This window comes from Cryobacterium sp. M23, assembly GCF_002929655.1.
GTDB lineage: Bacteria > Actinomycetota > Actinomycetes > Actinomycetales > Microbacteriaceae > Cryobacterium > Cryobacterium sandaracinum.
The window spans coordinates 1-57,067 of sequence record NZ_PJJV01000061.1; the positions used below are offsets into that span (position 1 = coordinate 1).

Annotated in this window: 50 protein-coding genes and 1 pseudogene (1 of these 51 cut by a window edge); 22 read left to right on the forward strand and 29 right to left on the reverse strand. The window is 69.3% G+C overall.

Annotation, left to right across the window (positions count from 1 at the left end; translation table 11 throughout):
• Positions 1-999: DDE-type integrase/transposase/recombinase (locus tag CXY82_RS05540; protein ID WP_233199222.1), on the forward strand; the 999-nt coding region annotated here is incomplete at its 5' end.
• A 164-nt stretch (positions 1,000-1,163) separates the two neighbouring features.
• Here CXY82_RS05540 and CXY82_RS05545 read toward each other — a convergent pair.
• The 5 genes from CXY82_RS05545 to CXY82_RS05565 all read right to left on the reverse strand — a co-directional run bounded on the left by CXY82_RS05545 (position 1,164) and on the right by CXY82_RS05565 (position 6,279).
• Positions 1,164-2,180 (reverse strand): MDR family oxidoreductase, encoded by a 1,017-nt coding sequence (locus tag CXY82_RS05545; RefSeq protein ID WP_104170037.1) that lies wholly within the window; start codon positions 2,178-2,180, stop codon positions 1,164-1,166.
• Positions 2,181-2,214: 34 nt separating this feature from the next.
• Positions 2,215-3,057: an ABC transporter permease gene (locus CXY82_RS05550; protein WP_104170038.1), complete on the reverse strand. Its 843-nt coding sequence runs from the start codon at positions 3,055-3,057 to the stop codon at positions 2,215-2,217.
• Positions 3,054-3,974 (reverse strand): ABC transporter ATP-binding protein, encoded by a 921-nt coding sequence (locus CXY82_RS05555; RefSeq protein WP_104170039.1) that lies wholly within the window; start codon positions 3,972-3,974, stop codon positions 3,054-3,056. The genes CXY82_RS05550 and CXY82_RS05555 overlap by 4 nt, the downstream gene beginning before the upstream one ends.
• Positions 3,975-4,058: 84 nt before the next feature.
• Positions 4,059-5,273 carry a cysteine desulfurase-like protein gene (locus CXY82_RS05560; RefSeq protein WP_104170040.1) on the reverse strand — a complete coding sequence of 405 codons (1,215 nt, stop codon included), beginning with the start codon at positions 5,271-5,273 and terminating at the stop codon, positions 4,059-4,061.
• Between the two features lie 79 nt (positions 5,274-5,352).
• Positions 5,353-6,279 carry a rhodanese-related sulfurtransferase gene (locus CXY82_RS05565; protein WP_104170041.1) on the reverse strand — a complete coding sequence of 309 codons (927 nt, stop codon included), beginning with the start codon at positions 6,277-6,279 and terminating at the stop codon, positions 5,353-5,355.
• 119 nt (positions 6,280-6,398) lie between these two features.
• On the opposite strand from CXY82_RS05565, the gene CXY82_RS05570 reads away from it, so the two are divergent.
• The 3 genes and pseudogenes from CXY82_RS05570 (at position 6,399) to CXY82_RS17890 (ending at position 7,669) form a co-directional block, all read left to right on the forward strand.
• Positions 6,399-6,944, forward strand: coding sequence for a YbhB/YbcL family Raf kinase inhibitor-like protein (locus CXY82_RS05570; protein WP_104099926.1), 546 nt, complete (start codon positions 6,399-6,401; stop codon positions 6,942-6,944).
• Positions 6,945-7,062: 118 nt separating this feature from the next.
• A pseudogene (locus CXY82_RS17885) lies at positions 7,063-7,224 on the forward strand (alpha/beta hydrolase); the annotation flags it as partial.
• Positions 7,225-7,291: 67 nt separating this feature from the next.
• Positions 7,292-7,669, forward strand: a complete 378-nt coding sequence (locus CXY82_RS17890) for an alpha/beta hydrolase (protein WP_233199223.1) — start codon at positions 7,292-7,294, stop codon at positions 7,667-7,669.
• A gap of 177 nt (positions 7,670-7,846) precedes the next feature.
• Here CXY82_RS17890 and CXY82_RS05580 read toward each other — a convergent pair whose 3' ends face one another.
• Positions 7,847-8,485 (reverse strand): LysE family translocator, encoded by a 639-nt coding sequence (locus CXY82_RS05580; protein WP_104170042.1) that lies wholly within the window; start codon positions 8,483-8,485, stop codon positions 7,847-7,849.
• Positions 8,486-8,687: 202 nt separating this feature from the next.
• On the opposite strand from CXY82_RS05580, the gene CXY82_RS05585 reads away from it, so the two are divergent.
• Positions 8,688-9,251 carry a thioesterase family protein gene (locus CXY82_RS05585; protein WP_104170043.1) on the forward strand — a complete coding sequence of 188 codons (564 nt, stop codon included), beginning with the start codon at positions 8,688-8,690 and terminating at the stop codon, positions 9,249-9,251.
• A gap of 272 nt (positions 9,252-9,523) precedes the next feature.
• Here the strand turns inward: CXY82_RS05585 and CXY82_RS05590 are convergent, their stop codons facing one another.
• The 4 genes from CXY82_RS05590 to CXY82_RS05605 all read right to left on the reverse strand — a co-directional run bounded on the left by CXY82_RS05590 (position 9,524) and on the right by CXY82_RS05605 (position 13,182).
• Entirely contained in the window at positions 9,524-10,036 is a 513-nt protein-coding gene (locus CXY82_RS05590) for a hypothetical protein (protein ID WP_104170044.1), read from the reverse strand.
• A 99-nt stretch (positions 10,037-10,135) separates the two neighbouring features.
• Positions 10,136-11,758, reverse strand: coding sequence for an NAD(P)/FAD-dependent oxidoreductase (locus tag CXY82_RS05595; protein ID WP_104170045.1), 1,623 nt, complete (start codon positions 11,756-11,758; stop codon positions 10,136-10,138).
• Positions 11,759-11,829: 71 nt separating this feature from the next.
• On the reverse strand, positions 11,830-12,195 hold the full coding sequence (locus CXY82_RS05600) for an META domain-containing protein (protein WP_104170046.1): 366 nt from the start codon (positions 12,193-12,195) through the stop codon (positions 11,830-11,832).
• A 72-nt stretch (positions 12,196-12,267) separates the two neighbouring features.
• Positions 12,268-13,182 (reverse strand): LysR family transcriptional regulator, encoded by a 915-nt coding sequence (locus CXY82_RS05605; protein ID WP_104170047.1) that lies wholly within the window; start codon positions 13,180-13,182, stop codon positions 12,268-12,270.
• A gap of 141 nt (positions 13,183-13,323) precedes the next feature.
• Here CXY82_RS05605 and CXY82_RS05610 point away from each other — a divergent pair, with 141 nt between their 5' ends.
• The 5 genes from CXY82_RS05610 (at position 13,324) to CXY82_RS05630 (ending at position 22,942) form a co-directional block, all read left to right on the forward strand.
• Entirely contained in the window at positions 13,324-16,944 is a 3,621-nt protein-coding gene (locus CXY82_RS05610; protein ID WP_104170073.1) for a bifunctional proline dehydrogenase/L-glutamate gamma-semialdehyde dehydrogenase, read from the forward strand.
• Between the two features lie 173 nt (positions 16,945-17,117).
• Positions 17,118-18,140, forward strand: a complete 1,023-nt coding sequence (locus CXY82_RS05615) for a 3-oxoacyl-ACP synthase III (protein WP_104099919.1) — start codon at positions 17,118-17,120, stop codon at positions 18,138-18,140.
• Positions 18,137-20,950: an alpha/beta fold hydrolase gene (locus CXY82_RS05620; protein WP_233199224.1), complete on the forward strand. Its 2,814-nt coding sequence runs from the start codon at positions 18,137-18,139 to the stop codon at positions 20,948-20,950. The genes CXY82_RS05615 and CXY82_RS05620 overlap by 4 nt, the downstream gene beginning before the upstream one ends.
• 103 nt (positions 20,951-21,053) lie before the next feature.
• On the forward strand, positions 21,054-22,022 hold the full coding sequence (locus CXY82_RS05625) for an NAD(P)-dependent oxidoreductase (protein WP_104170048.1): 969 nt from the start codon (positions 21,054-21,056) through the stop codon (positions 22,020-22,022).
• Positions 22,023-22,168: 146 nt separating this feature from the next.
• On the forward strand, positions 22,169-22,942 hold the full coding sequence (locus tag CXY82_RS05630; RefSeq protein WP_233199225.1) for an ABC transporter permease: 774 nt from the start codon (positions 22,169-22,171) through the stop codon (positions 22,940-22,942).
• Between the two features lie 62 nt (positions 22,943-23,004).
• Here the strand turns inward: CXY82_RS05630 and CXY82_RS05635 are convergent, their stop codons facing one another.
• Positions 23,005-23,442: an Lrp/AsnC family transcriptional regulator gene (locus CXY82_RS05635; protein ID WP_104099917.1), complete on the reverse strand. Its 438-nt coding sequence runs from the start codon at positions 23,440-23,442 to the stop codon at positions 23,005-23,007.
• Between the two features lie 347 nt (positions 23,443-23,789).
• Here CXY82_RS05635 and ddaH point away from each other — a divergent pair, with 347 nt between their 5' ends.
• Both ddaH and rocD read left to right on the forward strand, forming a co-directional pair.
• Positions 23,790-24,668, forward strand: coding sequence for a dimethylargininase (ddaH, locus tag CXY82_RS05640; RefSeq protein ID WP_104170077.1), 879 nt, complete (start codon positions 23,790-23,792; stop codon positions 24,666-24,668).
• Between the two features lie 8 nt (positions 24,669-24,676).
• Positions 24,677-25,921 (forward strand): ornithine--oxo-acid transaminase, encoded by a 1,245-nt coding sequence (rocD, locus tag CXY82_RS05645; protein WP_104170076.1) that lies wholly within the window; start codon positions 24,677-24,679, stop codon positions 25,919-25,921.
• Between the two features lie 108 nt (positions 25,922-26,029).
• On the opposite strand, the gene CXY82_RS05650 is transcribed toward rocD, so the two are convergent.
• The 5 genes from CXY82_RS05650 to CXY82_RS05665 form a co-directional block, all read right to left on the reverse strand.
• The gene (locus CXY82_RS05650) at positions 26,030-27,289 is read right to left on the reverse strand and encodes an alpha-hydroxy acid oxidase (RefSeq protein ID WP_104170049.1); all 1,260 of its coding nucleotides are present in this window, start codon (positions 27,287-27,289) and stop codon (positions 26,030-26,032) included.
• Between the two features lie 16 nt (positions 27,290-27,305).
• A complete protein-coding gene (locus CXY82_RS05655; RefSeq protein ID WP_104170050.1) occupies positions 27,306-28,106 on the reverse strand; it encodes a FadR/GntR family transcriptional regulator in 801 nt (266 codons plus the stop codon).
• Positions 28,107-28,230: 124 nt separating this feature from the next.
• Positions 28,231-28,344, reverse strand: coding sequence for a hypothetical protein (locus CXY82_RS18530; protein WP_370443684.1), 114 nt, complete (start codon positions 28,342-28,344; stop codon positions 28,231-28,233).
• Positions 28,345-28,493: 149 nt separating this feature from the next.
• Positions 28,494-29,048, reverse strand: coding sequence for a glycerophosphodiester phosphodiesterase family protein (locus tag CXY82_RS05660; protein WP_104170051.1), 555 nt, complete (start codon positions 29,046-29,048; stop codon positions 28,494-28,496).
• A gap of 149 nt (positions 29,049-29,197) precedes the next feature.
• A complete protein-coding gene (locus CXY82_RS05665) occupies positions 29,198-29,593 on the reverse strand; it encodes a sortase (RefSeq protein ID WP_104170052.1) in 396 nt (131 codons plus the stop codon).
• Positions 29,594-29,708: 115 nt separating this feature from the next.
• Here CXY82_RS05665 and CXY82_RS05670 point away from each other — a divergent pair, with 115 nt between their 5' ends.
• A complete protein-coding gene (locus CXY82_RS05670; protein WP_104170053.1) occupies positions 29,709-31,175 on the forward strand; it encodes a peptide MFS transporter in 1,467 nt (488 codons plus the stop codon).
• A 240-nt stretch (positions 31,176-31,415) separates the two neighbouring features.
• Here the strand turns inward: CXY82_RS05670 and CXY82_RS05675 are convergent, their stop codons facing one another.
• A complete protein-coding gene (locus CXY82_RS05675; RefSeq protein ID WP_104170078.1) occupies positions 31,416-32,729 on the reverse strand; it encodes an MFS transporter in 1,314 nt (437 codons plus the stop codon).
• A 5-nt stretch (positions 32,730-32,734) separates the two neighbouring features.
• Positions 32,735-33,211 carry a MarR family winged helix-turn-helix transcriptional regulator gene (locus CXY82_RS05680; RefSeq protein WP_104170054.1) on the reverse strand — a complete coding sequence of 159 codons (477 nt, stop codon included), beginning with the start codon at positions 33,209-33,211 and terminating at the stop codon, positions 32,735-32,737.
• 120 nt (positions 33,212-33,331) lie between these two features.
• On the opposite strand from CXY82_RS05680, the gene CXY82_RS05685 reads away from it, so the two are divergent.
• Together CXY82_RS05685 and CXY82_RS05690 are read left to right on the forward strand one after the other, a co-directional pair.
• Positions 33,332-34,183 (forward strand): alpha/beta fold hydrolase, encoded by an 852-nt coding sequence (locus CXY82_RS05685; protein ID WP_104099911.1) that lies wholly within the window; start codon positions 33,332-33,334, stop codon positions 34,181-34,183.
• Positions 34,184-34,192: 9 nt separating this feature from the next.
• On the forward strand, positions 34,193-35,242 hold the full coding sequence (locus CXY82_RS05690; RefSeq protein ID WP_104170055.1) for a biotin/lipoate A/B protein ligase family protein: 1,050 nt from the start codon (positions 34,193-34,195) through the stop codon (positions 35,240-35,242).
• A 24-nt stretch (positions 35,243-35,266) separates the two neighbouring features.
• On the opposite strand, the gene CXY82_RS05695 is transcribed toward CXY82_RS05690, so the two are convergent.
• Positions 35,267-35,599 carry a GNAT family N-acetyltransferase gene (locus CXY82_RS05695; RefSeq protein ID WP_104099909.1) on the reverse strand — a complete coding sequence of 111 codons (333 nt, stop codon included), beginning with the start codon at positions 35,597-35,599 and terminating at the stop codon, positions 35,267-35,269.
• A gap of 34 nt (positions 35,600-35,633) precedes the next feature.
• Between CXY82_RS05695 and CXY82_RS05700 the strand changes: the two genes are divergently transcribed.
• Together CXY82_RS05700 and CXY82_RS05705 are read left to right on the forward strand one after the other, a co-directional pair.
• Positions 35,634-36,644, forward strand: coding sequence for a site-specific DNA-methyltransferase (locus tag CXY82_RS05700; RefSeq protein ID WP_104170056.1), 1,011 nt, complete (start codon positions 35,634-35,636; stop codon positions 36,642-36,644).
• The gene (locus CXY82_RS05705; protein WP_104170057.1) at positions 36,641-37,567 is read left to right on the forward strand and encodes an LLM class F420-dependent oxidoreductase; all 927 of its coding nucleotides are present in this window, start codon (positions 36,641-36,643) and stop codon (positions 37,565-37,567) included. The genes CXY82_RS05700 and CXY82_RS05705 overlap by 4 nt, the downstream gene beginning before the upstream one ends.
• A gap of 119 nt (positions 37,568-37,686) precedes the next feature.
• Here the strand turns inward: CXY82_RS05705 and CXY82_RS05710 are convergent, their stop codons facing one another.
• The 8 genes from CXY82_RS05710 to CXY82_RS05745 form a co-directional block, all read right to left on the reverse strand.
• Positions 37,687-38,715, reverse strand: a complete 1,029-nt coding sequence (locus CXY82_RS05710) for a LacI family DNA-binding transcriptional regulator (RefSeq protein ID WP_104170058.1) — start codon at positions 38,713-38,715, stop codon at positions 37,687-37,689.
• A gap of 40 nt (positions 38,716-38,755) precedes the next feature.
• Positions 38,756-40,168: a GH1 family beta-glucosidase gene (locus tag CXY82_RS05715; RefSeq protein ID WP_104170079.1), complete on the reverse strand. Its 1,413-nt coding sequence runs from the start codon at positions 40,166-40,168 to the stop codon at positions 38,756-38,758.
• Between the two features lie 41 nt (positions 40,169-40,209).
• A complete protein-coding gene (locus tag CXY82_RS05720) occupies positions 40,210-41,052 on the reverse strand; it encodes a carbohydrate ABC transporter permease (RefSeq protein ID WP_104170059.1) in 843 nt (280 codons plus the stop codon).
• Entirely contained in the window at positions 41,049-42,035 is a 987-nt protein-coding gene (locus CXY82_RS05725) for a carbohydrate ABC transporter permease (protein WP_104170060.1), read from the reverse strand. The genes CXY82_RS05720 and CXY82_RS05725 overlap by 4 nt, the downstream gene beginning before the upstream one ends.
• A 112-nt stretch (positions 42,036-42,147) precedes the next feature.
• Positions 42,148-43,425 carry an ABC transporter substrate-binding protein gene (locus CXY82_RS05730; protein ID WP_104170080.1) on the reverse strand — a complete coding sequence of 426 codons (1,278 nt, stop codon included), beginning with the start codon at positions 43,423-43,425 and terminating at the stop codon, positions 42,148-42,150.
• Between the two features lie 140 nt (positions 43,426-43,565).
• Positions 43,566-47,051 carry a hypothetical protein gene (locus tag CXY82_RS05735; protein WP_146069059.1) on the reverse strand — a complete coding sequence of 1,162 codons (3,486 nt, stop codon included), beginning with the start codon at positions 47,049-47,051 and terminating at the stop codon, positions 43,566-43,568.
• 205 nt (positions 47,052-47,256) lie between these two features.
• Entirely contained in the window at positions 47,257-47,937 is a 681-nt protein-coding gene (locus CXY82_RS05740; protein WP_104170062.1) for an NAD(P)H-binding protein, read from the reverse strand.
• A 164-nt stretch (positions 47,938-48,101) separates the two neighbouring features.
• Positions 48,102-49,880 (reverse strand): MDR family MFS transporter, encoded by a 1,779-nt coding sequence (locus tag CXY82_RS05745; protein WP_233194027.1) that lies wholly within the window; start codon positions 49,878-49,880, stop codon positions 48,102-48,104.
• Between the two features lie 92 nt (positions 49,881-49,972).
• Between CXY82_RS05745 and CXY82_RS05750 the strand changes: the two genes are divergently transcribed.
• Together CXY82_RS05750 and CXY82_RS05755 are read left to right on the forward strand one after the other, a co-directional pair.
• Entirely contained in the window at positions 49,973-50,830 is an 858-nt protein-coding gene (locus tag CXY82_RS05750) for a M15 family metallopeptidase (RefSeq protein WP_233199226.1), read from the forward strand.
• A 155-nt stretch (positions 50,831-50,985) separates the two neighbouring features.
• Positions 50,986-51,696, forward strand: a complete 711-nt coding sequence (locus CXY82_RS05755) for an amidase domain-containing protein (protein ID WP_104170064.1) — start codon at positions 50,986-50,988, stop codon at positions 51,694-51,696.
• Positions 51,697-51,779: 83 nt separating this feature from the next.
• Here CXY82_RS05755 and pgm read toward each other — a convergent pair whose 3' ends face one another.
• Positions 51,780-53,396: a phosphoglucomutase (alpha-D-glucose-1,6-bisphosphate-dependent) gene (gene pgm / locus CXY82_RS05760; protein WP_104170065.1), complete on the reverse strand. Its 1,617-nt coding sequence runs from the start codon at positions 53,394-53,396 to the stop codon at positions 51,780-51,782.
• A gap of 36 nt (positions 53,397-53,432) precedes the next feature.
• Between pgm and pheA the strand changes: the two genes are divergently transcribed.
• On the forward strand, positions 53,433-54,374 hold the full coding sequence (gene pheA, locus CXY82_RS05765) for a prephenate dehydratase (RefSeq protein WP_104170066.1): 942 nt from the start codon (positions 53,433-53,435) through the stop codon (positions 54,372-54,374).
• Positions 54,375-54,444: 70 nt separating this feature from the next.
• Here pheA and CXY82_RS05770 read toward each other — a convergent pair whose 3' ends face one another.
• A complete protein-coding gene (locus CXY82_RS05770; RefSeq protein WP_104170067.1) occupies positions 54,445-55,440 on the reverse strand; it encodes a diacylglycerol kinase family protein in 996 nt (331 codons plus the stop codon).
• A gap of 48 nt (positions 55,441-55,488) precedes the next feature.
• Between CXY82_RS05770 and serS the strand changes: the two genes are divergently transcribed.
• Both serS and CXY82_RS05780 read left to right on the forward strand, forming a co-directional pair.
• Complete coding sequence (gene serS, locus CXY82_RS05775; protein ID WP_104170068.1) at positions 55,489-56,757, forward strand: serine--tRNA ligase; 1,269 nt, start codon at positions 55,489-55,491, stop codon at positions 56,755-56,757.
• Positions 56,754-57,067: the 5' end (the start) of an HAD family hydrolase gene (locus CXY82_RS05780; RefSeq protein ID WP_104170069.1), read on the forward strand. The gene runs 499 nt beyond the window's last position; 314 of the gene's 813 nt are visible here — the first part of the coding sequence; its start codon is at positions 56,754-56,756; its stop codon lies beyond the right edge, outside the window. The genes serS and CXY82_RS05780 overlap by 4 nt, the downstream gene beginning before the upstream one ends.

A 57,067-nucleotide genomic window follows, 5' to 3' on the forward strand; every position in this document is an offset into this window, starting at 1 on the left:
GCTGAGCTGACGCGCACCACGGGCTCGCAACGTCGCGCATTGGCTATCGCCGGTGTCGCGCGCTCAACCTGGCAGTACCGGCGCACGCCCCGGCCACGGATGCCCGAGCCGGTCGCGCAGAAAGATCGCGCGTACCTCTCACGCATCCCCACGACCGATCGGACGACGATCGCTAAGAAGATCACCGCAGGGTGGGCAGTCGGGCATTCGGTCGATCACACTTTCGCGTCCACCTGGGATGCGGGGGTGATGCTCGCCGGCCGTCGGTCATGGTGGCGTATCGCAGCCGACATCGAAGACCAGAGCGCCCGCCCCCTGGTGCCAACGGGGCGCGGGTCCCGAACACCCCGCGACAAGCCGGTGCTGATCGCGACCGGGCCTGGCCAAGTTTGGAGTTGGGACATCACCGATCTGCGCTCTCCGTGGCGTGGGAAAGCGTTCAAGGCCTACTCGATCATCGACATCTACTCCCGCAAGGTCGTCGGCTGGCGGGTCGAGGAACGCGAGAGTGACTACCTCGCCGTGGAGATGTTCCAGACCGCGTTCCGCGAGCACGGCATCCCACGATTCGTCCACGCGGACTCCGGCCCCGCGATGCGATCGGGCGCTTTAGCCGAGCTCCTCGCAGAGCACAACGTCACCAAAACCCACAACCGGCCCTACGTTTCCAACGACAACCCATTCTCCGAGTCCGAGTTCCGCACGATGAAATACCGGCCCAACTACCCCGGAACATTCGAGAGTCTCGAGGACGCCCGCAACCACCTGGCCGACTACGTGCCCTGGTACAACGCGACCCACAGGCACTCCGGCATCGCCTTGTTCTCACCCCAGCAGGTCCACGACGGTTCCTGGCGGCGCGCCCACGGCATCCGTGACCATGCCCTGCAGAACTACCACCAGCAACACCCGGAACGATTCCGCGAACGACCGAAAACACCCGCACCAGCCGGCCTCGTCGGGATCAATCACCTCCTCGACGAAACCACCACAAACTAACCCCAGTGACTCCATTCAGCTTGACATCGCCCGTTCCGGACTGAAACGGATGTTTAGGGCCTGTTTTGAGCAAAATCTCCGTCGAATTCGTTCGGGACGACGTTGAGCCGCAGCGGCAGCGGCAGCGGCAGCCGCAGCCGCAGCCGCAGCCTCGGAGACGCGTGCTAGCGGCGCACGTCGACGACGGTGCGACCGTGCATGATGCCCGCGAGGATGCCCGCGGCGGCACTGAAGCTCGCCTCCAGCGGGATCACCTGGGTGAGCTGGTCGAGCAGGCTCAGGTCGAGGTCCGTGGCGAGGCGCTGCCAGGCCTCTTCGCGCTGGGCGAGCGGAGCCTCGACCGAATTGATCCCGATCAGGCTGACGGCGCGCAGGATGAAGGGCATGACCGTGGCCGGAAGGTCGGCCCCCTGGGCCAGGCCGCAGGAGGTGACCACTCCGCCGTAGTTCGTCTGGGCGAGGACGTTGGCGAGGGTGGCGCTGCCGACCGAATCGACGGCCCCGGCCCAGCGCTGGCCCTGCAGCGGTTTGCCGGCCTCGCTGAGGGTGCGGCGATCGACGAGTTCGACGGCGCCGAGCCCGCGCAGGTAGTCCCCGAGCTCGTCGATGCGGCCGGTTGACGCGTGCACCTGGAAGCCGCGGGCGGCGAGCAGTGCCACGGCAACACTGCCGACCCCGCCGGCCGCGCCGGTCACGAGCACGGCACCGGATTCCGGTGTGACTCCACCCCGTTCGAGGCCAAGCACGGACAGCATGGCGGTCAACCCGGCCGTGCCGATCGCGGCGGCCCGTACGGCGTTGATACCGTTCGGCAGCCGCACCAGGGAGCCCCCCGACACGCGGGCCCGTTGGGCCAACCCGCCGTGGTGCGTCTCGCTCAGGCCGGCCCCGTTGAGGATGACCTGGTCTCCGGCCGACCAGCGCGGGTCGGCGCTCTGCTCGACCGTTCCGACCAGGTCGATCCCGGCGATCAGGGGCCAGGCGCGCACGACCCCGGGGCGGCCCATCAGGGCGAGCCCGTCCTTGTAGTTGATGCTTGAGTACTCGACCGCGATGGTGACGTCGCCGGCCATCAGGAAGCCGTCGTCAACCACGCGGAGGGCCGCGCTCTGCGTCTTCCGGCCCTCGGCATTTTCGATGCGGTCGACGACGATGGCCCGGAACTCAGTCTCAATACCCATGCGTCGAGACTACGCGGGCGCTCGGGTCAGGTGGTCAGGTGACGTCGCGCTTCCAGCTGACCGCATAGCCGATCACGGTCGCGGCGAGCATGTAGGCCAGGAGGACGAGCCCGCCTTGCCACCACTCGAGCAGCGCCGCCGGGGTGCCTCCCGGCGCGGCGAGGGTGAAAAAGCTCGCGCCGACCAGGGCATCGGAGGCGGCCCCCGGCAGGTAGTTGCCGATCCCTCGCGTCACGTCGGTGAACAGGGATGCGAAGCGCAGCAGCGGTTCGACGAACTGGGTGAAGGCGAGCACGATGACGATCGACGCCACCTGGCTATGCACGAGCACGCCGAGGCCCACACCGATGGTCGACCAGATGGCCATGGCGAGCACCGTGCGGCCGATCAGCGCCCAGGTAGCGCTATCGGCCAGCAGCGGGTCGACGTCGAACGCGTTGATGACGAGCGCGCCGACGCCGACGGATGCGAGCAGCGCGACGACCCCGAAGACCGCGCCGACCACGAAGAGAGTGATCGTCTTGGCCCCGAGCACCTGGGCCCGCCGGGGATTGGCGAGGAACGTGGGGGTGAGGGTCTGGTGCCGGAATTCGCCCGTGGTGGCGAGGGCCCCGAGCAGAACCGGGAAGACATAGCCGACGGATGACGCGAAGCTGTAGATCAGGGGTGGGAGGCTGCCGAACCCGGCGAGTCCCTGGGATCCGGTACCGGCGGCATCCGGGCTGATCGCGCCGCTCTCGATCCCCGCGAACAGCGCCGAGAGGCCGCCGGCGAGCAGGGCGATATAACCGAACATGACCGCGGCGAGGACCCACCACAGGCGCGTTGTGCCGAGCTTGGCGAACTCGGCGCCGAGGGCGCGGCTGAAGGACGTCATCGCGACTCGCCTCCGTTTCCGTTTGCGTTGCCGTTCACGAGGGCGAGGAAGGCCTCCTCGAGCCCCTTCCTCTCCCGGTGCAAAGCGCTGAGTTCCACGCCGGCCGAGAACGCGATGTGGCCGATCAGGGCCGGGTCGGGCGCAGCGGCGAACAACCCGGTGCGCCCGGTGGAAAACTCGATGCCGGCCTGGCTGAGGGCGGCCTCAAGAGCCGTGCGGTCGGGGGAGTCGACCAGGATGCGCGGCGCCGCCTCGGTCTCGAGGCTCGACAGGGTGCCTCGGTGCACGAGAGCTCCGTCGGCGATGATGATCACGTCGTCGACGCTCTGCTGCACCTCGGAGAGCAGGTGGGAGCTGACCAGGACCGTGCGCCCCTCATCGGCCATGGTGCGGAGGAAGCCGCGGATCCATTTGATCCCCTCCGGGTCGAGCCCGTTGATCGGCTCGTCCAACACGAGCACGCCGGGGTCGCCGAGCAGGGTGAAGGCCAGGCCGAGCCGCTGCCGCATGCCGAGCGAGAAGCCGCCGACACGCTGGGCGCCGTGTGCGCCGAGGCCGACCGTGTGCAGCACCGCGTCGATGCGGGCGGAGGGCAGCCCCGCCGCGATGGCGTAGACCGCCAGGTGGTTCCGGGCACTGCGGCCGGGATGGAAGCTGGCTGCCTCCAGGGCGGCCCCGACGGTCTGCAGCGGGCGCGGCAGGTCACGGTAGCGGATGCCGTCGATGGTGGCCGTGCCGGACGTGGGCGTGACCAGCCCGAGCAGCATGCGCAGCGTGGTGGTCTTTCCGGCGCCGTTGGGGCCGAGAAAGCCGGTGACCCGGCCGGGCTCCACGGTGAAGGACAGGTTGTCCACCGCGGTGACGCTGCCGAACGTCTTGGTGATGTTGCTGAACTCGATGACCGCGCCGACCGGCATCCGTTCCCCCTTCGTTGCTGGTAGTCCCTCGCTGATAGTCGTTCGCTGGGATCTGGTTCCAGCCTAGGGGCGGAGACGACCGGGTCAGGTGACGCGGAGGAAGACGCGCAGTGCGGCGAGCAGCCGGGCCACCTCATCGACGGTGTTGTAGGGGGCGAGGCCGATCCGCAGGCCGCCACGGTCGCCGAGTCCGAGGTGCCGGGAGGCTTCGAGGGCGTAGAACGAGCCGGCGGGGGCGAGGATGCCCTGCTTGCACAGGTGGCGGGACGCATCCGCGGTGTCGTGGCCGGCGAACGTGACCAGCACGGTGGGTGTGCGCACGGCAGCCCTCGAGTGCAGTCGCGCCCCCGGCAGCTCCGCCAGGCCGGCCTCCAGTTCGCCGCGCAGGGTCTCCTCGTGGTGTTCGAGAGCCTGGGACGAGCGGATCAGGCGCTCCCGCCGAGAGGCCCCGGCCGGCGCGGAGTCGCCGAGGCCGGCGAGGAATTCGACGGCGGCCGTGACCCCCGCCATCGTCTCGTAGGGGAGCGTGCCCAGCTCGAAACGCTCGGGCACCTGGTCGCTCGAGGGCACCAGCTTGTCGGGATATATCGTTTCGAGCAGCGCGGGCGCGGAAGCGAGAATCCCGCAGTGCGGACCGAAGAACTTGTAGGCCGAGCAGACGAAGAAGTCCGCTCCCAGCGCCACGACGTCCACCGACGCGTGCGGCGTGTAGTGCACGCCGTCGACGTAGAGGAGCGCGTCGACGGAATGTGCGAGCCGGGCGATCGCCGCCACCGGCGGGCGGGTGCCGATCAGGTTGGAGGCGGCGGTCACGGCTACCAGCCGGGTGCGCTCGCTGAGGACCGCGGCGATGTCCGGGACGCTCAGCTCACCGGTGGCCGGGTCGAAGTCCGCCCAACGCACCGTGGCGCCGGCCCGGTCGGCGGCCTGCATCCACGGGCGGATGTTCGCGTCGTGGTCGAGCCGGGTGACCACGACCTCGTCGCCCGGGCCCCATCCGGCGGACAGGGCGTTCGCCAGGTCGTAGGTCAGCTGCGTGGCGCTGCGTCCGTAGACGATTCCGCGTTCTTCGGCGCCGAGCAGATCCGCCATGGCGCTCCGGAACCCGGTGACGGCGTCCTCCGCGTTCTGCTGGGAGGTACTTCCGGTTCCCCGGATCGAGAGCGGCCCGGTCAGGGTCGACGCGATCGCGGAACCGACCGCCAGCGGGGTCTGGGTGCCGCCCGGGCCGTCGAAGAAGGCCGTGCCGGTGGCGAGGGCGGGAAAGCTGGGTCGGATCGTCTGCGCATCAAAGGTCACAGTGCATCCAATCACGGCCCCGCCTCCTGCCCCGGGGAAGTAGCATGTCGGCATCTGCGAAAGGGCGCACCGCGGCCGGTCAGGCCCCGGTGTGCGCGTCAGCGTGGGCGGTGGCGTGGGCCGCGCACGCCGGGGTCTTGGCAGCGACGCAGCCCGGGCAGACGACGAGCTGTTCCCGGCAGGAGGCATCTCGGCAGTTGAGCAGGTTCTTCGTCGGTTCACCGCACACCAAGCAGCGCCCGATCACGGCGGTGTGGTCGCTGAAGTCCAGCGACATCCGCTGGTCGAAAACGTAGAGCGAACCGTTCCAGAGGCCGTCGTCGCCGAAGGCCTCGCCGTAGCGCACGACGCCGCCGTCAAGCTGGTAGACCTCGCCGAAGCCGCGCTCCTTCATCAGGGAACTGAGCACCTCGCAGCGGATGCCGCCGGTGCAGTAGGTGACGACGGGCTTGTCCTTGAGGTGGTCGTACGTGCCGCTCTCCAGCTCAGCCACGAACTCGCGGGTGTTGGCGACATCCGGCACGATCGCGTTCTGGAAGCGGCCGATTTCGGCCTCGAACGCGTTGCGGCCGTCAAAGAAAACGACCTCGTCGCCGCGCTCACCGATGAGGGCGTGCAGCTCGGCCGGGGAGAGCTTGGCGCCGCCGCCGACCACGCCGCCGGCGTCGACGCGCAACTCGCCGGGTGCGCCGAAGCTCACGATCTCATCCCGCACCTTCACGACCAGCCGGGGGAAGTCGAGGCTCAAGCCCTGCTCATCGAGCCCGGTGCCCTCGCTCCACTTGACGTCGAGATTCTTGAACGGGGCGTAGTCCCGAGTCTTGCGCAGATAGCGCTTGATCGCGGGAAGGTCGCCGCCGACGGTGCCGTTGAGGCCGTCGGTGGAGATCAGGATTCGCCCGCGCAGGCCCAGCGATTCGCACAGGTCTCGCTGCCAGAGACGCACGGCCTCGGGGTCGGCCAGCGGGGTGAAGACGTAGTAGAGCAGGATCTTCGGAATAGCCACCGCGCCATTTTACCGAGTTCGCCGGCTGGTATTCGGCTGATATCCGGGTGGGTGCCTGGGTGGGGGGCGCGGGCCGGGTGGCCGGTTGGCTAAGCTTCTGGCAACCAATTGGAGGCCCAATGGCCCAGAACGATCCTCTCGCCCGGTTCGGCGCTGTACCGCTATTCACGCTGACGAGCACGGACATGACCGACGGAGTGCCCCTCACCGCGGCGCAGTACGGCACCGGCTCCGGCGGCCGGAACCTGTCCCCGCACCTGGAGTGGTCGGGATTCCCGGCCGACACGAAGAGTTTCGCGGTGACCCTGTACGACCCGGACGCTCCGACCGGGTCCGGATTCTGGCATTGGGCGGTCGTCAACCTGCCGGCCGACTGCGTGGCCCTGCCCGCAGACGCCGGCGCTCCGGGCGGCCGGCTGCTGCCGAGGGGTGCCGTGACCCTGCCCAATGAAGGCCGTCAGTCGGCTTTCGTCGGCGCGAGCCCTCCGGCCGGCACCGGCACGCACCGGTACCAGTTCATCGTGCACGCGGTCGACGTGGCCCGGCTCGACATCGACCCGGACTCCACGCCGGCCGTGCTGGGGTTCAACCTGCACTTCCACACCCTGGCGCGCGCGGTGCTCGAGGCCACGGGTGTGCACGGAGGAGCCGCCCACAACCCCTGAGCCGAGGTCTTCTCAGGTTGTCCACGGGCGTTTCTCCTCCGGTTCTCGGGTGATCCAGATCTGCAGCCCCACCCGATGAACCGCCCGTCGCAGCCCCGCAATTCGCGCGCCGGGGCCGCTGCCGGTCTACGTCTACTTCCACGGCGGCGGCTGGACCTCGGGCGACAAGGCGCCGCTGACGGAGTACGCGGCCAGCCAGGCGGTCGACGGCATGATCGTCGTCAACGCGAACTACCGGATGGCGACGCGCTTCCAGCTGAAGCACATGTTGGACGACGGCAACGAGGTGTTGCGTTGGGTGGCCCGCCACATCGAGGAGTTCGGCGGGGATCGCCGACATCTCGGTGATGTTCGAGCACGGATTCGTGCTGAGCCTGAATTTTCTGCGGATGCTGCTGCCGGAGCGCGGCCGCGGGGTCGTGCTGCGTACCGCGGCCCGGTTCATGTCCCCGATCGAGTGGCTCGAGCGCGGGTTCCCGCCGGTGTTCGTGACCACCTCGGAGCGTGACTACTTCTACCGGGCGAACCTCAATTTCATCGCTGCGCTGCGCCGGCGCTCCATCGCGGTCGACGCGCTGATCTACGACCGGAAGCAGACCAACACGCGCCACACCCGGCAGCAGGACGCCGCGCATCCGGAATCGCACGAGGTCTACCGCCGCCTGGGTGCCTTCGTGCGCCGCGTCGCCGGGGTGCCGCTCGCGGCCGTCGCAACCTTCGCCTAGAACGTTCGTGGCGCACCCTGTGAAAGCCGGCGCATGTTCTACGGTCCGCCAGCTTCCACCGGGTGCGCCGCGACGGATGCGGGCCGCAGAGAAACCTTCGGACATCGGCTCACCGGGTCCGACAGGCCCGACTTTCGGGGCCGATATCGGAACCGCGGTCGACCACCGGGGGCAAGGTCAGGCTTGGGCGCCCGTGGCGGCGAGCACGCCGCCGAGGCCGATCATCATGACACCGCCGCCCGCGGAGAGGTGCTCCATGCGGCGGGGGGACGAGGCGAACCAATCGCGGGCCGAGCCTGCCGCGAGGGCCCACACGCTGTCGCCGAGCAGGGCAAGCAGCACGAACACGAGGCCCAGAGTCAGCAGCTGCAGCGGGACGGCCCCGGCCGAGTAGTCCACGAACTGGGGCAGCACGGCCACGAAGAACACGATCGACTTGGGGTTGCTGATCCCCACGACCGATCCCTCGGCCAGCAGGCGCCACTTCGTCTTCGGCACGCTGCTCAGTCCGAGGCTCCGGGCGGCCGCGTGCCGGTGCCGGATGGCCTGCACGCCGAGGTAGACGATGTACGCGGCGCCGGCGAACTTGATCGTCGTGAACACCACGATCGATCCGGTCACGATTGCGCCGAGGCCCAGCGCGACGGCCGCGACCACCGGGATCAGCCCGAGGGCGTTGCCGAGCACGCTCAGCAGACCGCCGAGGCGTCCGAGCGCCAGGGACCGCCCGATCACGAACAGCACGGTGGGTCCGGGCAGCACGATCAGGGCGACGGATGCCAGCGCGAACGTCAGCAGGTTGGGCAACGGGACCATATACGAAAGGTTAACCCGGCCGGGAGGCCGGGGCATCCGCTGTCGCGAGTGTGCCTGGTCCGGTCGAGAGTGACCCACGGAACGGGCACGCTCAACCGGAGGCACTGTGGTAATCATGCAGGTTCCGGTCGTGCGGGCCCGGATGCTTGTGGCTCGCGGCAGCAGAATGCGCCCCGGCACCGCCGGTGGCTAGCCTCTCAAGATGCACATGCTCTGGCGCACCCTCCTGCACTCCGTCTTCTCCCGCTTCGGCCCGCGCCTGGGCCACTACGACGTGGCCAGCACCCGGTTCATCACTTTGCCGACCGACCAGGACATCCTTCGGCATATGAACAACGGCGTATACCTGTCGATCATGGACATCGCCCGCTTCGACATGCTGCACCGTACCGGCATCTGGGCGATCTTCCTGAAGCGCGGCTGGTACCCGGTGGTGGTGTCGGAGACGATCAGTTTCCGCAAGTCGCTGACCCTCGGCCAGAAGTTCACGGTGGAGTCGCGCATCCTGGGCTTCGACGAGAAGGCCGTCTACGTGGAGCAGCGGTTCGTGCGGCCGGACGCCGACGGAACCCCGGAGATCTACGCGCAGGGCTTCATCCGCGGACGGTTCCTGAAGCGCAGCGGAGGGGTCGTGGGCATCGACGAGCTCGTCGACGCCGTGGGCGCGGTACCCGAGGACGTGACGGTGCCGGCCTGGCTGCTCGAGTGGAGCGCGGATGTCGCGATGCCCGCCACCCGCGCCGCCGCCCCCAGCCACTGGACCTGAGTGGGAGCGCCACGCGCCGTGTCTGCCGTGTCAGCCGAGTCCGGGGTCCTGCGGCACCCCCGCCCGTAGCCCGAACGAATTCGACGGAGATTCTGCCAGAATCAACCCGAAACAGTACGGAAATGCAGTTTTGCCCGAGAATCTCCGTCGAATTGGTTCGACGCCGGGCATGGCGTGGCGCCTGTGCTGACCAGCGTCCACGCGGGCGACCAGCGTCCACGCGGGGCGATCAGCTCTGATCCTCCGCGAGCGACACAACCAATCGATCAGGACTAGACGGTGGGTTCGGTGGCCTTCTTGGGCGGGATGAGCTCACTGTAGTACTCGACGTGGGGCTTGTAGTGGGTCCGGGCGGGTATCGGCTGGCCGGTGCGCGCCGCAACGAGACGGTCGAAGTAGTAGTCCCAGAACGGGCCGACGGTGGCGGCCTCCGCGGCGGAGTGCAGGCGCTGGCCGAAGGTGAGGGTGGTCATCCCCGCCCCCTCGACGAGGTGCAGGATCACGTGCCGGGCGGCGGCACCCTCGCCGATGTCGGCGGTGAACCGCTTCGGCGGGATGCACTTGATGATGCTCACGTACTCCCACTCGGCATCCGCTTCGTCCAACTTGAATCGCACGGCGCCGGTCTCGGGAGCGCCCGTGTAGGTTCCGATCCAGCCCTGGAGGCCGGCGGACCGGCTCACGCTCGCCCACACGTCGTCCTTCGACGCGCTGAAGAGCCGGTCGAGCATGAGGTACAGACCGTCTTCGCGATAGGCAAGGCGTCCGGTTGGCTTGAATGACATGCGAACCTCCACGGTGAGTGAGGCACGGGCCTCAGTACAAAACTATGCCCTTCTCCGGGCGGGGATCAACAGCCACGCCCTCCGGCCGGGACCCGGCGCCTACCCCTCGAGCACCGCCATCGCCGCATTGTGACCGCCGATGCCGCTGACGCCGCCGCCGCGTCTGGCGCCCGCCCCACAGATCAGAATCCGCGGATGCTCCGTCGCCACCCCCCAACGCTCGGCCGCGGTGGATCGCGGCGCGTCGTCCTCGAGGAACGGCCATTCCAGAGGACCGTGGAAGATGTTGCCGCCGGGGAGGTTGAGGGCGTGCTCCAGGTCGAGCGTGGTCTTCGTCTCGATGCAGGGCCGGCCGGCGGCATCGCTCAGCAAGAGGTCCTCGATGGGTTCGGCCAGAACGGAATTCAGCGACGCCAGAACGGCGGTTTGCAGCCGGTCGCGGCTGACGTCGTTGTTCTCCTCGGTGAGCCAGCGGTGCGGGGCGTGCAGCGCGAACACCGTGAGGGTCTGCGCGCCGGCGGCGACGAGCTCGGGGGAGAGGATGCTCGGGTCGCTGAGCGAGTGGCAGTAGATCTCGCAGGGCAGCAGCTCGGGGAAGCCGTCGTGGTCGGCCTGGTTGTAGGCGCTCTCCAGCTGGGTCAGGGTCTCGTTGATGTGGAAGGTGCCGCCGAACGCGGCCTCGGGGGACACGTCCTCGTCGCGCAGCAGCGGCAGTCGGCGGAGTAGCAGGTTCACCTTGACCTGCGCGCCCTCCGGTTTGGCGTCGGGCCCCGCGCTCGGCCCGGCACTCGGGCCGGCACCCGGCTCGACGTCGGGGCGCACGGATGCCGGCGCGGCCTCGCCGAGGAGACCCCGCAGCACCCACGGGGCGACGTTGGCGAGCACGTGCCGGCCCTGAACGACCCGCAGGGCGCCGCCGTGCCGGTAGCTCACCTCGCCCTCCGGCGTGACGCCGGTGACCTCGGCCTCCGTCACGATCCGGGCGCCGGCCTGCCGGGCGGCCTTCTCCAGCTCGCCGGAGACGGCGCCCATGCCGCCGACCGGCACGTCCCAGTCCCCGGTCCCGTTGCCGATGACGTGGTACAGGAAGCAGCGGTTCGCGTCGAGCTCCGCGCTGTCCAGCGACGTGAAGGTGCCGATCAGGCCGTCGGTGGCGACCACCCCGCGCACGAGGTCGTTCTGGAAGCGATCACGGAGCGCGCCGCCGAGCGGCCGCTCGAAGAACTGCTCCCAAAGCATGTCGTCTCCGAGCAGGGTCCTGGCCTCCGAGCGCGTGGGCAGCGGCTCGCAGACGGTGGGGAAGAGCGCCCGGGCAACGCTCTCCGTGTCACGGTAGAAGGCATTCCAGGCGGAAAAATCGGCGGCCGCGCCGACCCGGTCGAAGCTGGCGCGGGTGGCCGGCTCGTCGCCGCGGTCGACCAGGAGTCCGGTTCGGGTGTCGGCCGGATCGGGGGTGTACGAGGAGTACCGGCGCCGGGCCAGCCCGATCTCGAGACCGAGCTCGTCGATGATTCGCTGCGGCAGCAGGCTAACCAGGTAGGAGTAGCGCGAGAGCCGCGCGTCGACGCCGGGGAAGGCCGGGGCTGAGATGGCCGCGCCTCCGACGTGTTCGCCCTGCTCGAGTAGGAGAACGCTTTTGCCGGCCAGGGCCAGATAGGCGGCGGCCGTCAGGCCGTTGTGTCCGCCGCCGATGATCACGACATCGTGTGTGGGTTCGCTCATGCACCGAGACTACTCAGGAACCGAGACCAGCCCGGGGCGTCGGGCCCGCGCAGCTTGCCCGCCCGGCCGGGTCAGTCGGCACGTTCGAGCGTGCCGAACTCGTCGCCGTCGGCGTCCTGGATGGTCATGGTCGACCCGGCCACGGTGGCCGTGCTCGCTCCGCCCAGCCAGGTGTCGACGCCCTCACAGGCCATCAGGGTCGACGCGAACGTGCCGAACTCGACGGTGTCGCCGCTCATCGACCAGGTGCCGACGAGCCGGTTGCAGCCGTCGGTGCCGGTCACGGACGAGTCGGCCTTCAGCTCGAGGCCGGGCGTACCGCTGGCGTCGGGGGTGCCCCACGTGCCCGTCACGTCCGCGCTATCGGCGCCGGTGGAGCATCCGGTCAGGCCCAGGGCGACGGCGGCGAAGGCGAGCACAGCGGTTGGCTTCGTCATGGTGGGGCTCCGTTCACGGGTGTCGACGCGAGCCGCCGGACGCGCCCGTTCAACGATCAAAGCCGGGGAAGGTCAACCTGTCACCGAGGCGGCGACCAGTTCCACGGCGCGGGCCAGGGCGTCGCGCACGGCGAGCACGCCCGGTCGGCTGGCACTCGAGCGCCGGGCCGAGGAGAAGACGGTGCGGAGCGGCCCGCCGGGCAGCTCGACACCGCGGACGGTCGGCATCTTCCCGGCCCAGATCAAGTCCGGCAGGATGCCGACGGCATTGCCGGATTCGATCAGGCGGATGTGCGCGATCAGGTCGGCCGTCTCGAACCTCACGTCGGGCTCGAATCCCGCCGACCGGCAGAGCTGGGTCGCCCAGTGCCGTGAGGCGGTTCCCTCCGGCTCCATCACCCAGGGCAGATCGGCGGCGTCGGCGAGCGACGCTGCCGCCGCGCGGCCGCCGCGCGAGGGCGGAACGGCCAGCCGGAGCGCATCCGTCGCCAGGTTCACACGGTCCAGGTCAGGCCAGTGCACCCGGGTGTGCCCGGGATACTGTTCGGCGAGCACGAGGTCGAAATCGCGCGCAGACACCTCGAACAGGCCGCGCTCCGGCTCGCGCTCGGTGACCTCGACCCGCAGCTCGGGGAACTCCTCGGCGAGCAACGTGAGGGCCTGAGGGATGAGGGCGTGCGCCGCGGACTGGAACAGGGCCACGCGCACCGTGCCGGACACGGTCGTCAGCGACGCGGTCATCTCCGCCTCGGCCAGTTCCAGCCGTTCGAGCAGGTAGGTCGTGTGCAGCACCAGAACCTCGGCCTGCGGGGTGAGCCGCACCCGGCGCCCGACCTTCTGCAACAGGGAAACCCCGGCCTCTTTCTCCAGTAGCGCGAGCTGCTGCGACACAGCGGACGGGCTGTAAGCGAGGGCTTCGGCGACTCCCGCCAGGGTGCCGCGGATCTTGAGCTCGTGCAGCAGACGCAGTCGGCGCACATCCAGCATCCGTCACCCTCCTCGATCGTATCAATACTGATCATAAATGCTAATCAATATCGATCATAAAGATTCGCTTTTGCTAAAGGAACGAAAACCTCACACTGAGAACAGTCGTCCGCCGTGAACGAAAGAACTAGCCTCGTGACCATGACCAACTCCACTCCATCCGTGCAGCACGATCTCAGCGCCGATGTGGTCGCCCTCGTGCAGAAGTGGCTCGCCGAGAGCGCCACGATCCCCGCCGACCTGTCGGCCCAGCGCCTCGCCGGCGTGCTGAAAGACCCGAACGGGCTCGACTTCACCGTGGGCTTCGTCGACGGCGTCATGCGCCCGGAAGACCTCATGGTCGCCGGCTACAACCTGCAGAAGGTTGCGAAACAGGCGCCCGGCTTCCTGCCCTCCTACCTGCGCGGGGCCATCGGCCTCGGCGGCGTGCTCGGCCCGGTGGTGCCCTGGGTGGTCATCCCCGCCGCGCGGAAGGTGCTGCGCCAGATGGTCGGGCACCTGGTCGTGGACGCCACGCCCGAGAAGCTCGGTCCGGCGATCGCCCACCTGCGCGAGTCCGGCAACCGGCTCAACATCAACCTGCTCGGCGAGGCCGTGCTCGGGGAGAAGGAGGCGCTGCGCCGCCTCGAGGGAACCCGCGCCCTGCTGGCCCGCGACGACGTGGACTACGTCTCGATCAAGGTCTCCTCCATCGCCAGCCAGCTGTCGATGTGGTCCTTCGACGAGGCCGTCGACCGCGTCGTCGAACGCCTGACCCCGCTCTACGAGCTGGCGGCGGGGGGCGGTTCGACCACCGGGGGCGGCTCCACCACCGGGGCCAAGTTCATCAACCTCGACATGGAGGAGTACCGCGACCTCGACCTCACCATCGCGGTGTTCGAGCGCATCCTCGACCAGCCTCAGCTGCTGCACTTGGAGGCCGGCATCGTGCTGCAGGCCTACCTGCCCGACGCCCTCGGGGCCCTGCAGGGTCTTACCCACTGGGCACAGGGCCGCCGGGCCGCGGGCGGAGCCCCGATCAAGGTGCGTGTCGTCAAGGGCGCCAACCTGGCCATGGAACACGTCGACTCGGCCGTGCACGACTGGCCGCTGGCGACCTACTCCACCAAGCAGGACAGCGACACGAACTACAAGCGCGTGCTCGACTGGGCCTTCACCCCGCAGAACACGGATGCCGTCAAGATCGGCGTCGCCGGCCACAACCTCTTCGACGTGGCCTGGGCCCACCTCCTGGCCACGAAGCGCGGCGTGGACGACCGGGTCGAGTTCGAGATGCTGCTGGGCATGGCCACCAGCCAGGCCGAGGCCGTGAGCCGCGACGTCGGCCGCCTCCTGCTCTACACGCCCGTCGTGAACCCGGCCGAATTCGACGTGGCCATCAGCTATCTGATCCGCCGCCTCGAGGAGAACGCCAGCCAGGACAACTTCATGTCGGCGGTGTTCGAGCTGACGAGTTCCCCGCAGCTCTTCGACCGCGAGAAGGAGCGGTTCCTGGCCTCTCTCGCGGGCCTCGACGCGGTCGTCCCACAGCCGAACCGCCGCCAGGACCGTATCCAGGTCACCCAGCTCGATGCAGCCGGCCGCGGCGAGGTACCCGCAAGCGAATCCGGCGATGACGAGGATGAATTCGGCGACGAGTCCGGCGTCGGGCTCACCGCAGCCGTGCTCGGGCTCACCCGCGGCTCGGTCGAGAGCCTGCCGCACCCCGGTTTCCACAACGAACCCGACACAGACCCGTCCCTGCCCGCGAACCGGGCCTGGGGTCGTCACATCCTGAGCCGGGTCGAGACCTCCACGCTCGGGCTGGACGCCATCCGTGACGCCCGGGTCAGCGACCCGGCCGAGCTGGACCGCCTGATTGAGGCCGCGGCGGCCTGCGGCGCCGCCTGGGGGCAGCGCACCGGAGCGGAGCGCGCCGCAGTGCTGCACCGGGCCGGGCTCGCGCTCGCCGCGAACCGCGACCGCCTGATCGAGGTGATGGCCGCCGAAACCGGTAAGACCATCGCCGAGGGTGACCCCGAGGTCAGCGAGGCGATCGACTTCGCCCACTACTACGCCGAACGGGCCCGCGACCTCGACGCCGTGCAGGGCGCGATCTTCGTGCCCTCGAAGCTGACCGTGGTCACCCCGCCGTGGAATTTCCCGGTAGCCATCTCCGCCGGCGGCGTGCTCGCCGCCCTCGCGGCCGGCTCCGGCGTCATCGTCAAGCCCGCCAAGCTCGCCCAGCGTTCCGGCGCGGTCATGGTCGAGGCGCTCTGGGAAGCCGGCGTGCCGCGCGACCTGCTCGTGCTCGTGGACCTCGCCGACCGGGAACTGGGTACCCGCCTGATCTCGCACCCGGCCGTCGACCGCGTCATCCTGACCGGGGGCTACGAGACCGCGCAGCTGTTCCGCAGCTTCCGCGAAGACCTGCCCCTCCTGGCCGAGACAAGCGGCAAGAACGCCATCATCGTCACTCCCTCCGCCGACCTCGACCTCGCCGCCGCCGATGTCATCAAGAGCGCCTTCGGGCACGCCGGGCAGAAGTGCTCGGCCGCGAGCCTGGTCATCCTGGTCGGATCGGTCGCCAAATCGGAGCGCTTCATCAGTCAGTTGACGGATGCCGCGACCTCCCTGCGCGTCGGCCGCCCCTCCGACCCGGTCACCCAGATGGGCCCCATCATCGAGCCGGCCGAGGGCAAGCTGCGCCACGCCCTCACCACGCTCGGCGTCGGCGAAAAGTGGCTGGTCGAGCCCCAGCAGCTCGACGAGTCCGGCACCCTCTGGTCGCCGGGCATCCGCACCGGGGTGCTGCCCGGCTCCTACGTGCACCTGACCGAGTTCTTCGGGCCCGTGCTCGGAGTGATGCACGCCCGCAACCTGGCGGAGGCCATCCGTTTCCAGAACGCGGTCGACTACGGCCTCACCTCGGGGCTGCACTCGCTCGACCCGGCCGAGCTGACCGAATGGCTGGACACGATCGAGGCCGGAAACCTCTACGTGAACCGCGGCATCACCGGCGCGATCGTGCAGCGCCAGCCCTTCGGCGGCTGGAAGCGCTCGGCCGTGGGCCCGGGCACCAAGGCCGGCGGCCCGAACTACCTGTACGGGTTCGGCAGCTGGGTGAGCGAAGCCGGCCGCAACAGCTCGACGCTCCACCTGCGCGGCCTCGACCAAACCGTCACCGCCCTGATAGAGGCGGCGCAGACCGTGCTCGACTACGCGGACTTCGACGTGCTGCGCCGGTCGGCGCTGAGTGACGCGCTGGTCTGGCGCGACGAGTTCGGCGCGGTCAGGGACGTCTCAGACCTCGGTCTCGAACGCAACCTGTTCCGCTACCGCCCGCTGCCCGTCACCGTGCGCCTGACCGAGGCCGGCACCCTCGCCGACCTGCTGCGCGTGATCATTGCCGCGACCCTGTCGACGGCGTCGTTCGAGGTCTCCAGTGCCATCCCGGTGCCGCCGATGGTGCGCAACGTGCTCGCCGAGCGCGAGATCGCGGTTTCGGTCGAGAGCGACGACGAATGGCTGCAGCGGGCCGAGGCCGGTGGCATCCGCACCAGCCGGGTGCGCCTGATCGGCGGGGACCGCCTGACAGGGGCGCAGGCGGAGGCCTCCCGCCTGGCCCACGCGCTCGGCGGCAGCCCGGACATCGCGGTGTACGCACACCCCGTCACCCAGGCCGGCCGGGTCGAGCTGCTCCCGTTCCTGCGCGAGCAGGCGATCTCGATCACGGCGCACCGCTTCGGCAACCCGAGCACACTCTCCGAGGGGATCATCTAGGGGCCGGGCTGCGGCCCGTGCGACGGCGGCCGACCACAAGGCTAAAATAGGTCTTTGGTGGCCGCAGTCTGCGGTCGACTGCACCAGCAGGAGTGCGGACAACGATCAGGCTTCTGGTGCACAATGATCGAGGCGCGGCTGACCACTGCTGCAATTCGACAGGGGATCCACAGTTGGACGGTAACGCAACGACGACGCACCGCAATGTCGCCCTGCTGTCGGTGGCGACCGAGCTCGCCCCGCAGGTCACGACCTCGGTGGACATCGATCGTCGCCTGCAGCCGGCCCTCAAACGGCTGAAGCTGCCGAGCGGCCTGCTCCAGCGGGTGGCGGGCGTGCACGAGCGCCGTAACTGGGCGCCCGGCCAGGCCTTCGACGACGCGGCCGTCGCGGCCGGCACGCGCGCCCTGGCCGCCGCCGGCATCCAGCCGGGCCAGGTCGGCCTGATGATCAACACCTCGGTGACCCGCAAGCACCTCGAGCCCTCGGTGGCCGTGCGCATCCACCACGGCCTCGGCCTGCCCTCCTCGGCCACGAACTTCGACATCGCGAACGCCTGCCTCGGTTTCGTCAACGGCATGACCCTGGCCGCACAGCTGATCGACTCCGGCCAGGTGCAGTACGCCGTGATCATCGACGGGGAGGACGCCGACGAGATCCAGACCAACACGATCGAGCGCCTCGGCCGCCCGGACATCAACCGCAAGGACTTCATGAGCGAGTTCGCGAGCCTGACGCTCGGCTCCGGCGCGGCCGCGGCCGTGCTCGGTCGGGCCGACGCGCATCCGGAAGGGCACCGCATCCTCGGCGGCGTGACCCGCGCCGCCACCGAGTTCAACGGCCTCTGCGTCGGCAGCGTCGACGGCATGTTCACCGACGCCAAGGCGCTGCTCAAGGGCGGCATGGAGCTCGTCGTTTCGGCCTGGACCGAGGCCAAACGCGACTGGAACTGGTCGGGCATGGACCGGTACATCCTGCACCAGGTGTCGGATGTGCACACCGACGCGATCGTGAAGGCGACCGGGCTGGACCGCAGCCGGGTGCCGCTCACCTACCCGCTGTACGGCAATGTGGGGCCCGCGTCGATCCCGATCACCCTGGCCGAGGAAGCCGCGCGGCTCAGGACCGGCGACCGGGTGCTGCTGATGGGCGTCGGCAGTGGCCTGAACACGGCCATGATGGAACTCGCCTGGTGAAGCGCGGCTCTGCTCCCGTGTCCTACCGTCTCCCGCGCGACGCGGCGACGCCGGCGCCCGCGTCCCTGCCGCCGGCCGGCCTGTCGGGGCTCGATGCCGCGTTCTCGCGCCTGGTGCCGGTCGTGTCGACCGCCTCCGGGCATCCGGTCACCCGCACCTGGCACCTGCTCGACAACGCGGAGCGTCTCGCCGAGCTGGGCGTCACCCCCGTGGGCACGGTGCTCTGCGTGCACGGTAACCCCACCTGGTCCTACCTGTGGCGCGAGTTCGTCACGGCGGCGACGGATGCGGCCTGTCACGGCGGCGAGGCCTGGCGCGTCATCGCCGTCGACCAGCTCGAGATGGGCTTCTCCGAGCGAAGCGGCGCGGTGCGCCCGCTCGCCACGCGCGTGCGGGACCTGGGCGAGCTGACCGACACCCTCGGCCTGGCCGGCCCGGTGGTCACCTTCGGTCACGACTGGGGCGGGTCGATCTCGCTCGGCTGGGCCGTCGACCACCCGGACGTGCTCGCCGGGGTCATGCTGCTGAACACGGCCGTGCACCAGCCGGGCGATGCGCCGGTGCCGGCCCCGCTGCGGCTGGCACTGCGGAGCAGCGTGCTCGGCTCCGGCACCGTGGCCACGCCGGCGTTTCTGGAGACGACACTGGCACTGGCGCACCCGCCGCTTCCGGCCGCGGTGAAGCAGGCGTATCGCGCGCCCTACCGCGGCGCGGCCCGCCGCGGCGGGATCGGCGCGTTCGTCGCCGACATCCCGGTGCATGGCGCACACGAAAGCGCGGCCGAAATCGCCCGCATCTCCGGCGGCATCCGCGACCTGACCGTACCGGCCCTGATGCTCTGGGGCCCGACCGACCCGATCTTCAGCGATCGCTACCTCGACGACCTCGTGGACCGCCTGCCGCACGCGGACGTGCATCGCTTCGAGGGTGCCGGGCATCTCGTCATGGAAGACGTCGACTACGCCGCGGCCGCCCTGACCTGGCTCGGCGACCGCGCGGTGCCTGCCGCTGCAATCGCTGCTGTCGCCTCCGCCGCTTCCTCCGCTGCCCCTCAGGTTGCCGTTTCGGTCGAACAGGGTGTGGGCGGCTGGGCGGCCGGCGAGCGGCATCCGCTCTGGCACTACCTGGACGAACTGCAGAACAGCGACGAGACCGCGCTGGTCGACATGGCCCCGCCCGGGGGCGGCGCACCCCGCGTCGTCAGCTGGCGTCTGCTCTCCCGGCGGGTGCGGCAGCTCGCCTGCGGCCTCGATCGTATCGGCGTGCGGAAAGGCGACCGGGTCTCGCTGCTCGTTCCACCCGGCGCCGACCTGACCGCGGTGCTCTACGCCTGCGTGCGGATCGGCGCGATCGTGGTGGTCGCGGATGCCGGCCTCGGCCTACGCGGGCTGACCCGCGCCGTGCGCGGCGCGCGCCCCGACCACGTGATCGGCGCCGCCCCCGGGCTGCTCGCCGCCCGGGCCCTCGACTGGCCCGGCCAGAAGATCTCCGTGGCGCGGTTTCCCCGCGCCGCCATGCGCGCCCTCGACATCTCCGCCACCCTCGCCGAGCTGATCGCGCTCGGCGTGGACGAGCAGCTTCCGCCGCCGCCGGAACCCGGAGACACTGCCGCCGTGCTGTTCACCTCCGGCTCGACCGGGCCGGCCAAGGGCGTCGTCTACACGCACGGCCAGCTCGCCGCGGTCAGCCACGCGCTGTTCGCGCAGTACGGCGTGGGCCGCGGCACCGGCCTGGTGGCCGGCTTCGCCCCGTTCGCGCTGCTCGGCCCGGCCCTCGGCGCCCGCTCGGTGACCCCGGACATGGACGTGACGAAGCCGAAGACCCTGACCGCCGCATCCGTCGCCGCCGCGGTCGCCGCCATCGACGCGACCGTGGTATTCCTGTCGCCGGCCGCGCTGGCCAACGTCGTTGCCACCGCCGGCAGCCTGACCGCCGCCGACCATGTCAGCCTCGCCGGCGTGTCGAGCTTTCTCTCCGCCGGTGCCCCCGTCTCCGAGCCGCTGCTCGCGGCCGCGGCCCGGCTGATGCCGTCGGCCTCCGCACACACGCCCTACGGCATGACCGAGGGGCTGCTGATGGCCGACATCTCGCTCGACGGCATCCGCGAGGCGATGGCCACGGCGACCACGCCGGGGGTCTCGCCGTCTGCCTTGTCCTCTGCCGCGACGGCGACGGATGCCCCGGCCGGCCCCGGCGGGGTCTGCGTCGGCCGCGCGACGGCGACCACGCGCATCCGCACGAGCGCCCTCGACGCCCAGGGGCACGCCACCGGCGAGCTGTCGGAGGCCGCCGGGGTCACCGGCGAGATCGTGGTCTCCGCGCCGCACGTCGAGGACCACTACGACCGCCTGTGGCTGACCGACCGGGCCGCCCGCAGCGGCGCCGTGCCCGGTGAACGCTGGCACCGCACGGGCGACGTCGGGCACTTCGACGCCGCCGGACGCCTCTGGGTGGAAGGGCGCCTGCCGCACGTGATCACGACGGCGACCGGCGTCGTGACCCCGGTCGGTCCCGAGCAGCGCATCGAGTCCGTCGCAGCGGTGGCCCGGGCCGCCGTCGTCGGGGTTGGGCCGACCGGCACCCAGCAGGTGGTCGCCGTGGTCGAGACCCGCACGCCGACCCGCCGGGTCGCGCTGGCCGACCCCGGGCTGGCCGCCGCCGTGCGTGCCGTCGCGGGGCTGCCGCTGGCCGCGGTGCTGGTCGTGCCGCACCTGCCCACGGACATCCGTCACAACTCGAAGATCGACCGCACCCGGCTGGGGCGCTGGGCCGGCGGCATCCTATCCGGCGCGCGGATGACCCGCCCGTGAGGCGCCTCTCGCGTCACGCGCAGGCTGCGCCCCTCCGCTGCCGGCAGGCCACGCGCGCAGCGGCGCAGCACCCGCGCAGCGCATTTTCGCCGACGGTGCTGCCGTGAGGGTGCTTGTCACCGGGGCCAGCGGCTTCCTCGGCCGCGCCGTCGCGGCCGAGATCGCGGCCGCCGGACACGAGGTGCGCGCCTTCCAGCGGCGCCCGTCGGGCGTGCCCGGCGTGACCGACCTGCTCGGCTCGGTCACCGCGCCCGCCGAGGCCCGGCGCGCCGTCGCCGGAATGGACGCGGTCGTGCACCTGGCCGCCAAGGTGTCCCTGGCCGGCAGCCCGGCCGAGTTCGCCGCCGTGAACGTGGGCGGCACGCGCACCCTGCTGGCCGCGGCCACGGATGCCGGAGCCTCCCGCTTCGTCTTCGTGTCGTCGCCCTCGGTCGCCCACGCCGGGGCATCCATTGTCGGCAGCGACGCCGAGCCGGCCGACCCGGCCGGGGCCCGCGGTCCCTACGCCCGCACCAAGGCCGAGGCCGAACTGGTCGCCCTCGCCGCGGATTCGACCGCCCTGCGCGTGGTCGCCGTGCGTCCGCACCTGGTCTGGGGGCCGGGAGACACCCAGCTCGTGGCCCGGATCGTCGAGCGCGCCCGCGCCGGACGCCTGCCGCTGCTCGGCCACGGCGCCGCCCTGATCGACACCACCTACATCGACAACGCCGCCACGGCCATCGCGGCAGCCCTCGATCAGGCCGACGCCGTGCACGGCCGCTCCTACGTGATCACGAACGGGGAGCCGCGGCCGGTCGCCGAACTGCTCGCGGGCATGTGCCGGGCTGCCGGCGTGCCGGCGCCGGCCTGGCGGGTCCCGGCCGGGGTTGCCCGCGGTGCGGGGGCGCTGATCGAGGCGGCCTGGCGCATCCGTCCGGGCGCCGACGAGCCTCCGATGACCCGGTTCCTGGCCGAGCAGCTCTCGACCGCGCACTGGTTCGACCAGCGCCGCACCCGGTCCGAGCTGCGGTGGACGCCCGCGGTGAGCCTCGATGAGGGCTTCCGCCGCCTCGCCGCCTCGTACGACGGCTAGCTTTCTCGGGCACTGGCGGCCTCAACGGATGCCCAGGGCCGTCCGTGCGATCGCCAGCGCCCCTTCCACGCGCTGACGGAGCCCAGTCGTTGACGGATTCCGATCACCGGGGCCTGCCGGGCGCGGCGGCTCGCTAGGCTCGTCACGTGACCTGGCCCCGCGACCTCCCCGCCCAGCTGGCCGGACTGGCGCCGACCCTGCTCGGGATCGCGCTGCTCATCGCGATCGTCACGCTGGTGCTGCACGGCTACCGGGTGCCGCATCCGTTCGCACCGGCCCTCGCCGTGCTGCGCGGCGCCCTGCAGCTCGCCGCGATCAGCCTGATCCTGAGCGGCATCATCTCCGACCCGTTCTGGGTCGGCGTGGGTCTGGCGGTCATGTTCACCGCTGCGGTCGGCACGGTCACCCGCCGGATCGGCGCCACCCGGCGGCACGCGACCTGGGTGGCCGCCTCGATGGGCCTGGGCGTGATGGTCACCCTCCTCGTGGTCTTCGGCACCGGCGCGCTCGAGTTCACGCCGCGCTACGTGTTGTCGTTCGGCGGCATCATCATGGGCAACGCCATGTCGATCGCCACGCTCTCCGGCCGGCGCTTCACCGAGGGCGTGACCGAGCACTGGGAGGAGGTCGAGGGCTGGCTGGCCCTCGGCGCCACCCCGCGCCAGTCCACCCGGGAACTGGCCTGCCGCGCGGTGTACTTCGCCCTGATCCCCTCGACCGACCAGACGAAGACCACCGGGCTGGTCACGCTGCCCGGAGCCTTCGTGGGAGCGATTTTCGGTGGAGCCTCGCCGCTCGAGGCAGGGAGGTTCCAGATCGTGGTGCTTGCCGGCATCCTCTGCGCCGGATCGATCGCGGCGGTCGCCCTGATCCACCTGCTGGCCCCCGTGACCCGGCGCCCCGTCCCGGTGCCGGGCTAGCGACACGCGCCGCGCTGATGTCCTCGGCGCCGGCCGGTCCGATCCTTCTGGGAGCCGGGCGGCTACTCGGCGGAGCGGTGAATCAGCCGGGAGAGCACGATCGCGCTGCGGGTGTGGTCCACGTTGGGTGCCAAACGCACCTTTTCCAGCGCCGCCTCCAGACCGGGGATGTCCCGGGCCCGGATGTGCACGATGGCGTCGGCGCTGCCCGTGACGGTTCCGGCGTCCACGACCTCCGGCACCCCGGACAGGATGCGCAGCAATTCCTCGGGCGCCACGGTGCCGCGGCAGAACAGCTCGACGTAGGCCTCGGTGCTCATGCCGTCGATGGCCGGATCCACCTGGATGGTGAAACCGCGGATGACGCGGTCGGCCACGAGCCGGTCGACCCGGCGTTTCACGGCCGACGCCGAGAGTCCGACGACCGAGCCGATATCGCCGTAGCCCGCCCGGGCGTTCTGGCGGAGCAGGTCGAGAATGCCACGGTCGAGGTTGTCCATGCCGAGAGTCTAGGGGGCATCGTTGCGCTGGCGCACTCATGAACGCAGAAAACCCGCGCACGATAGCGCAATTCACTGGATAGCTGCGCCGTGGCGAGCGGACCAACGGGCGGACGTGCGGCATCCGTCATCGCCCGTTGTGGCGGAAAACTGCGTGAGGGGCCGGACGTGCGCACGTTTTCGGCGCAGAGTGGGGTGCACATCCGATTCGTGCTGTGTGAGACTAAAGATGGCGTCTCTGCCCAGGCGTTTCGTGCCGGCAGAGCTCTCGTGAGTGACCTGGTCCGCCATCCACCCCGCCAGCCGACCTCACCCGAAGGGGGCGGATGGCCGCCAAAGGAGTCACCATGTCGACCAACCTCACCGCCCCGAACCTGGACGAGCTCGTCTCGCCGGCCCTCCCCGTGCGCACGCCCGTCAAGCGCACCGTGCTGATGTGCAAGCCCGACTTCTTCTCCGTCGTCTATCGCATCAACCCCTGGATGGATCCCGCCATCCCGACGGACACCGCGCTCGCCGTCGCCCAGTGGCAAACGCTTCACGACACCTATGTCGGCCTCGGCTTCGACGTGCACCTGATCGACCCCGTCGACGGCCTGCCGGACATGGTCTACGCGGCCAATGGCGGATTCGTCATCGACAACATCTCCTACGGCGCGGCCTTCACCTACGCCGAACGCCAGCCGGAAGGTCCGGCCTACATGGACTGGTTCGGCGCCAACGGATTCGACGTGCGCGTGCCGGCGGAGATCAACGAGGGCGAGGGCGACTTCCTGCTCGTGGGCGACGTGATCCTCGCGGGCACCGGGTTCCGCAGCGCCTCGAACAGCCATGAAGAGGTGTCGGCGATCTACGGCCGCCCCGTGATCACGCTCAACCTGATCAATCCGAGCTTCTACCACCTCGACACGGCCATCGCCGTGCTCGACGCGTCGCCGGCCACGGGCAACGGCGAGATCGCCTACCTGCCGAGCGCGTTCGACGAGCCGAGCCTGGCCATCCTGCGCGAGCGATTCCCGGACGCCATCATCGTCGCCGAGAAGGACGCGGCCATCCTCGGCCTCAACTCCTATTCCGACGGCTACAACGTGGTCATCGCCGCGCGGGCGAAGGGCTTCGAGGCCCAACTGCGCGCCCGCGGCTTCAACCCGATCGGGGTCGACCTGTCCGAGCTGCTGCTCGGTGGAGGAGGCGTGAAGTGCTGCACCCTGGAGCTGCGCCGATGACCGCCCCGATGACCGACCAGGCCACCGCCCCGGTTGTCGCGCTCGGACAGGCCGCGTATATCGCGCTGGAAGACGAGCACGCGGCCCACAACTACCATCCGCTGCCCGTGGTCGTCGCGTCCGGCGACGGCGCCTGGGTGACGGATGTCGACGGCCGCCGCTACCTGGACTGCCTGGCCGCGTACTCCGCGGTCAACTTCGGCCACTCCAACCCGCTCCTGTTGGACGCCGCTCGCGAGCAACTGGGCCGCATCACGCTCACCAGCCGCGCCTTCCACAACGACCAGCTCGGCCCGTTCGTGACCGCGCTCGCCGAGCTCTCCGGCAAGGACATGGTCCTGCCGATGAACACGGGCGCCGAGGCGGTGGAGTCCGGCATCAAGGTGGCCCGCGCCTGGGGCTATCGGGTCAAGGGCGTCGCCGCCGGGATGGCGAACATCATCGTGGCCGGGGAGAACTTTCACGGCCGCACCACCACGATCGTCAGCTTCTCCGACGACGAGTCGGCCCGTAAGGATTTCGGGCCGTTCACGCCGGGGTTCCGCACGGTTCCCTACGGAGACGCCGCGGCCCTCGAGGCTGCGATCGACGCGAACACGGTCGCGGTGCTGCTCGAGCCCATCCAGGGCGAGGCCGGCATCGTCGTGCCGCCGGCCGACTACCTGCCGGCCGTGCGCGAGATCACGAACCGCCACAATGTGCTGTTCATCGCCGACGAGATCCAGTCCGGCCTCGGCCGCACGGGAGCGACCTTCGCTTGCGACCTGGTGGGCGTCGTTCCTGACCTCTACCTGCTCGGCAAGGCACTCGGCGGCGGCATCGTGCCGGTCTCGGCGGTCGTCGGCAATCGGGACATCCTCGGCGTGCTCCGCCCCGGCGAGCACGGCTCGACCTTCGGCGGCAACCCGCTGGCGGCGGCCGTCGGCCTCGCCGTGGTGAAACTGCTGGCCACCGGCGAGCAGCAGGAGCGCGCGCGCGTTCTCGGCGCCCGCCTGCACGACGGGCTGACCGGGTTGATCGGCCAGGGCGTCGTGGCCGTGCGTGGCGCCGGCCTCTGGGCCGGCATCGACATCGACCCGACGCTGGCCCCCGGCCGGGTGGTCTGCGAGGCCCTCCTGGCCCGCGGCGTGCTCGCGAAGGACACCCACGGCTTCACCATCCGGTTGGCCCCGCCGATCGTGGTCTCCGAGGCCGACCTCGACTGGGCGGTCGAGCAATTGGCCGCCGTGCTCGCAGAGCTCGCCGCCGCGTAGCCGAGCCGCCGAGTTATTCCGCTTGTGCCGAGTTGACCCATTGGAACGGGTCAGCTCGGCACAAACGGCGACACTCGGCGAGGTCCGACCGGCCGGGCGGCCACGGCGCTACACGCCGACGGATGCCGCCACCGGCTGCGCGATGCGGCCGAGGCGTGCGAGCTGGGTGACGTGGCCCGGCTCGAGCTCCTCCAGGCTGTTCACGCCGAGCAGTCGCATGGTGCGGGAGACCTGCTCGGAGAGGATCTGGACGGCCCGGTCGACGCCGGCCTCGCCGCCGGCCATCAGGCCGTAGAGGTAGGCGCGGCCGACCAGGGTGAAGCGGGCACCGAGGGCGACGGACGCGACGATGTCGGCGCCGCTCATGATGCCCGTGTCCAGATGCACCTCGTATTCGCTGCCGACCTCGCGCACGACGTTCGGCAGCAGGTGGAACGGGATCGGGGCGCGGTCGAGCTGGCGCCCGCCGTGGTTGGAGAGGATGATGCCGTCCACGCCGAGGTCGGCGAGCGTGCGCGCATCCGCCAGGCTCTGTACGCCCTTGACGACGATCTTGCCGGGCCACTGCGCCTTGATCCAGGCCAGGTCCTCGAAGGTGACGGTGGGGTCGAACATGGTGTCGAGCAGGTCGGCGACTGTGCCGCTCCAGCGGTCGAGGCTGGCGAAGGCGAGCGGTTCGGTGGTGAGGAAGTTGATCCACCATTCCGGCCGCGGCAGTGCGTTGATGACCGTTCCGGCGGTCAGGGCCGGCGGGATCGAGAAACCGTTGCGCTTGTCGCGCAGGCGCGCGCCCGCCACGGGCACGTCCACAGTCACCAGCAGGGTGTCGTAGCCGGCCTTCGCGGCCCGGTCCACGAGCGCCATCGAGCGGTCGCGGTCCTTCCACATGTAGAGCTGGAACCAGTTGCGCCCGTGGGGGTTCGCGGCCTTGACGTCCTCGATCGACGTGGTGCCCATGGTCGACAGGGAGAAGGGGATGCCGGCCCGGGCCGCGACGTGGGCGCCCGCGATCTCACCCTCGGTCTGCATCATCCGGGTGAACCCGGTCGGGGCGATTCCGAAGGGCTGGGCCACGGGGGCGCCGAGCACGTCCCAGCCCGTCGACACGGCCGACACGTCCCGCAGGATCGACGGGTTGAACTCGATGTCCTCGAAGGCCTGGCGGGCACGGCCCAGCGACAGCTCGGCCTCGGCGGCGCCGTCGGTGTAGTCGAACGCGGCCTTGGGGGTGCGCTTCTTGGCGATGTCGCGCAGGTCGTAGATGGTGAGCGCGCCCTCGAGGCGGCGCCTCTTCGCGTTCAGCTCGGGGGTCTTGAAGTGCATCAGCGGGGCAAGGTCTTTGATCTTCGGGATGCGTCGTTGAACCATGGTCGAAGGGTCCTTTCTATCGGGCCACCGGGTGCCCGTTGGCATCCGTGTGGTCGTTGGCGAAGAGGTCGGGCAGGTGGTTGGCAAGGTGGGTTTCGGCGTAGTAACCCGCGATATGGGACTGCACGAGGCTGCGGGCGGCCGGGGGATCGCCGGCCTCGATCGCGCCGAGGATCGCGCGGTGTTCGGTGCGGAGCCGGGCGGAGGTGTCGGGCCAGGAAGCGAGGCTGGTCGCGCCCGCCCGCACATAGCCCTCGATGGCACTGCGCAGCCCCGCCATCGTGGCGGTCACGACCTGGTTGCCCGATGCGGTGGCCAGGGCCAGGTGGAACGCGGCGTCGAGGGCCAGGAATTCCCCCTCGGTCAGCGCGGGAGACTCCATGGCGTAGAGCAGCAGCTCGGGCGTCGTCAGGTCGGGGTGCAGGGAGGCGTTGGCGTCCATGGTGGAACTGGCCTGGGCGGATGCCTCCGCCAGCTCGGTCACGACCGAGGCCTCGAGCACCAGCCGGGTCTTGACCACGTCAGCGACGGGGAACCCCTGCGCCGCCACCTGCAGACGCATCAGCGCCGACATGCCGCCGCCGGGCAGGGCCACGATGATCGCACCCGCCGTGGGCCCCGACCCGGCGGACGTGCGAAGCAGCCCGAGCACTTCGAGCACCCGGATGGCCTCGCGCACGCTGGACCGTCCGACGCCCAGCTCGGCGGCGAGGGCCCGCTCGGGCGGAAGATGGTCACCCGGGCGTAGTCGCCCACTGAGGAGATCCAGCTCGATGCTCTGCAACACGACTTCCCAGGCACGGCGTTCAATGCTCACGGGCTCCTCCTCGACGTTGGGGTGGCATGCGGTGTGCCCGACGGGGGACCACGCGTCGGGCGGTGTGGTCTGACCACACGCTACACGACGCGCCCGGTGCGCACCAGCGCCCGGGGCGCATCCGTCACCGGGTGTACGCCGCCGGCACCTTCAGGCCGCGCTCCTCGAGGACCGTGCGGAGGCGGTCGGGGTAGTCGGTGATGATGCCGTCCACTCCCTCCTCCATCAGGCTGGTCAAGTTCGCGGTCTCGTTCGCCGTCCACGGGACGACCGGGAGGCCGATGCCGCCCAGGTTCGGGCTGGATCCGGGCTGCCCGACGCTCGGCCAGGAATCCCCGCTCGATCGGGCCCCCAGGGTCAGATCCGGGGCGATTTGCCGGGTGAGGTTCAGTGACGCCCAGTCGAAGCTCTGCAGGACTGACCGATCCGACTGCCGGGGGTGTTCGCCTGCTCAGGGAAGCCCGGCAACTGCTGGTAGCCGCAGTCCAGGGTGCGGATTTCGGCCAGGCTCAGGTCGCGCACCCGGTCGTCGGCATAGGGAAAGGCCGGGTCGCCGGGGAACGCGGGCGCGGCGTCGGCGCATTTGCTGGACGTCATCACGTCGTCGTGCCACACCACCACCTGGTTGTCACTGGACGAATGGGTGTCCAGCTCGAGTGTGCTCACACCCAACTCGAGAGACCCGGCGAAGGCGGTCAGTGATTCCTCGGTCCACTGGCCGCGGCCACCGCGGTGCGACTGCAGATCGAATGATCCATTGCGCTGGTTGGACCGAAGGGCGTTCACCGTGCCGGTCGTTTCGGAGCCGGACGGATCGGCGGTTGTGGCGGCCGGCGTGCCCGGATCGGAGGGAGCGGCCCGGGCCGGCGAGGCCCCGAACGTCCCGGTGACGGCCCCGGCGAGGATGGCGGCGGCGGCCGCCGAGATCAGGATTGTGCACATTGCGTGGTTCCCCTGGAGTTGCGTGAACCGGCGGCAGTCTGCCTCCGGTTCTCCACGCTGTAAACCGGACGTGGCCGGGGTGGAGAGGTCGTTCCGAGCGCTGACCGGGCCTGGTCACGGCGGCGGGCTCCGTGCGAACGCAGAGGATCTCAGATGAAGAGCAGCACGATGCCGAGCACGCCGGACGCGGCACCGATGCCGAGCAGGATCAGGCCGGTCAGGCGCAGTGCCCGGCCCTCGGCCTCCGGGGTGTGGGTGCGGCACCGGGAGGGGGTGCGGAGGCTGAACCAGACCGGCACGTCGTCGCCGGGCGCGAGCCCGTGCGTCTCGTGTGTGTTCGCCGGGCACTCGTGCACCTCGCCGTCACGGTCGAACCAGCGGATGACCGTTCCGGCCCGGGAGGACGCGATGACGCCATCCGTCAGTACCCAGCGACCCTTCACGCCGCGCGCGACGAGACCGGCCGCGAAGAGTGCCCCGCCGACGGCCAGGCCGACCAGGGTCAGCACCTCGCTGAGGAGGGAAATGAGCGAGTAGGCGTCCACGTGGCCCCTTCCCGGTCGTCGTAACGGTACGGGCAAAATCGTACCGCGCCACCGGACCGGATGCCGCGACCCGGCCGATGCCCCCAGGTCTGGGGGCACACGGTAAGGTCAAGCAATGAGCTCGGCTGTTGAACAATCCCCCACCCGCGACGACCGAAGCTTCCTCGGACAGCCTCGCGCCCTCGCCAACGTGTTCGGCGTCGAGATGTGGGAGCGGTTTTCGTTCTACGGGATGCAGGGCATCCTGCTGCTCTATTTGTACTACTCCGCGGCCGACGGCGGCCTCGGGATCCCGCAGGCCACCGCGGCAGGCATCGTGGGGGCCTACGGCGGCGGCGTCTACCTGTCGACCATCCTGGGAGCCTGGGTGGCCGACCGCCTGGTGGGCTCGGAGCGGGTGCTCTTCTTCAGCGCCATCGTGATCGCGGTGGGGCACGTGGCGCTCGCGCTCCTGCCGGGCCTCGGCGGCGTGGCGACCGGGCTCATCCTGATCGCGCTGGGCAGCGGCGGGCTCAAGGCCAACGCGACCAGCGTCGTGGGCGCGCTCTACGCCAAGGACGATCCTCGGCTCGACGCGGGCTTCTCGCTCTTCTACCTCGGCATCAACCTGGGTGCCTTCTTCGGGCCGGTCCTGACCGGCCTGCTGCAGACGACCCTCGGCTTCCACTACGGGTTCGGGCTCGCCGCCGTGGGAATGGCGATCGGCCTGGTGCAGTACTCCTTCGGCCGCAAGCGCCTGCCGGCCATCGTGCACGAGGTGCCGAACCCGCTGCCGGCGTCGCGCCACGCCGGCTACCTCTGGGCCGCGATCGTAACGATCGTCGTGATCGTGGTGCTGGTCCTGCTCGGCGTGATCACGGCATCCGGCCTGGTCACCATCGTTATCGCGCTGACCCTGATCGCCACGGTCTCCTACTTCGTGGTCATCCTGCGTAACCGTCAGATCACCGCCCTCGAGCGCAAGCGCGTCTACGCGTTCATGCCGCTGTTCGTGGCCAGTGCCGCGTTCTGGTCCCTCTCCCAGCAGCAGTTCACGGTGGTGACCATCTACGCCGACGAACGGCTCAACCGCGACGTGTTCGGCTGGGAGCTGCCGGTGTCGTGGGTGCAGTCGTTCAACCCGGTCTTCATCATCCTGCTCTCGGGTGCCTTCGCCGCGCTGTGGACGCGCTGGGGTTCGCGTCAGCCGTCCACCCCGGTCAAGTTCGCGTTCGGCACCGTGCTGATGGGTTCCGCGTTCCTGCTGTTCCTCCCGTTCGTCGACGGCGGCGCGAATTCGACGCCACTGATCGCGATGATCGCGATCCTGTTCGTGCTCACGGTGGCGGAGCTTCTGATCGGGCCGGTCGGCCTGGCCGTCACGACGCGGCTCGCCCCGGAACTCTTCAAGACCCAGATGGTCGCGCTGTTCTTCCTCTCGATCGCCCTGGGCACCGCGGTGTCCGGCTGGCTCGCCGAGTGGTACACATCGGTGTCGGAGACGGTCTACTTCAGCGTGATCGGCGGGGTCGCGATCGTGCTCGGGCTGTTGCTCGCACTGATCGCCCGACCGATCCTGCGGCTGATGAACGGCGTGCGCTGACCGGCATCCGTCAGCCGAGTGGGTGCCAAGCGATTCGTTGTGTTGCGCCCCACAGGTTCAGAGCTGGCTGCACCGCGCGGACTCTGTTCAGCAGGGGTGGGCGGTGTCCGGTGTTGAACCAATTCGACGGAGAATCTGAGCGAAACCTGCTTTTTCGGGCCTTATGGCAACGATTTGGGCAGAATCTCCGTCGAATTCGTTCGGGGAGAACTGCCGCCAGGCTCGTCAGGTCTCACTCCGCTAGCGCGTCGCCGTGGCCTCGACGATCGCGATTTCGCGGGTGGCGGTCTCGGCGGTGCGGCCGTCTCCGTCGTGGTGCACCCGCACTCGTGGGGTCACGCCCCGGCGGAACCGTACCCGCAGGCTGCGGTAGCGCACCATCCAGAAGAGCACCGCCCCGGCCGCGAGGAGGCCCGAGAGCGCGGCCACGCCGAGCGCCCAGCGCGGGCCGAACTGGTCGGCTACCCAGCCCACCAGGGGCGCCCCGAGTGGCGTGCCGCCGGCGAAGATCGCCATGTAGAGCGCCATCACCCGGCCGCGCATGGCCGGCCGCGTCGTGGTCTGCACGTAGGCGTTCGCGGTGGTCATCAGGGTCAGCGAGGACAGGCCGACGAAGGTCAGGGAGATCGCGAAGGTCAGGTAGTTGGGCATCACCGCGGCCACAGCGCAGGACAGGCCGAACGCGAAGGATCCGACGATGACCAGACGCAGCCGCGGCCGGCCGCGACGGGCGGCCATCAGCGCGCCCGCGACGGAGCCGATGGCCATGATCGAACTGAGCAGCCCGAACTCGCTGGCACCCATGCCGAACTCGACCGTGGCCATCGTCGCCGTGAAGATCGCGAAGTTGAAGCCGAAGGTGCCCACCAGGAAGACGGTGATCAACACGACGATGATGTCTGGCCGGCGGGACACGTACCGGAAGCCAGCCATCAGCTGTCCCCGCTCGCGGGAGGCCCGCGGCTGCGGCCTCAGCTGAACGGTGCGCAGAAGAGTCATCGCGAGCACCGTCGCCGCGAACGTCGCCGAGTTGATCATGAAGACCCAGCCGGCGCCGACGGCGACCGTGAGCAGCCCCGCGGCGGCCGGCCCGATCAGCCGGGCGCCGTTGAACGATGCGGAGTTGAGGGCCACGGCGTTCGGGAGGTCGTTGTCGGAGACCAGCTCCGACACGAAGGTCTGGCGAGCGGGGGCGTCGATCGCCGCGACGATCCCGAGGCCCAGGGCGAAGAGGTAGACGTGCCACAGCTCCGCGACGCCGGTGACGGTGATCACACCGAGGCCGAGGGCGAGCAGGCCCATCAGGGTCTGCGTCAGGATGAGCAGTCTGCGCCGGTTGAACCGGTCCGCGATGAGGCCGGACCAGGGCATCAGCACGAGCTGGGGCCCGAATTGCAAAGCCATCACGATGCCCACCGCGGTGGCGTTGTAATCGGTCAGTTCGGTCAGCACGATCCAGTCCTGGGCCGTGCGCTGCATCCAGGTTCCGATGTTCGACACGAGGGCCCCCGCGAACCAGATTCGATAGTTCGGGATGCTCAGGGAGCGGAACATGTTGTTCAACTGTTGGCGAGTTCCTTCATGATGTCGACGGCCTCGGTGAGGATCCGGTGCTGGTCGGGGCTGAGCGTGACGATGCGCTGGGCGAGCCAGGCATCCCGGCGTTTGCGCGTCTCCCGCATCAGGGTGCGCCCCTGGTCGGTCACCGTGAGCACCACCTTGCGGCCGTCGTCGGCAGAGCCGGCCCGGTTCACGAGGCCAGCCTCGACCAGCGCGTTGACCGTGCGGTTCATCGACGGCGGCGTGACCCGCTCGCGTTCGCTGAGCTCGCGGAGGGTGAACGGGCCATGGAAAAACAGGGTGCCGAGTGCCGAGAACTGGCTCGAGCTGAGCTCATTGTCGGCCTTCTCCTGCCGCAGGCGGCGGGCCAGCCGGCCGTTGGCCAGCCGGAAATCGTGACTCAGCTCGGCTACCGTCGCACGTCGACCAGGGGAGACCTCCGGCACAAGCACGTGAGATGTCGGTGAAGATTCCATAGCTACCCACCCTAACCACTTAGCCTCGCTAAGTATTCCCTGCTCGCAGCCTAGTTCAGGATCGACGGCAAAGAACCGGAATCCAGAGACGCGCGGGGCGAGTCCTGCCAGACTGGCCTCGTGCCTACCTACACGGATGACTTTGGCGTCTCGATCACGTATTTCACCTGGCCGGTCGATCGCCCGCGGGCCATCGTGCAGCTCGCTCACGGGGTCGGTGAGCATGCGCAGCGGTATGCGGAGCTCGCCACCCGACTGAACACGGCCGGCTACACGGTCTACGCCGACGATCACCGCGGCCACGGCCAGACCGGAGTGCACCAGTATGACGGCGACCTGTCCCGCCTCGGCCGCCTCGGCCCCGGCGGACTGCGCGCGGCAGTGGCCGGCGTACGCCAGCTGAGTGGGATCATCCGCGCCACTCACCCTGACCTGCCGCTCGTGCTGCTCGGCCACAGCTGGGGGTCCTTCATGGTGCAGATGATCGTCAACGCGCACGCCGCCGACTACGACGCGGTCGTGCTCAGCGGCACGGCCTACCGGATGCCCGGCTACCTGGACAGCGGCGACCTCAACCGCCGACACAAGCACCTCGGCGACACCGGGGTGGAGTGGCTCAGCCGCGATCCAGAGGTGGCCCGCGCTTTCATCGCCGACCCGCTCACGACCACGACCCCGCTGGCCAAGCTGTTCGGGCTGCGAGAGGCGGCGCGCCTCTTCGGCAGGCCGGGCCGCGACCTGCCGCCGGGCCTGCCGCTGCTCATCCTGGTCGGCGGTGACGACATCGTGGGCGGGGAGCGCAGCGCTCGCAGGCTGGTTCGGGCCTATTCCGGGCGGTCGGGACTTCGGGACATCCGGGTCATCACCTACCCCGGTGCCCGTCACGAGGTGTTCAACGAGACGAACCGTGAGGATGTCTTCGACGACCTGATCGGGTGGCTGGCCAAACGTTTTGCCGTGCGCGCCGATTAGGCTGGCGTCATGCACGGTGAATATAAAGTTCCAGGCGGCAAGCTCGTCGTCGTCGATCTCGATGTCGTCGACAACACGATCGTCGACTTCCGGCTGGCCGGTGATTTCTTCCTCGAACCCGATAGTGCGCTCGGCGACATCAACGCGGCCGTGAACGGCCTGTCCGCCGACAGCGACGCGGTCAGCATCGCCGCCGCAGTGCGCGCCGCGCTCCCGGCTCATGCCACGCTGCTCGGGTTCTCGCCCGAATCGGTGGCGGTGGCCATCCGTCGCTCCCTCGCCCAGGCCAGCGGCTGGCGCGACTACGAGTGGCAGCTGATCCACACCAAGGCTGTCGCTCCCGTCATGCAGATGGCGCTTGACGAGGTGCTCGCGATCGAGGTCGGCGAGGGGCGCCGCAACCCCACGCTGCGGATCTGGGAATGGACGGAGCCGGCCGTCGTCATCGGCAGCTTCCAGTCCCTGAAGAACGAGGTCGACCCGGTCCAGGCCGCCAAGCACGGCTTCACCGTCGTGCGCCGGATCAGCGGCGGCGGCGCCATGTTCATGGAAGCCGGCTCGGTCATCACCTACTCGATCTACGCACCGACCGACCTCGTTCAGGGCATGACGTTCGCTGACTCCTATGCATTCCTCGACGAGTGGGTGCTCACGGCGCTCAAATCCCTCGGCATCGACGCTTACTACCAGCCGCTGAACGACATCACGAGCCCCAAGGGCAAGATCGGCGGGGCCGCGCAGAAACGTCTCGGCAGCGGCGCCGTGCTGCACCACGTCACCATGAGCTACGACATGGACGGCGACAAGATGGTGCAGGTGCTCCGCATCGGCCGGGAGAAACTCAGCGACAAGGGCATCACGAGCGCCGCGAAGCGCGTCGACCCGCTGCGCAGCCAGACCGGCCTCAGCCGGGATGCGATCATCGACCGGATGAAGGCGACCTTCACCGGGCTCTATGGCGCCGTCGCCGGTGAGATCACCGAAGCGGAATATGCCAGGGCGACCGAGCTGGTAGAGACCAAGTTCGGCACCGAGGAGTGGATCGGGCGGGTTCCCTAGGCCACGGGGCCGTCAATACGCGGGCTACCGTCCGCGCGTGAGCAGGTCCTGGTACTCGGCGTGCAGGTCGATCCAGCGCACAACGTAGGGGCACACCGGCACGACCGTGAGCGTGGTGCGGGTGCGAACATCGTCGAGCGCCTGCTCGACGAGGATGCCCGCCAGCCCTTCGCCCCGGTGCGCCGGGTCCACCTCGACGTGGGTGAACAGCACATCCTGGCCGGCGACCTCGTAGTCGGCGAAGCCCACGGTGGTGCCGGCGAGCTCGAGCGTGTACCGGGCCAGGGCCGGTTCGTGGCGGAATACGACCGAGTCGGATTCCCCGGTCGTTTCCGGGGATGCTGCATCTGGTGTCATCCCCTCAGCGTAGGCTGCCTGACACAATGAAGGAATGCCGATCGCGTGGTCTCCCTCCTCCCCCAGCCGTGTCGTCCACGCGAACAACCTCGAGGTTCTGCCGCAGCTGCCCGACGCGGCCTTCACGCTGATCTACCTGGACCCGCCGTTCAACACGGGGCGCAAGCAGAACCGGCAGACCACGACGTCGGTGCGCGCACCGGCGAGCCCGGTATCCGTCGCCCTGGGTGCGGACGCCGCGGGCATCATCACTGGTTTCAAGGGCCAGCGGTACGAGCGGATCAAGGGTGACCTGCTCGGCTACGACGACCAGTTCGAGGACTATTGGGCCTTCCTCGAGCCGCGCCTGATCGAGGCCTGGCGCCTCCTGTCCGAGGACGGCACCCTCTACCTGCACCTCGATTACCGCGAGGCGCACTATGCCAAGGTGTTGCTCGACGCCCTCTTCGGCCGGGACTGCTTCCTGAACGAGCTGATCTGGGCCTACGATTACGGCGCGAAGTCGAAGAACCGCTGGCCGACCAAGCACGACACGATCCTGGTCTACGTGAAGAACCCGGCCCGGTACTACTTCGACTCGACCACGGTCGACCGCGAGCCCTACATGGCGCCCGGTCTGGTCACCCCCGAGAAGGTCGCGAAGGGCAAGCTGCCGACGGATGTCTGGTGGCACACGATCGTGTCGCCCACCGGCAAGGAAAAGACCGGTTATCCCACCCAGAAGCCCGTCGGCATCCTGCGCCGTATGATCCAGGCGTCCAGCCGCGAGGGGGACTGGGTGCTCGACTTCTTCGCCGGCAGCGGCACGACGGGCGCGGTTGCCGCGGCCCTCGGCCGCCGCTTCGTGCTGGTGGACCAGAACCCCGAGTCGATCCAGGTCATGCGCACGCGCTTCGCGCTGCTGCCCGCGGTGGAGTTCCTGCCCGGCGGATTCGAGCCGGCCGCGCCCGAGCCGGCCGCGCCCGAGCCGGCCGCGCCGGAGCCGGCCCAGCCGGCGCTGTTCGATTTCGGCGCCGACCGGCCCGGGGCAAGGCTGGGAGCATGAGACTTCGCATTTTCACCGAACCGCAGCAGGGTGCCTCCTACGACGACATCCTCGCCGTGGCCCAGGCCACGGAGACGCTCGGCTTCGACGCGTTCTTCCGCTCCGACCACTACCTCGCGATGGGAGACACGGCTCCCGTGCTGCCGGGGCCGACGGATGCCTGGACCACCCTGGCGGGCCTCGCCCGGGAGACCCGGCGCATCCGCCTGGGCACTTTGGTCTCGTCGGTGACCTACCGTCCGCCGGGGATCCTCGCGATCCAGGTGGCGCAGGTCGACCAGATGTCGGGCGGGCGGGTCGAGCTCGGCCTCGGCACCGGCTGGTTCGAGCAGGAACACCTGGCCTACGGCATCCCGTTCCCGGCCAGGCGGTTCGGCATGCTCGAGGAGCAGCTGGAGATCGTGACCGGGCTCTGGGAGACCCCGGTCGGCGACCGCTACAGCTTCGCCGGCGAGCATTACACGCTCGTCGACTCGCCCGCCCTGCCCAAGCCAGTGCAGGCCCGCATCCCGGTGATCGTGGGCGGTGGCGGCGCCAGGCGTACCCCGGCCCTGGCTGCCCGCTTCGCCACCGAGTTCAACCTGCCGTTCCCGGATTTCGCGGATGTCCCGGCCAAGTTCGCCGGCGTGCGCGCTGCATGCGCGGCCATCGGTCGCGATCCCCGTGAGCTGGTGTACTCGGCGGCGCTGATCGCCGTCGCGGGCGCGAACGAGGCAGACTTCATTCGCCGGGCCGCGGCCGTGGGCCGGGAACCGGCCGAGCTGCGGGCGCACGGCGTGGCCGGCACGGCGTCCGAGGTCGTGGACCGCCTCGGCGCCCTCGCCCACGACGGGGTCGAGTGCGTCTACCTGCAGATCATGGACCTGTCCGACCTCGGCCACTTGGACTTCATCGCCCGCGAGGTCATGCCTCAGCTGGCCTGACCGCCCTGCCCGTCCTGCCCGTCCCGCCGGTATTGCCGGTGCGCGGGTGCTGCGCCGCTACGCTGCCGACGCGCCACGCGCGCAACGGCGCAGCACCCGCACCGGGGAAGCCGCGCGTGTCACGCCGACTCGCGTAGTACCAAACGGGTCGGCATGAGGGTGCGGTGCGGCATGCTCTCGTCGGCGGCGAGCCGGCGCAGCAGAATGTCCGCCATCGCGTAGCCCATTTCCTCGGAGGGCTGGCTCACCGTGGTCAGCGGCACCGGGCCGCTCGTCGCGGCCGGGCTGTCGTCGAACCCGACGATGGCCACGTCGCCGGGCACAGAGCGGCCGAGCTCACGCAGCACATCCACCGCCCCGGTGGCCATCAGGTCGCTCGCCACGAAGAGGCCGTCGATGTCGGGGCACCGCTCCAGCAGCCGGCGGGTGGCTGCCGCGCCACCGGCGGCCGTGAAGTCGGCGAGTTCGACGGCATCCGCGGGCAGCCCGGCCCGCTCCAGCGTGCGCTCGAACCCGGTGAGGCGGTCGATGCCGGCCGGCATGTCCACCGCGCCGGCGATCGAGCCGATGCGGCGGCGCCCGATGTCGACGAGGTGCTGGGTGCCCGTCTCGGCACCCGCCGCGTTGTCGACGTCAACGAAGTAGGCGGCGAGGTTGTCCGCGTTCGACGGCCGGCCGCCGAAGACCACCGGCATGGTCTTGTCGAGTTCGGCCACGAAGTCGTCGCCGGTGTGGTGCGAGATGATGAGCGCCCCGTCGACGTTGCCCGAGCGCAGGTAGCGCAGAGTCTTGTGCCGTGGGTCGCTCGACGCAACGAGCAGGTTGAGCGTGTAATCACTTTGGTCGAGTCGGCGGGTGATGCCCTGCACGACCGCGGCGAAGTAGGGGTCACCGAAGAACCGGGTCATATCCTCAGGCACGACCAGGGCCACGGCCTCGGTCTGCCGGCTCGCGAGCGAGCGGGCCGCCCGGTTCGGAACATAGTTGAGCTTGTTGATGGCCTCCGTCACCGAGGCGACGATCTCTGGGCTGACCCTGGTGGACCCGTTCACGACCCGGCTCACGGTGGCCCGGGAAACCCCGGCCACCTCGGCCACCATTTCCAGGGTGGGCTGCGAAGGACGGACCTGGCGCACACTCGTTATCATGACGCCATTATATTTTGCCCGCATCCCTCGCGGTTCCGGTTCAGGAGAGGGCGCGGTTGCGGATGATCTCGGCGTAAGAACGTCCGCTGTCCTTGACGGTGCGCTCCTGGGTCTCGTAATCGACCCGCACGATGCCGAAGCGCTTCTCGTAGCCCCAGGCCCACTCGTAGTTGTCCATCAGCGACCAGTAGAAGTAGCCCTTGACGTCGACTCCCTCATCGATCGCGTCGAGGATGGCGCCCAGGTGGTCGGTCAGGAATACGGTGCGCCGGGCATCCGGAACACTGCCGTCCGCGGCGACGACGTCGTCGAACGCCGCGCCGTTCTCGGTGACGTAGAGGCTCGTGCCGGTCGGGGCGGCGTAGTCGGTGTTCACGCGAACGAGCAGTTCGCGTAGCCCGTCGGGCTGCACCTCCCACTCCATGGCGGTCAGCGGCAGCCCCTGCGGGTGGTCGTAGACGCCGTCGGCCGCCGGGAACGGCGACCGGGTGAGGCGGTCGGTCGGGGCCTGGGCGAGCAACGGATGTTCGGCCGGGCGATCACTGACCAGGTCGCCGTGGTAATAGTTCACGCCGAGGGTGTCGATCGGCTGGTTGATCTGGGCCAGGTCTCCCTCGTGGATGAAATCGGTCAGCCCGTACTCGGCCACGTCCTGGAGCACATCCTCCGGGTAGAAGCCGCGGAAGACCGGGTCGAGGAAGATCCGGTTGAACTGCCCGTCGATGCGGCGCGCGGCATCCACGTCGCCCGCATGCGTCGGATCGACCGGCTTGGCGACGGTGAGGTTGAGCGTGATGCCGAGCTCGAGCTTCGAGTCGCGTTCGCGCAGCGCCTCGACGGCGAGGCCGTGCCCCAGGAGCAGGTGGTGTGCGGCGGCCAGGCCGTCCCGGGGGCTCTGGCGCCCGGGCGCGTGGGCGCCGGCGGTGTAGCTGAGGAAGGAGGAGCACCACGGCTCGTTGAGAGTGGTCCACACGCCCACGCGGTCGCCGAGGGTGTCGTGCACGGTGAGGGCGTAGTCCCGGAAGCGTGCGGCGGTGTCGCGGTTGGTCCAGCCACCCTTCTCCTCGAGGGCCTGCGGCAGGTCCCAGTGGTAGAGGGTCAGCCACGGCGTGATGCCGGCGCCGAGGAGCTCGTCGACCAGGCGGGAGTAGAAGTCCACGCCCTTCGGGTTGACCGGCCCACCGTCGGGACGCACCCGGGCCCAGGAGGTGGAGAAGCGGTAGGTCTGCAGCCCCAGGTCCTTCATCAGGGCGACGTCGCCCTGATAGCGGTGGTAGTGGTCGCAGGCGACGTCGCCGTTGTCGGCCTTGAGGACAGCACCCGGCACGCGGCTGAACGTGTCCCAGATGGAATCCGTGCGGCCGTCCTCATGGGCGGCGCCCTCGATCTGGTAGGCGGCCGTCGCCGCCCCGAAGAGGAACTCGGGCGGGAAGGGACGAACGTGTGAGGTCATACCAATATTCTCGGTGATTGTTTCGAGTGTTCCGAACGAGGTCATCCCTTGACCGCGCCCTGCATGATTCCGGCCACGAGCTGCTTACCCAGGAAGATGAAGACCAGGATCAGCGGGATGATCGAGAGCACCACGCCGGCCAGCACGAGCGAGTAGTCGACGTAGAAGGCGGCCTGCAGCTGCTGCAGTGCAACCGGGAGGGTCGGGTTGCCGGGGCCGAGCACGATGAACGGCCAGAAGAAGTTGGTCCAGGTGCCGATGAACGTGAACAGGGCGAGCATCGCCGCGGCCGGGCGGGCGGCCGGGAGACCGATGTGCCAGAAGCTGCGGATCATCGACGCTCCGTCCATGCGCACCGCCTCGATCAGCTCGTCGGGCAGTGCGTCGCGCAGGTACTGGGTCATCCAGAACACGCCGAACGCGGTCACCATGGCGGGCGCGATGACGGCCCAGAGGCTGCCGGTCCAGCCGAGCCTTGACATGACGATGAACAGGGGCACGACGCCGAGCTGGGTCGGCACGGCCATGGTCGCGATCACGAAGATGAGCAGACCTTCCCGGCCGCGGAACTTCAGCTTGGCGAAGGCGTAGCCGGCGAGCGTCGAGAACATCACGACGCTGAGCGACACCACGGACGACACGATGATGCTGTTGCCGAGCGCCGTCCAGAACGGGATGCTGTCGATGACCGTGGCCGCGTTGGCGATGAAGTTACCGCCCGGGATCCACATCATCCCGTTCTGGTTCAACGCGGAGGCATCCTGGCTGCCGATCAGGAACGACCACCAGATTGGGAAGGCCGAGCCGAGGAGAACCGCGATCAGGATGCCGTAGACCCAGAGGGACGGCCGACGGTCGTGCCCGCCGATGATGGTCTTGCTCATGAGATGCCTTTCGCGCGGACGCGCAGCTTGCGGTCGCCGGTGCCCGCGATGCGACGGGTGATGAGGAAGTTGATGACAGCGATGAGGATGATGATCAGGAACAGGAGCCAGGCCACGGCGGACGCCCGGCCGAAGTTGCGCTGGTTCCAGCCGAGTTCGTAGATGTACAGGGTGAGCGTCTGCCACTGGCGACTGGCTCCGCCCTGGCCGACGTTGTCGAACATGCGCGCCTCGTCGAAGATCTGCAGCCCGCCGATCGTCGAGGTCAGGATGACGAAGATGATGATCGGTCGCAGCAGCGGCAGGGTGATCGACCCGAAGGTGCGCCAGCGGTTGGCGCCGTCGATGATGGCGGCCTCGTAGTAGTCGCGCGGGACGGCCTGCATGGCGGCGAGGAAGATGAGGGCGTTGTACCCGGTCCAGCGGAAGTTCACCATTGTGGCGATGGCGAGGTGGCTGGGGATCACGTCGACGTGCCAGCGCACGGGCTCGAGGTCCAGGCTCATGATCGCGCTGTTGATCAAGCCGAACTTGTCGCCGAAGAGGTCGTTGAAGATGAGTGCGACGGCGACCGGGGCCACGACGTAGGGGAGGAGCACGCCCATGCGCCAGAAGGTCTTTCCGCGCAGGTTGAAGTCGAGCACGGCGGCGATGCCGAGCGCGACGATGATCTGGGGGATGCTCGAGAGCAGGAAGATGCTGAAGGTGTTGCGCAGGGAGTTCCAGAAGTATCCCTGGCTCAGCACCGTGACGAAGTTCTCCAGGCCGACGAAGTCGCCCTGGCCGCCGATAAGGTTCCAGTCGTGCACCGACACCCACGCCGTGTACAGCAGCGGGAAGAGGCCCATGACGGCGAAAACGAGGAAGAAGGGGGAGATGTAGAGGTAGGGCGAGAAGCGCACATCCCAGCGGCTCAGTGTGTGGCTGAGGGCGATGCGGCGGATGCTGCGGGCATTCACCTCGACAGCGGCGGCGGTAGTCATGAAAGTCCTTCGGTGGTTGAGCTTGTCGAGGCCCGGGTGAGCCGGTCGAGACCGAGGTCGGCCGGCCGGGACCAGGTGGTCTCGACCGGCCCGACCGGCGGGGTGGTGCTGGTTAGCCGAGCGACTCGACGTCGGTGACCCACTGAGCCCACGACTCGTCAGCCGTCATGGTGCCGTCTTCGACGCGGGTGAGCGCCTGCTGCATGGCGTCGTTGATCGCGAAGTAGAACTCGCCCTTGTACGGGGTCACGTCGACAGCGGCGGCGCGGTTGGCAAGGATCTCACCGGTCGGCGCGTTGTTGAAGAACTCGTTCGTGGCGCCGAGGAGTTTGTCGCTCTCGAGGGCTTCGAGCTGGCTCGGAAACGTGCCCTTGGACGCGAACGCCTTGAGCTGCTGCTCCGGGGCGGTCAGCCAGGAAGCGAGCTTCTGGGCCTCGGCCTGGTTCTTGGATTGCTCGGGAACGGTCAGGTACGAGCCGCCCCAGTTGCCGCCGCCGCCGGGGAACGTGTCGGCGATGTCCCAGCCGGCGACGCCTTCAGCGTTGCCGGAGATCACGCCGAGCATCCAGCCCGGGCAGAGCATCGTGGCGAAGCCGTCGTTCTGGAAGCTGGCGGTCCAGTCGTCGCTCCACTGTCCGAGGTGCGCGGACAGTGTGCTGCTGGCCTCGAGCACGCTCGTGTAGGCCTTCTTCACCTCCGGGTTCCCGGTGGCGATGATGGTGCCGTCTTCTTCTTCATAGGCGTTGGGGATCTGGTTGACGACGCCCTGCCAGGTGGCTCCGGCAGAGTCGAACCACGGCACGTTCGTGCCGGCAGCAGCGAACTTCTCACCGGCTGCGTAGTAGCTCTCCCAGCTGGTGCCGAGGAGTGCGGCGACCTCGGCGCGGTCGGTCGGAAGACCGGCGGCGGCGAACAGGTCGGAGCGGTAGCAGACGGCTTCCGGACCGATGTCGGTGCCGTAGGCGATCAGGCGGCCGTCGGCATCCGTCGCGGCCTCGGTCTTCCAGTCGAGCCAGCGCTCGTCGACGTCGTCAGAGGCGAGGTCGATGAACTGGTCGGAGTATTGGAGCAGTTCCGGCAGCCAGTCGACCTCGATGGCCTCGACGTCGCTCAGGCCGCTGCCTGCGGCGAGACGGGTCGTGAGGTTGTCGCGGGCCTCGTTGGAGGTGGCGGCCTTCTTGTGCGTGATGGTGACGTTCGGGTTGGCCTTCTCGTACTCGGCGAACAGGTCGTCATAGCCGAATTCGTTGAACGTCGCGACGGTCAGTTTGACGTTTTCGTCGGTCGACTGCTCTCCGCCGGCGTTCGCTGAACAACCGGATAGAACCAGTGCGAAGGATGCTGCTCCGGCGACTGTTACTGCAAGTGTGGTGCGCGGGAAACGCTTCACGGTCACTCCCTTGTGTGCGTGCTGATGGGTGGAGGCAAGGCCGCTCTCATTGTGCCGTGAGAGCGCTCTCACGTGGTGGTGCTTACGTTAGTGCGCGCATCGGTGGTTTGTCAAGAGAGCGCTCTCTCCTGGTGCGGCGGTCAGAGTCCGTCGTGGTCCGGTACGGTCACCGTGAGGGAGCGCACCCGGCCGTCGCGGCGGAAGACGCTCGCGCTCACGTCGGCGTCGAGCGTGCCGCCAGGACCGGGCACCTGGGCGCCGTCGGTGAGGTGCGCGACCATCTCGAGCGGGCCGCCGCGGTGGAACACGACCGGGACCTGACAGAACGTGAACGCGAGCGTGTCCGCGGGCAGCTCGACGCTGTGCTGCTCGCCGAGGACATCCCGGTAGGCGAACGTGCCGGGAGCCGTGGTCCACTCGCCGGCCCGCAGCAGGGTGGGCCGCAAACGGATGCGACCGTCTTCGACCCGCAGGCCGAGCTCGCCCAGGCGGGTGAGCACCTCCTCCTTGACCTGCCCGGTCATCCCCGGCTGCCGGGCGCCCTGGCCGGCGGGCGTGTGCGAGTAAGGATCGGTGGGGAACGCACCGTAGGTGAGCGGATCCTTGCGGTAGCCGATGCCGGCACGCACGTCCTCGTACGCCGCCATCAGCCCCTGGATCGAAGTTTCATCCGCCTGCTCGGCGACGGCCCGGTCGAGTGTCTCCTGCACCGCGAGCAGCAGCTTCGCGACCATGTGCCAGTAGATGCTGCCGAGGCCCTCATAGGCGAAGAACGAGCCGGAGCGCCCGGTGAATTCCGCATGCCGGAAGACTTCCTCGAAGATGGTGAGCAGTTCGGCCCGGTCCTGTTCCACGGCGCCCTGCAGCGCCGGGTCGGCGCTGAGCCGGTCGAGCGCCTCCGAAACGCCCCTGGCGTTTCGGATGTGGGCGGCGAAGTGCAGGTCGCCCTGAACATCGCGCACAACGATGCTGCGGTCGCCGGCAGCGATGAGGCGCAGGGCGAGAGGGCAGTCGGCGGCCCGTGCCGCACTGAAGGTGTTGCGGGCGAGGAAGGACGAAAGGTCCTTGTCGGGATAGAGGATGTAGCTGTGCTGGTCGGCGCGGTACAGCCGGCTCGTGCGCAGGGCACCGAGCAGGTCCAGCGTCTCTTCCGGGCCGAGCAGGCCGGAGGAAAGGATGGCGACCTGGCCCTCGAGCATCTCCGCGAGCCGTCGCACATCGGCCCCATCGTCCCCGAACTCCAGCACGTTGTAGGAGTGCACGAGCCCGTCGTCCCGCCGGTTGGCGTGCAGGCCGGACTCGATGAAGCGTCGAGCCAGATCGAGCAGTTCGGCGACGTCTCCCGCGGCGACCGTCGACCGCTCCCCACCGAACCCGGCGTAGACCCGCTCGCGATAGGCGGTCCCTGCCTCGCCCAGGCCGTCCATCACGGCCCGGCGGCGAGTGGAATCGAACCCGCCGGCCAGGCCATCCGCATGCTCGAAGAGCACGTCGCGCACCGCGGTGAGCAGTCCGGCGAGCTCGCTCGAGAGCTCGACGTCGACGGTCAGGAGGTCCTGCACGAAGACGAGGTAGCGGCGCAGATAGGCGAGGGTGACCACCGACAGGCCACGGCCGACGAGCGCGTTGTTGGCGTCGTTCCATTCCGGGCGCTGGGTCGTCATCCAGATGCCGCCGTCCGGCACCAGATTGACGAGCTTGGCCAGCAGGAGCAGCAGCACCTTCTCGGCCAGCGTTACCCGCACGAGGTCGCCGTCGGCACCGTGCACGAGCCGACCGTCCGAGCCCTCCTCGGCGACCCGCCGCGTGATCGTGCGCTGCCGCTCGTCGTCGAAGGTGATGGTGTTGTACGGGTCCGTGAGGATGTCCGAATAGGCGGCGATCCGGTACGGCACGTCGGCGTGGGTGAAGGCCGCCCGGTTGATGAGCGCGTCGAGGCGCCCCGGGTGGAAGCGGCGGGAGGTCTCGAGCAACTTGAGCAGGTAGATGATCTGGTGGTCGCTCCAGTAACCGATGTTGGCCCAGGGGTCTTCGGGCTCGGGGACCTCCCAGTCGATGCCCTCGCGAGAGATCCGGTACGGGTTGTAGCCGTCGGCGGTCGTGGCGTCAAGAAAGATCGTGACCATCGACTCCACGAATTCGGGGAATGACCAGGCCAGCGCCTCCCAGTTCTGGAAGATGTCCCGCCAGTTGCCTTGGTATTCCAGGCGACGGATGCCGCTCTCGTCTTTCAGAACGATCCGGAACTGATTCCACGGCTGGCTCGGATCGCCGTGCCGGCGGCTGAACGTGAGCGGCAGGTATTCCGTGGCGAGGCGCCACAGGTCTACGTCGCCGTGCTCCTGGGTGATAGCGATGAGTTCGTCGGCGCGCAGCCGCTCGGGCAGCGCCGCCAGCACGCCGGCGCAGCGCTGGGCGGTCGACTGACTCCGCTGCATGATGAACGCCCGCACGTCGCTCGACTCCACCGTGTAGCCCTCGGCCGGAACGCCGCCGCGCATCGTGTTGAAAAGCACGTTGGCGGTGTGGTGGATGGTCGCGAGCTCGTCGCCGCTGTGCTGGGCGGCGTCGGTGGCCGCGAGGATCGTCTCCAGGTCGGACCGGGTGCCGACGATGTCGGCCGCGAGCTCCTCGGCGAGCCCGGCAGGATCTCGCAGCTTCTCGCGCAGGGCGACGACATCGGCCGCGTCCTGGTTGACGTCGGCGACGATCTGCCAGCGCTGCGTGCTTCCGGGGGCCAGCGTGATCCGCGCGTGCACGAGGTAAGCGCCGCGCTGGCCGCGGACATCCGTCTCGGCGGTGATGCCCCGGCCCCGGGCGAAGGCAGCCACCTGGCTGATCGAGAGCAGGTACTCGGCGTTGCCCAGCCCGACCTGCCAGGCCACGTTGGCCTGCAGCGACTCGCTGGGCTCGGCGAGGTCGGAGAGCGTCGCGTTCAGTGTCAGCAGCCCGAGGCCCGTCGAAGAGTCGAGTTCGGCCCGCTTGTAGGCGTCCAGCAGCACGCTCAGCTCGTTCTGCGTCTTCTTGAGGGCTCCGGCGGGAAGGATGTTCACCAGGCCGTCGAGGAGGTCGACGTCGAGCGTTTCGCCGAGCGAGGTCAGGGCGCAGCTGCGCACGACGCCGAAGCGGGCACTCGTCTGCCAGGTCACGCGCAGGCGCAGGCCGAGATCCGGGCGGGTCTCCTCGAAGACCAGGGTGGTGCCGAGGGCGTCCTTGTACAGCGTGCGCTGCACGGCCTGATCGCCGGGACGCACCTCCGCGAACGGCTGCCAGTGAATCCCGGTCCCGTCGGGGCGTCGAACGAGCAGCACGCTGAGCCCACCGGTTCGGCCGCCGCTCTCGGTGACCTTGTCGTCGGTGTAATACGGGAACAGGGCCCGATCGGCGTCGACCCGTCCTGCCGTCAGGCCGCCCGTGCTCGAGATGAAGAGCCAGACGTTGCTTGCGCCGACGAGGGTCATGAAGAACGGCGGCATCTGGTCGTAGGCCTCGATCCGGTAGAACCGGCGTCCGTCCAGATCGACCGGTCCGCCCCGGACGGTGCCCTCCGCAGGGTCAGTGCCCTCTGCGGGGTCGAACGGCATCTCGCCCCGGACGGTGGGCTGAATGATGGTCTCGAGGGGCATGCGATCCTCCATTGAATTCACTCCGGCGGATGTTCCGGCCGGCGAATGCTCCACCATCTCACTGATGAGAGCGCTCTCACAGACTGCCAGACATCTACCGCGCATTCAAGCGCCGGCCCTCCGCGGTGTTGTGCGGAGGGCCGGCGCTGGGTCGGCTGAAGGTGCACCGGGTCGACCGGCGGGGGCCCGCCTGGCGGCCGAAGCCTTAGGCGAACGCGGCTACGGCGACAGCGACGGGTTCGTCGCCGGAGACCAGGTGCAGCACCCGGCGCTCGGCGGCGCCGGTCTCGATGAGTGCGGCCAGCACGGCCGCGACGTCCGCGCGGGGCACAGTCGCGCGATCTTCCGGCAGGCCGGGGCCGGCCGGGTTCAGGCGCACCAGTCCGGTTCCTGCGTCGTCGACGAGGCCGCCGGGGCGAACGATCGTCCAGGCCAGGGACCGAGCGATCAGGTCTTCCTCGGCCGCCAGTTTGGCCTGCAGGTAGCCCAGGAAGTCCGCCGGGACATCCGCCGGGGTCTGACCGTCCCGCACCTTCTCGGTGCCGGTCGACGAGATCTGGATGAAGCGCGCCACGCCGGCGGACTCGGCCGCGTCGGCCAGTCGCACGGAGCCGCCGAAGTCGACGGCCTGACGGCGCTCCTCGCTGCCGTCGGCTCCGGCGCCCGCGGCGAACACCGCGACGTCGGCACCGGCCAAGAGGTGCGCCACCTCGGCCGATGAGGTCTTTTCGAGGTCGATCACCACCGGAACGGCTCCGTCAGCGACGAGATCCGCCCTCTGTTCCTCCGAGCGGATCAGCCCGAGGACCTCGTGGCCATTCTTCGTGAGCTCCCGCGTGAGCTGCCGAGCGATTTTTCCATGTCCACCTGCAATAACAATGCGCATTACCGGTACAACGCCCCGACGGCCCCCACAATTCCCCACGCCCGGACCGGGCCATCCGTGACTGCGCGCCCTGTGCGCATTCGACGGAGATTTTGCCACAAAGTGACGATTTGAGGCCTAAACGGGGCGGTAGGAGCAAAATCTCCGTCGAATTCGTTCGGGTGCTAGCGGGGCTGGGTGCGGGCCTCGCGCTCGAACTCGTCGACGTCGATCCCCGGCTCGACCAGGGCGCCCATCCTGTCGGCGGCCCGCTGCGCGTCCCGGGTCAGCTCGGCCTGCGCGGTCAGCTCGGCCGCGTTTTCGTCCGCGGCCTCCTGCAGGGCGGAGGTGTTGCGCAGCGGCGGCGCCGTGAGGAAGAAGCTCAGTACGAATGCGACCAGCACGACGGCCAGGCTCACCCAGAAGACGGTGACGGATGCGTCGTTGAAGCCGACGAGGAACGGCTCCGCGAGCCGCGGGTCGGCCGTGTTGAGGAACGAGGTGTCGCCGTCGAGGGCGCCGCCCACGCTGCCCGGGTTGGCCAACAGTGCCAGGATGCCGGTGTTCGCCGGGTCGGCCTGCACGGCTGGGTCCGTTGCAGCGTCCCTGACCCCGGAGACGATGGTCGGGTTGTCGAAGGCCGCGCCGATCGTGTCGGGGATGCGGGTGAACAGCACCGAAAAGAGCACGGCGGTGCCGAGCGTGCCGCCGATCTGGCGGAAAAACGTCGAGGCGGATGTGGCCACGCCGATATCCCGAGGGCCGACCGAATTCTGGCTGGCGATGGTGAGCGTCTGCATCAGCTGGCCGAGGCCGAGGCCGATCAGGAGCATCCCGGCCATCATGAATCCGACCGGCTTGTCGGCGGTGGCGAATGTGAAGAGCAGGAAGCCTGCCGACATGAAGGCAGTGCCGATGGTGGGGAACATCTTGTAGCGCCCGGTACGGGCGATCAGCTGGCCGCTCACAATGGAGGAGATCATCAGGCCCGCGATCATCGGCAGCATCAGGAAGCCGCTCTCCGTCGGGGTGGCCCCGTTCACGAGCTGCAGGTAGAGCGGCACCGTCATCATGGCACCGAACATGCCGAAGCCGACGAAGACGCCCAGGATGGTCGCCATCCTGAACGTGGACGAACGGAACAGTTTCAGCGGGATGAGCGCGTCGTCGCCCATCAGCCGCTCGGCGAGGATGAAGGCCGCGATGCTGAAGAGTCCGATCACGTAGCAGGCGATCGAGGGGATCGAACCCCAGCCCCAGGTGCGGCCCTGCTCGGCCACGAGCAGCAGCGGCGCGGCAGCAAGGATCACGGTCACCGCTCCCCACCAGTCGATGCGAACGGGCCGGGCGAAGTGGGGAACGTGTAGAAACTTCAGCACGATTGCGAGGGCGATGATGCCGATCGGGAGGTTGATCAGGAAGACCCACCGCCAGCCCGTGATTCCGAGGATCGTGTCCGAGCCCGACAGGACGCCGCCGATGAGCGGGCCGATCACGCTGGAGACCCCGAAGACGGCCAGGAAGTACCCCTGGTATTTCGCCCGCTCCCGGGGTGCCAGCATGTCGCCCATGATCGTCAGGGGGAGAGCCATCAGGCCGCCGGCGCCGAGCCCCTGGATGGCCCGGAAGATCGCGAGCTCGTACATCGAGTTTGCCAGGCCGGCCAGGAGCGAGCCGATGAGGAAGATCGTGATCGCGATCAGGAACAGCGGGCGGCGCCCGAAAATGTCGCTGAGTTTGCCGTAGATCGGCGTGCTGATGCACGACACGATCAGGTAGGCGGTCGTCACCCAGGCCTGCAGCGCCATGCCGTCGAGGTCGTCGGCGATGGTGCGCATCGATGTTCCGACAATGGTCTGATCGAGGGCGGAGAGGAACATTCCGGCCATCAGTCCGAAGATGACGAAGAGAATCTGCCGGTGGGACATCAGCGGCGGGGCGGCGAGAGAGGGAGAAGTTTGCATTGTGCGCAAAGTTACACGATGGGCAAACAATCTTCAAGCGGCTGCGGGCCGTCGGAGGCTGGGGGAGCCCGCTCCGGTCTAGGCTCAGCATCGTGTGGGCAGATCGGGCAGTGGGGGTCGCGCATCCGTTCCGGCGGAGGCGTATCGTCGTGCTGTCCATCGTCATCTCTGGACTCGCCGCCGGTGCGGTGGCGGCCGGAGCCCTGACCGGGGAAACCGCGCCGCCCGTCGTCGGTTCCGCCGTCGCTCCGACGCTGATTGCCCGTGCCGAACCGAGCGCCACCCCCACCCCGCCTCGGGCCGCCCCGACAGGTTCCCCGGAGCCGGCCGTGATGCCTACCTTTGACCGTTTCGCCCGCTCACTCGACGACCCGGCGAGCCTCTGGGTCGTCGTTGACAAGACCCGCCCGCTAAACCCCTTCGACTACGCTCCGACCAACCTCGTCGACGTCCCGGTGGCTCACGTCTGGAGCCCGCAACTTCGCCGGGAGGCGTCGGACGCAACCGTGGCCCTGTTCTCCGCGTTCGAGGCGGAGACCGGGCTGAAGCTGCAGTCCCACAGCGCCTACCGGAGCTTCGCGGCCCAGGTGATGGTCTACGACGCGGATGTCGCCGCGAACGGACAGGCGTTCGCCGACACCAGCACGGCCCGGCCGGGAACCAGCGAGCACCAGACCGGTCTGGCCATCGACATCAGCGCACTGCCCGGGATCTGTTCGCTGGATGCCTGCTTCGGCGACACCCCACAGGGGCAGTGGCTTGCCGGGAATGCCTGGCGTTTCGGGTTCCTGCTGCGCTACCCGGCCGACAAGGTGGCCATCACCGGCTACGGCTACGAGCCCTGGCACTTCCGCTACATCGGAACGGAACTGGCCACGGAGATGCACGCCACCGGCACCGCCACCCTCGAGGAGTTTTTCGGGCTCCCGGCGGCTCCCGGCTACCACTGATCCCGTTCCCCGATCCCGTTTCCTGATCGGCGCAGGGCCGGTGTGTCGTCCACCCGGGCATTTCCCGGATAAGTGTGATTATCTAGAAACCGTCCCCCGAACGGGGCGTGTCTGCCACACCCCCCCGGTGGCACCCCGAACGAAGAGAGAAATCTGTGGTTCTGACCCGACGCTTCCGCATCGTCGCTGCCGTACTCGTTCTGGGCGGCCTCGTGGCCGGAACGGCCGCCGTGGCCGGGGTGACTGGGGACGAACCCGTCGTCTCGGCGACTCCGACCCCGGCTGCTGACTCCACGCAAACGGCGCCGAAGGCCGATGCGGCCGAGTCTGACGCGACGGCCCCAGATCGGGTCGCCCCCGCGGAGGCCGCAGAGCCGGTTCCCATCGACGCCCAGGTGCAGGCGCAGGTGAGTTACATGCTCGCCCACTGGACCGACTACAACACGGATGACTACGGCGTCATCACCGACAACGACTGCGTCAATTTCACCAGCCAATCCCTGATCGAGCGGGGCTGGACCATGGACGACCAGTGGTACGCAGAGGGAACCGGCTCCGACTTCGACACCTCGTCACCGTGGATCAGCTCAACCGCGTTCCGGGACTACGTCGCGCAGTCCGGCCGCGCCACCGCCCTGACGGATGACCAGCGCGACCAGGTCAAGCTCGGCGACGTCGCGCAGTTCGACTGGGACAACTCCGGGGACCGCGACCACACCGGGGTCGTCACCCGGATCGAGGGGTCGGGCGACGACATCCAGATCTACTATGCCGGCCACACCGACGACACCGACTTCCGGTCGGTCGACTACGCGATCACCGAGAAGCACCCGGGCGCCACGGCGTACTACTGGAGCATTCCCTAGGTACCGAAGCACTCCCTACTGCTGATCTCCGGTCCCGACAGGCTCGACCGCCGCGGTGGTCAAGCCGGTCCGGATCAGACGCGTCAGGCGATGGCGCCGTCGACGATGGCCTTTGCCTCGATCTGCACCTGCTTCAGGTGTTCCGGGCCCGTGAAGGACTCGGCATAGATCTTGTAAACGTCCTCGGTGCCACTCGGCCGGGCCGCGAACCAGGCGTTCTCGGTGACGACTTTGACGCCGCCGATTGCCGCACCGTTGCCGGGAGCGTGACTCATTTTAGCGATGATCTTCTCACCGGCGAGTTCGGTGGCCGTGATGGCGGCTCCGTCGAGCTTGGACAGCTGCGCCTTCTGGGCGGGCGTCGCGGCCGCGTCCACGCGAGCGTAGGCCGGGTCGCCGAAGTGCTCGGCCAGCTCGGCATAGCGTTGGCTGGGCGTCTTGCCGGTCACGGCAAGAATCTCCGAGGCGAGCAGGGCCAGCAGGATGCCGTCCTTATCGGTGGTCCAGACGGTTCCGTCGAAGCGCACGAAGCTGGCGCCGGCGCTCTCCTCGCCGCCGAAGGCGACCGAGCCGTCGATCAGGCCCGGAACGAACCACTTGAATCCGACCGGCACCTCCCAGAGGTCGCGGCCGAGGAAACCCGCGACGCGGTCGATCATGGTGGAGGAGACGAGCGTCTTGCCGATCGCGGCATCCGCCCGCCAGCCTTCGCGGTGGCTGTACAGGTAGTCGATGGCCACGGCCAGGAAGTGGTTCGGGTTCATCAGCCCGCCGTCGGGGGTGACGATACCGTGCCGGTCGGCGTCGGCGTCGTTGCCGGTGACGATGTCGAACTCGTCCTTGTGGGCGGCGACGGATGCCATCACGGACGGGCTCGACGGATCCATTCGGATCTTGCCGTCCCAGTCCAGGGTCATGAAGCGCCAGGTGGGGTCGACGTGGGGGTTGATCACGGTCAGGTTGAGCTCGTAGCGGTCGCGAATCGCACCCCAGTAGCCCACGCTCGCGCCGCCGAGCGGGTCGGCTCCGATACGAATGCCGCTGGCCTTGATGGCGGCCATGTCGATGATGTTCTCAAGGTCATTCACGTACCCACCGCGGAAGTCGTAGGTCTCGACTGCGTTGGGCTCGCTTTTTTTGACATCATTGAGCCCGGCGGCGATGAGTTCGTTGGCCCGGGCGGCGATCCACGAGGTGGCGTCGCTGTCGGCCGGTCCGCCGTGCGGCGGGTTGTATTTGAAGCCGCCGTCGGAGGGCGGGTTGTGGCTCGGGGTGACCACGATCCCATCGGCCTCGTCGCTGTTCCCGGCCCGGTTGTAGGCCAGGATCGCGTGCGAGAGGGCCGGAGTAGGCACATAGTCGTCGAACTCGTCGACCAGCACGCGCACGCCGTTCGCGACGAGCACTTCGAGGGCGGTCGTATAGGCTGGCGCGCTCAGGGCGTGCGGGTCGGTGCCGATGAAGAGCGGCCCGGTGATGCCCTGCATGGCGCGGAATTCAACGATCGCCTGCGTGGTCGCGATAATGTGGTCTTCATTGAAGGCCGTGTTGAGGGAGCTCCCTCGGTGACCGGAGGTGCCGAAGGCCACTCGCTGGCCGGGCACCGTGACATCCGGTTTCAGGTCGTAGTACGCCTTCACCAGCGCTTCGACATCGACAAGGTCAGATTCCAGGGCCGCTGTGCCCGCGCGTTCGTTCATGGTGTCCAGTCTTGCACTGCAACTAGGCTGATCTGCATGTCCGAGTCGCGCAATGTCAGCTACAGCTTCCTCGGGCCGACGGGCACCTTCACCGAGACAGCCCTCACCCAGGTCGTCGAAGCCCAGGGCAAGCCGTGGCGGGCCGTGAACAATGTCGGCGAGGCGTTCGACGACGTCGTGTCCGGCCGCAGCGTGGCCGCGATGATCGCGATCGAGAACTCCGTCGACGGTGGCGTGTCCGCCACGCAGGATGCCCTCGCGAGCGTGCCCGACCTGCGCATCATCGGCGAGTACCTGGTTTCGGTGAACTTCGTCCTGGTGGCTCGCCCGGGCACCGCGCTGGCCGATGTGAAGACCATCAACGCGCATCCGGTCGCCTATGCGCAGTGCCGCCGCTGGCTGGCATCCAATCTGCCGCACCACGGCCACCTTCCGGCGTCGAGCAACGTGGCCGCCGCCGCGTCGCTGGTCGAATCAGGGCAGGCGGATGCCGCCATCGCCCCGCCCGGCATCGAGAAGCACCACGATGTGGTCGTGCTCGCCCGCAGTATCGGCGACAATGCCAACGCGGTCACCCGCTTCGTGCTCGTCAGCCGAACCACCACCGTGCCGCCCCGCACTGGCGCCGACAAGACCAGCCTGATCGTGGAGCTGCCCGAAGACCGCTCAGGCGCCCTGCTCGAGATGCTCGAGCAGTTCGCCACCCGGGGCGTCAACCTCAGCCTGATCCAGTCGCGCCCCATCGGCGACGCCCTGGGGCGCTACCGGTTCGTGATCGACGCCGACGGTCATATCCACGACGAACGCGTGGCCGACGCGCTGCTCGGCCTGCGCCGGTTCAGCCCCCAGGTGATCTTCCTCGGCTCGTACCCGCGGGCCGACAAGCAGCCGATCGAGTTCACCTCGCGCTACAACGACAACGTCTTCATCGGTGCGCGCGCCTGGCTGCGCGGCCTGCTCGGCGAGCCCGCGGTCTGACGGTCCCACCAGACCAGACCAGCCCAGCCCGGCCCAGCCCGGCCCAGCCCGGCCCAGCCCAGCCCAGCCCTCAGGCCGCGACGGGAACCCGCAGGACGAGGGCGGCAGGGTCGGTGCGCAGGGACACCGAGCGCACCGGGCCGAGCGCGTCGCCGTCCACCTCGAACTCCTGCGCCTCGACCAGCACGATCCGGATATCGGCGGCGTGCAGCGTCGTCATCACCCGTGCAGTGGTCGATTCGGTTCGCTCGATGATACGACGCCCGGCCGCCGAGCGGCGCAGAACGCCGTTCTCCCACGTCACCCGGCGCCAGATTGTGAGCCAGCCGAGCACGCCCTTGGGCTGCAGCATGGCGATGTCGAGGATGCCGTCGTCGAGGCGGGCATCCGGCAGAATCTGGATATTTCCCGGCAGCAGGCCGCAATTGCCGATCAGGATGGTGCTCACGTGCGCCGGCCGGTGCGGGCGCCCGTTCAGGCTGTACCGGATCTGGAACGGCTTGACCCGGGGGAGCACGCGCGCCACGGCGTCGACGTAGGCCAGCCAGCCCACCGCCCGCTTCAGTTCGGGCCGCGTGCTCACGACCATCTGGGCGTCGATGCCGATGCCCGCCATCACGAGGAAGACGTGGTCGGCCAGGGCGCCGTCGTCGGTGCGCACGGATGCCACACCCACGTCGATCGGCTTGTTTCCGCCCGTGAAGGCAACCATGGTGGCCTCGTCAAGGTTCGACAGCGGCAGGCCCAGGTTGCGGGCCAGCAGATTGCCGGTGCCGAGGGGCACGATGGCCAGGGGCACACCGGAGCCACGGAGCACGTCGGCGATCGCGCGAATCGTGCCGTCGCCGCCCGCCACGAGCACCAGGGACGCACCCTGCGCCAGGGCGAGCCGGACGGCCTGCCTGCCGGCGTCGTCCGCGGCGGTCGGGAGCCAGAGCGAGCCGGCCCAGCCCGACGCGGTCTCCGCGCGGGCCACGCTCGCCCGCAGGCGGTCCAGGTCGACTTTGGTGGGGTTGTAGACGATTGCCGCCCGCCGAACAACTGTCGGTTGATCGGGAGTATCCACGCGGTAAGGCTAGCAAGGTGCCGGACCATGCGCTTGTAGACTAATTCGGTGATTGATCCTGTGCTGCTGCGAGAGAATCCTGACCTTATCAAGCGTTCGCAGAAAGCGCGCGGTGCGTCGGTCGAGGCGGTCGACGACGCGCTCGCCGCCGACGCGGAGCGTCGCGCCACTATCCGGGCGTTTGAGGCGCTGCGTGCCGCCCAGAACCAGTTCGGCAAGCAGGTGGCCTCCGCGCCTCCCGCGGAGAAGAAGGCCCTCGTCGCCCAGGCGCAGAGCCTCGCTGCCGACGTCAAGTCCGCCGCGGCCGCCTCGGGCGAGGCCGAGGCGCTGTTCACCGCGGTCGTGCGCACCCTCGCGAACCCCGTCATCGACGGCGTACCGGCCGGCGGTGAAGAGAACTTCGTCACCCTCCGCACCCACGGCGCCGTGCCCGCCTTCGACTTCGAGCCGCGCGACCACCTCGAGCTGGGCGAACTGCTCGGCGCCATCGACATGGCCCGAGGGGCCAAGGTGTCCGGCGCCCGGTTCTACTTCCTGCGCGGCATCGGCGCCCGCCTCGAGATCGCGCTGATGAACATGGCGCTCGACCGGGCGCTGGCGGCCGGCTTCATCCCCCTGATCACGCCCACCCTGGTGCGGCCCGAGATCATGGACGGCACCGGGTTCCTCGGCGAGCACGCCGACGAGGTCTACTTCCTCCCCGCCGACGACCTTTACCTCACCGGCACCAGCGAGGTCGCGCTCGCCGGCTACCACTCGGACGAGATCCTGGACCTGTCCGGCGGACCGCTCCGCTACGCCGGCTGGTCCACTTGCTACCGGCGCGAGGCCGGTTCGGGCGGCAAGGACACCCGCGGCATCATCCGGGTGCACCAGTTCAACAAGCTGGAGATGTTCACCTACGTGCTGCCGGAGAATGCCGAGGCCGAGCACGACCGCCTCGTCGCCCTGCAGGAGGACATGCTCCAGGCGCTCGGCCTCAGCTACCGCGTCATCGACGTGGCCGCCGGCGACCTCGGCTCCAGCGCCGCCCGCAAGTTCGACATCGAGGCGTGGGTCCCCACCCAGAACGCCTACCGCGAACTGACCAGCACGAGCAACTGCACGACCTACCAGGCGCGCCGGCTCGATATCCGTTACCGCACTGAGTCGGGGAAGACCGCGCCGGTCGCGACCCTCAACGGCACCCTGGCGACGACCCGCTGGATTGTGGCCCTGCTCGAAACGCACCAACAGGCGGATGGCTCGGTACTCATCCCCGAGGCGCTGCGCCCCTGGCTGGGCGGCCTCGACGTCATTCGGCCGGTGGGCGCATGACGACGCCGACGGATGCCCCCTGGCTGGTGGCCCTCGACATCGACGGCACCACCATGCACGAGAACGGCACGATCAGCGACGGCGTCCTCGACCAGGTGCGGCGGCTCGCCGCGGCCGGTCATGAGGTCATGCTCGCCACCGGGCGCTCGTCCGCCACCACGCTCCCCGTGCTCGAGCGCCTGGACATCACCCCGCGCTTCGTGGTCTGCTCGAACGGTGCGATCACCCTGCACCGCGACCCGGCTTCCCCCGCCGGGTACCGGCGCGAATGGGTCGAGACCTTCGATCCGACCGATGTGTTGCTGCAGAT

Excerpts from the sequence above, each read along its gene's own strand:
- CXY82_RS05545 (WP_104170037.1), bottom strand. The coding sequence starts at position 2,180 with ATGGGTATTGAGACTGAGTTCCGGGCCATCGTCGTCGACCGCATCGAA.
- CXY82_RS05550 (WP_104170038.1), bottom strand. The coding sequence starts at position 3,057 with ATGACGTCCTTCAGCCGCGCCCTCGGCGCCGAGTTCGCCAAGCTCGGC.
- CXY82_RS05555 (WP_104170039.1), bottom strand. The coding sequence starts at position 3,974 with ATGCCGGTCGGCGCGGTCATCGAGTTCAGCAACATCACCAAGACGTTC.
- CXY82_RS05570 (WP_104099926.1), top strand. The coding sequence starts at position 6,399 with ATGGCCCAGAACGATCCTCTCGCCCGGTTCGGCGCTGTACCGCTATTC.
- CXY82_RS17890 (WP_233199223.1), top strand. The coding sequence starts at position 7,292 with ATGTTCGAGCACGGATTCGTGCTGAGCCTGAATTTTCTGCGGATGCTG.
- CXY82_RS05580 (WP_104170042.1), bottom strand. The coding sequence starts at position 8,485 with ATGGTCCCGTTGCCCAACCTGCTGACGTTCGCGCTGGCATCCGTCGCC.
- CXY82_RS05585 (WP_104170043.1), top strand. The coding sequence starts at position 8,688 with ATGCACATGCTCTGGCGCACCCTCCTGCACTCCGTCTTCTCCCGCTTC.
- CXY82_RS05590 (WP_104170044.1), bottom strand. The coding sequence starts at position 10,036 with ATGTCATTCAAGCCAACCGGACGCCTTGCCTATCGCGAAGACGGTCTG.
- CXY82_RS05595 (WP_104170045.1), bottom strand. The coding sequence starts at position 11,758 with ATGAGCGAACCCACACACGATGTCGTGATCATCGGCGGCGGACACAAC.
- CXY82_RS05600 (WP_104170046.1), bottom strand. The coding sequence starts at position 12,195 with ATGACGAAGCCAACCGCTGTGCTCGCCTTCGCCGCCGTCGCCCTGGGC.
- CXY82_RS05605 (WP_104170047.1), bottom strand. The coding sequence starts at position 13,182 with ATGCTGGATGTGCGCCGACTGCGTCTGCTGCACGAGCTCAAGATCCGC.
- CXY82_RS05610 (WP_104170073.1), top strand. The coding sequence starts at position 13,324 with ATGACCAACTCCACTCCATCCGTGCAGCACGATCTCAGCGCCGATGTG.
- CXY82_RS05635 (WP_104099917.1), bottom strand. The coding sequence starts at position 23,442 with ATGGACAACCTCGACCGTGGCATTCTCGACCTGCTCCGCCAGAACGCC.
- ddaH (WP_104170077.1), top strand. The coding sequence starts at position 23,790 with ATGTCGACCAACCTCACCGCCCCGAACCTGGACGAGCTCGTCTCGCCG.
- rocD (WP_104170076.1), top strand. The coding sequence starts at position 24,677 with ATGACCGACCAGGCCACCGCCCCGGTTGTCGCGCTCGGACAGGCCGCG.
- CXY82_RS05650 (WP_104170049.1), bottom strand. The coding sequence starts at position 27,289 with ATGGTTCAACGACGCATCCCGAAGATCAAAGACCTTGCCCCGCTGATG.
- CXY82_RS05660 (WP_104170051.1), bottom strand. The coding sequence starts at position 29,048 with ATGTGCACAATCCTGATCTCGGCGGCCGCCGCCGCCATCCTCGCCGGG.
- CXY82_RS05670 (WP_104170053.1), top strand. The coding sequence starts at position 29,709 with ATGAGCTCGGCTGTTGAACAATCCCCCACCCGCGACGACCGAAGCTTC.
- CXY82_RS05675 (WP_104170078.1), bottom strand. The coding sequence starts at position 32,729 with ATGTTCCGCTCCCTGAGCATCCCGAACTATCGAATCTGGTTCGCGGGG.
- CXY82_RS05680 (WP_104170054.1), bottom strand. The coding sequence starts at position 33,211 with ATGGAATCTTCACCGACATCTCACGTGCTTGTGCCGGAGGTCTCCCCT.
- CXY82_RS05690 (WP_104170055.1), top strand. The coding sequence starts at position 34,193 with ATGCACGGTGAATATAAAGTTCCAGGCGGCAAGCTCGTCGTCGTCGAT.
- CXY82_RS05695 (WP_104099909.1), bottom strand. The coding sequence starts at position 35,599 with ATGACACCAGATGCAGCATCCCCGGAAACGACCGGGGAATCCGACTCG.
- CXY82_RS05700 (WP_104170056.1), top strand. The coding sequence starts at position 35,634 with ATGCCGATCGCGTGGTCTCCCTCCTCCCCCAGCCGTGTCGTCCACGCG.
- CXY82_RS05705 (WP_104170057.1), top strand. The coding sequence starts at position 36,641 with ATGAGACTTCGCATTTTCACCGAACCGCAGCAGGGTGCCTCCTACGAC.
- CXY82_RS05710 (WP_104170058.1), bottom strand. The coding sequence starts at position 38,715 with ATGATAACGAGTGTGCGCCAGGTCCGTCCTTCGCAGCCCACCCTGGAA.
- CXY82_RS05715 (WP_104170079.1), bottom strand. The coding sequence starts at position 40,168 with ATGACCTCACACGTTCGTCCCTTCCCGCCCGAGTTCCTCTTCGGGGCG.
- CXY82_RS05720 (WP_104170059.1), bottom strand. The coding sequence starts at position 41,052 with ATGAGCAAGACCATCATCGGCGGGCACGACCGTCGGCCGTCCCTCTGG.
- CXY82_RS05725 (WP_104170060.1), bottom strand. The coding sequence starts at position 42,035 with ATGACTACCGCCGCCGCTGTCGAGGTGAATGCCCGCAGCATCCGCCGC.
- CXY82_RS05735 (WP_146069059.1), bottom strand. The coding sequence starts at position 47,051 with ATGCCCCTCGAGACCATCATTCAGCCCACCGTCCGGGGCGAGATGCCG.
- CXY82_RS05740 (WP_104170062.1), bottom strand. The coding sequence starts at position 47,937 with ATGCGCATTGTTATTGCAGGTGGACATGGAAAAATCGCTCGGCAGCTC.
- CXY82_RS05745 (WP_233194027.1), bottom strand. The coding sequence starts at position 49,880 with ATGCAAACTTCTCCCTCTCTCGCCGCCCCGCCGCTGATGTCCCACCGG.
- pgm (WP_104170065.1), bottom strand. The coding sequence starts at position 53,396 with ATGAACGAACGCGCGGGCACAGCGGCCCTGGAATCTGACCTTGTCGAT.
- pheA (WP_104170066.1), top strand. The coding sequence starts at position 53,433 with ATGTCCGAGTCGCGCAATGTCAGCTACAGCTTCCTCGGGCCGACGGGC.